Raw genomic sequence first — 57,671 nt, forward strand, 5'->3', positions numbered from 1 at the left:
CGAAACGCTGGCCGGCGACGCACACGCGAGCGTCGCGCTCGCCCTCTCCGCGCTCACCATCGACCCCGCGACGATCGGCCGTGCGCGCGGCCGTCTGACGGTAATCGGCCTCGGTCCCGGCCACGCCGACCTGATGGTCCCGGCCGCGCGCACCGCGTTGAACGAAGCGACCGACATTCTCGGCTACGACACCTACGTCAAGATGGCCGGCCCGTTGCGCCCCGGTCAACGCGTGCACGGCACCGACAATCGCGAGGAAATGCAGCGCGCGCGGCACGCGTTCGAGCTCGCGAGCGAAGGCCGCTCGGTCGTGATGGTGTCGTCGGGCGACCCCGGCGTGTTCGCGATGGCGGCCGCCGTGCTCGAAGCGCTCGAAGCTTCGCAAAACGAAGCATGGGCCGCGGTCGAACTGTCGATCGTACCGGGCGTTTCGGCGGCGCTCGCGACCGCCGCGCAGGCCGGCGCGCCGCTCGGCCACGACTTCTGCATGCTGTCGCTGTCGGACAACCTGAAGCCGTGGACCATCATCGAAACCCGCCTGCGCCATGCGGCGCAAGCCGACCTCGTAATGGCGTTCTACAACCCGGTTTCGCGCGCGCGTCCGTGGCAACTCGACAAGGCGCTCGACATCGTGCGGGAGTATCGTGCGCCATCGACCCTGGTGGTGCTGGGGCGCGATATCGGCCGGCCCGGCGGCACGCTGCGCACGCTGACGCTCGCCGAGCTGCGCTCGGCCGACGTGGATATGCGCACGATGGTGATCGTCGGATCGTCGTTGACGAGAAGATTCGCCTGCGGCGATAGCGGTGCGCAATGGGTGTACACGCCTCGGTGGTACGGGTGAGCGCGCGGTACCGGCCTGCCCCGCTCACGCCACCTTCAAATCCTCCACCGCCCGCTGCCTGACGCCGAGGTCGTCCCATAGCTCCGGGTGACACGTGAACACCAGGATCTGATGCCGCGTCGCCGCGTCGATCAATGCGCGCTTGAGCGCGTCGCGGCGTGCGGCATCGGTGTGGACCGCCGCGTCGTCGAGCATCAGCAGGGTCGGGCGGCCTGAGGCTTGCAGCAGGTCCGCGTAAGCCAGCCGCGTCAGGATGCCGAGTTGTTCGCGCGTGCCGAAGCTGAGCGCGTCGAGCAGTTCCGCGCGGCCGTCGCGATCGAGCATCGCCGGAATCAGATCGTCACCGAGCGCGAGACTCGACTGCGGAAAAATCCGCTTCAGATAGTGACCGAGCCGCTCGGTCAGCGGCGCGCGCAATTGCGCGAGCGCCGCGTCGCGTTCATCGACCAGCACTTCGTCGAGCAGACTCAGCGCGCTGGCGCGCAAGCTCAACTCGTCCTTGCGACGCATGGCCTGCTCGACCTGCGCTTCGAGCGCCGCCAGCCGTTCGCCGAGGCCCGATGCACCCATCGTTTCGAGCTGACTGCGCAGCTCCGCGATCCGCAGTTGGCGCTCGTGCTGCTCGCTGCGCGCGAGTTCCGCCGAGGCGCGATAGCGCTTCGCCTCCGCCACGGGATCGTCGAGGCGGGCCGCATCGAGTTCGCGTTCGCGCTCGCCGCGCTGGTTCTTCAACGCGTCGACCTTCACGCGCTGCTCGACGATGTGCGCCTGCCACTGCGCGCGGTTGCGCCGGAACGCTTCGTCGTTCAACTGCGCTTCCTTGCGCTGCAGTTGCGCCGCGAGCGAATCGGCCTGCGCGACGCCGGTGGATTGCGCGGCAGCCGCCTGCGCGAGCACCTTGCGCGCGGCCTCCAACGCGTCGCGCGCGACATCGGCGTGGCGGCGCGCGTCATCGAGCGGCGCAGCCCCCGACACATCGGGCAGGCTCGCGAGACGCTCGCGCGACGCCTGCAAGCGCGCCGCCGTCGATGCCAGCGCCGAGCGCAACGCATCGATGCCCTGCGGCGCATGCACCTCGACAATCCTCGCCTGGCTCTTCTGTTGCGCGACCAGCGTTCTCCATTGCTCGTGACGCGCCTGCGCATCGCCCACCGACGCGACGCCGAGCGCTTGCAGCAACTGCGCGTGCTTTGCTTCGAGTGCCGCAAGTTCCGAAATCTGTGCGGACAGATCCGAGACGCCCGGAATCACGCGCAACTCGCCGAGCTCGCCGAGGCTGATGTGCTTTTCTTCGTCGACGCGCAGCACCCCGGTTCCGCTGATCGTTTGATCGCCGACGCTCATCTCGCCGTTCAACCGGTACTCGATGCGTGTCATCGCCGCTTCGGTCCGCGCGCGCAGCACGGTCAATTCCCCGTCGAGCGCGACGAGGCGCTTTAACTGCGCATCGTCAAGTTCGAGCGCCGCCGCCTCTCGCGCGGCCTGCAACACAGCCGCGTTCGCCTTGTCCGCCTCGACGATCGACGCTTCGAGCCGCTGGCTCTCCGTCCGATAGAAATCGACCTGGCTGCGCAGATCGGCGGCGGTCACGGCTGCGTTCGCGAGTTCGAGCGCGCGGCTCGCCTCGGCCGATGCCTGCTCGCATTGCGCCACACGGCTTTGCGCCTGAGCATGCGCGGTCTGCGCCGCCGCGACCGCGGCGCGCGCCGCGTCGAGTTGCCCGCGTTCACGCGCGATGGCAGCCTCCAGGTCGAGGGCGTTCTGCTCCTGCTGCACGGACAGCGCGAGTTGCGCCTCGCCGATCTCCAACGACTGCGCGAGATCGCGCAGACCGCGCTCGAGCCCTTCGAGCGCCGCGGCGCGTTGCTGTGCAAGCGCGGCCTTCTGCTCGTGAAGCTCCCACGGCCGCTTGCGCTCGGCGTCGTCGAATGCCTGCTGTTGCGCGGCAAGGCGCGCAATGTTGTCGTCGAACTGCTGACGCTGCTGTTGCAGTTCGTCCCGGCTCGCGCTCAGCGCGGCGAGCTTCTGTTCGGCCTCGGCGAGAGGCCCGGTCGACTTCTGCGTACGCGCGGTCAGCAGTTGCCGCAGTTCGCGCTGCACGGCCGCGATCAGCGCGTCCTCGCCGCCCGCTTCGCGGCCGCCCGACAGTTGCGTGAGCGCGTCGCGCAGATACTGCGCCGCGTGCCCCGTCGAGTCACGCATCTCCTGCGTGCCGCCCTGCTGCACCCACAAGAGCCCCGGCACGCCGGCGTTCTCCGCTTTCATCGGCCCGCGCGCCGCGCGCGAGAATCCAAGCAGTGCCGCGAGTTTGTCTTCGGCCTCGTCCTCGCTATACACGGCCTGGCCGATCCGCAGCTCGCAGCGCTGGCGCGACACGAACTGTTTGGACAGACGGCACGCCACACCATCGAGTTCGAAGCTGACTTCGACCGACGGCTGCCCGCTCGCGAGCCCCCACGGCAGCAGGTCCTTCAGATGCGAGGCCTTGTAGCGTTCGAGAAATACCGTGCGCACCGCCTCGGCGATCGTGCTCTTGCCTGCCTCGTTCGGGCCGATGAACAGGTTGAGGCCGGGCTGCAGATCGTCGATCACGAGCTGCCCGTTGAACTGTCTGAATTCCCGAATCGCGATACGTTGCAGCTTCATGCGCAGGCTCCTTCGCGCGGCAGTTCAGGTTGTTGCCGGCCGCGCGCCTGCGCGGGAGGCGCGGCATTCGAATCGCGTTGCCGCTGTTCGCGCTGAAAACGCGCGAGCAGCAGCAACGCCTCCGCCGCGCGTCGAGCCTGCTGCGGATCGGCTTGCGCGTCTTCCTGCAAGCCCAGCAGCCGCGCGACCACCTTGGCGAGATAGCCGCTTTGCGCGCCGAGTTCGGCGAGATCGTCGGCGGTGGGGAGCACGTGCAGGGCGGCGAGATCGGCACGCAACGCGCGCACGCGGGCGCGGGCCTCTTCGACGGCGACATGCAGCGCCTCGGCATCGGCGAGCGCCGCCGTGCCGTCGACCTCGATGCGCAGCACGTCATTCGCGCCGAGCACGGCGAGGCGGGCTTTCAACGCATCGACGTCGGTCGGCACCGAGATCGTCTCATCCCAGCGATGCCACCGATATTGCCCGACCCGCACCGCTTCGACCGTCGGTACGGCGCCCGGCTCGCCGATGGTGACGTCGAGCACGAAGCCCGGTTCGTTCGCACGAAACCGGTCCTGCTCGTGCGTGCCCGCGTACCACGTGCGTTCGTCGACGCGCAGATGACCGTGCCAGTCGCCGAGCGCCAGATAGTCGAGCCGCGCGCTCGCGGCGCGCGTCGGCGCAATCGGATTCGACGAATCGATGCCTTCCTGCAGAATGCCGCCGACGCTGCCATGCGCAAGCCCCACGCGGTGATAGCCGGGCGGCGTGTCGGTGGTGTCGAAGAACGCGGTGGTGTCGTCGTAAGTGATGCGCTGCGTGAGCGGCGCGCACAGCAGCGCGCAGCGGCATGCGTCGAGCAGCACGACGCCGGGTTCCAGCACGAGGCGCACGTTCGGCGCGACGCAATTGAGCCGCTGCGCGCGCGTCCACACGCTTTCGACGAGCGCCGCATCGTGATTGCCCGGCAGCATGATCCACGGCCCGGGAAACGCTTGCAGCGCGGCAAACAGACGCCGGATCACGGTATCCGACACCGTCTGCAGATCGAACACGTCGCCCGCGACGAGCACCGCGTCGACCCTGCGCGCGCTCGCTTCTTCGGCGATGCGGCGCACCGTGTCGAAGCGCGCCTGCGCGAGATGCGCGGCCTCGTCCGGCTCGAACTGGCCGAATTGCGTGCCGATCTGCCAGTCCGCGGTGTGCAGAAACCTGATCACTGTGCCTCCATTGCGATTGCGTGGCGCGTATTGCGTTGTACGTGTTGCGTTGGGTTCGACGAAGAGCCCAACCGGGAATGTTACCTTGCCGAAGGGCCGGCGCGTATTGCTCCCGCGCGTATCGAGGCTGGACGTGCGCGCGGGCCGTATCGCATCATTGCAACCGGATCGACCGGCCCCTTCCACCCTTGAGCCGCCGCCCGACAGGATCAATCGCGCCGATGGACAAAACCACCGAACTGAAGAAGGCCAAGCGCACGCCTTTGCTGCTGCTCGCCGCGGCCGCCTGCGTTTTCGCCGTCACCGCGTTCCTGCCGCGCGGCCTGTGGGTCGACGGCATCAAGGCGGTCGCCGAGGCCGCGATGGTCGGCGCGCTCGCCGACTGGTTCGCGGTCGCCGCGCTGTTCCGCCGTGTGCCGATCCCGGTCGTCTCCGCCCATACCGCGATCATCCCGCGCAACAAGCACAAGATCGCCGACAATCTCGCGCACTTCGTGCAGGACAAGTTTCTCGACGTGCCTTCGCTGGTCGGCCTGATCCGCCGGCACGATCCGGCGCAGACCGTCACCGTGTGGCTCAGCGAGCCCGCGAACACCGCGCGCCTCGGCGACTACGTGGTGCGGCTCACCGGCGGCATTCTCGACGTGGCCGACGACGCGCGCATCCAGAGCTTCATCAAGGGCGCGTTGCGCGACGTGCTCGCGAAAGTCGATCTGTCGCAATCGCTCGGAGCGATTCTCGACACGCTCACGCGCGATGGCCGTCATCAGGAACTGCTCGACACCGCGATCGATCAGTTGACTGCGGTGCTGCGCGAGGCGCCGGCGCGTGAGTTCATCGCCGCTCGGATCGTCGATTGGGTGAAGAGCGAGTATCCGACGATGGAGAAGTTTCTGCCGTCAGCGTGGCTCGGCGACAAGGGCGCCGAAGCGATCGCGAGCGCCGCGAACCGTATGCTCGAGCAGATCGCGGAGAACCCCACGCACGAGCTGCGCGACAGGTTCGACCGGGTGGTGCAGAAGCTGATCGTGCGGTTGAAGACCGATCCCGTTTTCCTGCAGCAAGGCGAAGCGCTCAAGCGTTATCTGATCGAAGGCGAGGCGTTCAGCGGCTACGTGAAGGATATGTGGGGCGAACTGCGCGCGTGGCTCAAGCGCGATCTGACGAGCGCCGATTCGACGCTGCATGCGCGCGTCGCCGCGATGGGCGCGTGGGTGGGCCGCGAACTCGCGCGCGATCCGGCGCTGCGGCAATCGCTGAACGATCACCTCGAGGAAGCGGCGCGCGCGATGGCGCCGGACTTCGCGCAGTTCCTCACGCGCCATATCAGCGACACCGTGAAGAACTGGGACGCGCACGAGATGTCGCGCCAGGTCGAGATGAATATCGGCAAGGATCTGCAGTACATCCGTATCAACGGGACGATCGTCGGCGGGTTTATCGGCTTGTTGTTGTATCTGAGTTCGCGGATGCTGGAGATGCTGCGGGTGCATATGGGCTAGCTTGCGTGACCGACATCCCAGATTGGCCAGTCTGCGAAGACTTCCTGCCAAGGCCCGCAGACCGTCCGACAACGTCGTATCGGCCACTGAACCTTCCTGACCAGGCTCAGGTGCCGCGAGGGTTCCTCCAAACCGCCTACAATTCCGGCATGCCTCTTGCGGACGAGCTGCTCCGCCCAACCGTCAACCCGTCCCAACCAGAATTCCGTTCACATGAAAATATCGCTACCGCCGCCGCAAGGAAGGCCGAACCGCGTCTACCCGCCGGGCACGCCGGGCCTGCATGGGCTCGTCTCGCTGATCACCGGCGTCGTAGTCGTGTGCGGACTGTACTTCGGCCGGGAGGTACTGATTCCGATCACGTTGTCGGTGTTGCTGAGCTTCCTGCTCGCGCCGCTCGTGCAGATGCTGCGGCGTTTTCACATGGGTCAGTTGACGTCGATCTTCATCGCGGTGCTGTTCGCGCTCGCCTCGCTGCTCGCAGTCGGCGCGCTGATCGGCGCGCAACTCGTGCAGCTCGCGAACGCTCTGCCGCAGTATCAGGAAGCGATCGAGCAGAAGATCGAAACGGTGCAGGAAAAGACCGTCGGCCGCGCCGATTCGCTGATGACCAGCGCCGCCAGCGCGCTGCAGCGCATGGCGCCATCGCGCCCCGCGCCGCCGCACCCGACCGGCCGCGCCGCGCGCAATGCGCCGCAAGTGCCGCAACAGGTCGAGGTCCACGAGCCCGCGCCGACCCCGGTGCAGCTTGCGCAGCGCGCGCTGTCGCCGGCCATCGCGCCGATCGAGACGACCTTCATCGTGCTCGTCGTGACGATCTTCATTCTGTTGCAGCGTGAGGATTTGCGCGATCGCCTGATCAGCCTGTTCGGCTCGCGCGACCTGCACCGCACCACCACCGCGATCAACGACGCCGCCGGTCGCCTGTCGCGCTATTTCGTCGCGCAGCTCGGCGTGAACCTGAGCGTGGGCGGCATCATCGCGATTGGGCTCGCGATCATCGGCGTGCCCGGCGCGCTGCTGTTCGGCGTGATCGCCGCGCTGCTGCGCTTCGTGCCGTACATCGGCATCTGGATCGCGGCGCTCCTCGCGTTTTTGCTCGCGGCCGCGATCCAGCCGCAATGGACCATGGCCGTTCTGACGCTGGTCCTGTTCATCGTCGTCGACGTCGCCGCCGGGCAGATCGTCGAGCCGCTGCTGTACGGTCATCGCTCGGGCCTCTCGCCGCTCGCGGTGGTCGTCGCGGCGATTTTCTGGAGCTGGCTGTGGGGACCGGTCGGCCTCGTGCTGTCGACGCCGCTCACGCTGTGCGTCGTCACGCTCGGGCGCTACGCGGACCGGCTGAACTTCCTGACCGTGCTGCTCGGCGATCAGCCCGCGCTGACGCCCGCGCAGAACTTCTATCAGCGCCTGCTCGCCGACGATCCGGACGAGGCCATCGTGCAGGCCGAGCGGCTGTTGCGCGAGATGTCGCTGATCGACTACTACGACAAGGTCGCGCTCGAAGGCCTGCGCCTCGCGCGCAACGACGCGCTGCGCGGCGTGCTGATGCCCAACCAGTTGCAGCGGATCAACGACGCGCTCGTCGATATCGTCGAGAACCTCGAAATCGCCGAGGGGCTGCGCGATACGCTGTCGCCCGGCGTACCGGCGGACGCGGGTAGCACGCTGCGCGCCGCCACGTCGGATCTGGCGTCGCCGGATGCAGGCAGCGCGCGGCGCTACGGCAGCGACCTGCTCACACGCTCGCAACCGTCGGACGAAGCGGGCAAGACAGTGGTGCTGTGCGTGCCCGGCCGCGGCGCGTTCGACGAGGTGACCACCGCGATCGCGGTGCAACTGCTGAACCGCCAAGGCTTCGCGCCGCTGATGGCGACGCACTCGGGTTATCGCAGCGCGCATGCCGACGAGCCGAGTTTCAAGGACGCGTCGATCATCTGCATCGTGTCGCTCGACGCGCCCGAGTCGCCGGCGTATCTGCGCAACATGCTGCGCCGCACGCGCGAATGGCGGCCGCGCGCAACGCTCGTGGTCGGCGTCGGCGAGGCCCCGGAAACCGGCATCGAGCCCGATGCGGCCGGCGATCTGCACACGTCGCCAACGTTCCGGGCGATGATCGAGGCATGTCACGCGGCGAACGGCGCGCGGGCCGCGCGGCAGCCGCCGCAAGCGGCCGGCGCGGGCTGAAAATACGACGGCGGCTCGAGACGGGTTGGTTCGAAAAAACCGCGAGGACGCGCGACGGGCGAACATGAGCGGGTCCGCGCGCTCGAAACGGGGACACAGCTAGCGCTAAAACAATGGCTAGCCTTCCGCCGATTTATGCCTATATTCAACGTGAAGCCTGCGACGCTCTGACCTGAGCAGGATTGGCACCACCGTCGTTATCGTCGAAAACAAACGCGAGCGGGCCCATTGCGCCCTTCAACACGTCGACGCGGTCCGGTGCAATGCAGCCGTAATGACCGGGAGACGACGATGGCAACCCCAACCTGGAAGATCAGCGGTCAATACTACGAAACGTGCAGTTGCGATTTCGTGTGCCCATGCCTGCCCGGACAACTGGCCGTCAGACCGAGCAAGGGCTCATGCACGTTTGCCATGGCATTTCAGATCGAGCGCGGCCAGCACGAGGCGGTGTCCCTCGATGGCCTCGGATTCATCCTTCTCGGTGTGTCACCGGAAGCAATGGCAAAGGGGAACTGGTCCGTCGGCGTTATCGTCGATGAGCGTGCCAGCGAGGAGCAGCGCGACGCGATCAAGGCGATTACCAGCGGCACGGAAGGCGGACCGATGGCGGCTCTGTCGCCGCTCGTCAGTTCATTTGTCGGGGTGGAGTCCGCGGCGATTCGCTTCGAGCGCAATGGGCTGAAGTGGTCCGTGACCTCGCCGCAATTCGTCGACATGGCCGCTGAAGGTGCGATGGGCATCAATCCCAACGCGACCGAGCCGCTTCGTCTGGACAACACAGGTCATCCGGCCGCCGATTGCTTGACACTGGCTCATGCCTCGCGCAGTCACGTCCGCGCGCTCGGCTTCGAGTGGGATGACGTGAGTGGGCAGAACAACGGTCAATATGCGCCTTTTTCCTGGCAAGGTGCGTAACCTGGCTACCGCTTCTCGAGCACCCAATCCCGGTTCCGTCGCGAGCCTCTCGAGGCGCGAGCGCATTCTCATTCTGGGTTGCGTTGCCGCGGTCGTGACGCTGTCCTGGGCGTTTCTCTTCTATCTCGATCATCAGATGTCGTCGGCAAGACAGCACGACCAAATGATGATGGAGATGGGAATGTCGATGGCGGCACCATGGACGGCAGCCGACATCCTCTTCACGTTTGCAATGTGGGTCGTCATGATGGTCGGCATGATGACTGGATCGGCGATGCCCGTATTGCTTCTTTTCGCAAGGGCGCATACCGGACGGGGCGGAAGCAGGACGCCGTTTGTCGTCCTCGCGTTCGCGCTGGGCTATCTGGCGGTGTGGGTCGGCTTCAGCGCATGCGCGACGCTTGCGCAGTGGGCCCTCCACCAAGCCGCCCTGCTGTCACCGGAAATGGCTGCATCAAGCCCGCAGGTGGGCGGTGCGGTTCTTTGCGCCGCCGGCCTGTACCAATTGACACCGGCCAAGCGAGCATGTCTTACACACTGCCGAAGTCCGCTCGGGTTTCTCATGAGTCACTGGCGCGATGGGACGACGGGCGCATTGCAGATGGGAATGCGTCATGGTGCGTATTGCCTCGGGTGTTGCTGGGCGCTGATGTGTGTCCTGTTCGTAGTCGGTGTGATGAATCTTGTCTGGGTGGCGGCGCTAGCGCTATTTGTTTTTCTGGAGAAGGTCGGGCCAGCAGGCGTCGTTCTGGCGCGCGCGGCTGGGGCGGCGATGACTGCAGCCGGAATTCTGCTGTTTACCGGCGTTCTTTGAATTCTTCTTTTGAGTCGACGCACAGGACCGCAATTTTTTTGTCCGCCCTCCGCGCGTTCGCCCACCGGCGCAATGCTCGACCGCGCCGGCGTCGGTGCGAGCGAAGAGGTCCGCGCGGACTCGAAGTACCTCTGCGCCGCGACTGCGCAGACGCTCAGTTGAGCGGAAACAGCAGTCGCCCCGTCACGCTTGTGTACCGATATCCCGTGCCGCCGACCATGAAGCCGGACGCACGGTTGTTGGTCGTTTCAACGGCGATCTGCCACTGCACGGTCCGGCTGCGGTGATTCTGCAGGCCACCACGCACGCCCCAGATGTTGTCTGCCGCACCCGGCGTATTCTGACGCCCGGCGTCGGCGCTTACGAAAAACACCATCTTGTCGCTGAGCGCGGTCCGCCACGAGAGACCACCCGAATACTCATTCAGCCAGCGCGGAGAGTAGTAATTGCCTTGATTGGGGTTGCTATCGGAGTACGTCCGGGTCTTGATATACGCGTTCAGTCCGCTGTTCGCCACCAGTTCATAGTTCCATCGCGTGCGCAGGATCGGGCGCGTGTTGTCATCCGAGAACCGGAGCACACCAGCCACGGCCCCGACATTGAAACGCGGCGTGAACTGTTGTTCGAGCACGAGCATCAGGCTGTTGTAGGTGAGTCCCTTCTCGATGCCGACTATCGAGTCCACTACATCACGCTCGGCGCTCACGCCTAGCCCCGTGCTGGATGTGATGTGCCGCATGTAGTCCAATGCGCCCGTCACCGTCGTGTGACCATCGGTGTCCATCACGCCAAGCCGTGCGTCTGTGGTCTGCTGTGCGTTATGCTGGCGATATAACCCGTACCCACCGCGCCCTGTGGCTGCAAAGTCGGGCGCGCTGTAATGGGTGAGGCTTGCGCCCAATCCCCAGCCGTTGGCGAATAGATAGCCGAGGTTTCCCCGTTCTTCGTGGAAGTGGTCGCTGTCGTTGCTGTAGAGGATGTCGCCGATCAGCGCGCCGTACGCGCCCGGTCCATCATGAGATTGGGCGTGCGCAGGCGCGAGCGCGCTGATCGCAAGCATGACGAAGGCAGCGAGCGCGCGCCGGGGCAAGCGCACGTCCGCGCAGCAAGTTGAATGCATGAGGGGATTCCTTTCGTGATTGCGCGTTATCGGGTTACTTGGTGCCCCAGCGCTTGCTGCGTGTGATGAACTCCTGCACATACCCGACCACACAGGCGGGCTGCAGAATAAGTCCATAGAACAGGCTGTAGTAGATGAAGCCCAGCCAATTGCGGCGTACTTTCAGGCCCTGCTCGGTGAACATGCCGGACTGAATCCGGAACATGATTCCGTTGATGACTATCGCCATGGGAAGGACAAGCAGTGTCATCGGCCCCGCGATCCAGTAAATGCCGAACAGTGCCAACACCATTCCCGGGACGAAGGCGAACGTGTAGACCACATCCATGTACGGAAACAGCAGATTCCACCAGATGAATACCGTGGTCATGCGCGGCTTGAATAGCAACTGCCAATGCTCCTTGAAGGCCTCCATGAGGCCGCGAGACCATCGCTGGCGCTGCCGGATGAACTGCCGCAACGTCGTGGGTGCATTCGTGAACAGACAGGCGTTTTCCGCGAAGCCGACGCGATAGCCAGCTTTCAGGATGGCCCATGTCAGCACGATGTCTTCGCCGACCGAGTGAGGCCAGCCGCCGACTTGACGCAGCACGTCCGTGTCGTACACGGAGAAAGCGCCCTGCGCGACGAGTGTGCCCTGATAGAGACTCTGAATCCGCTTCGTGGCAGCGATGCCGTGGAAGTAGTCCCACTCCTGGATCCGCGTGACGAGATTGGCGCGCGAATTGCGCACGAGCACGGCGCCCGCGACCGCCCTCGTGTTCGGCGGATCGTTCACGTAGCGGCGCGTGAGGTTTTGCAGCGCATTGCGATACAGGTAGGAGTCGCCGTCCACCGTGACGGTCAGCGTGTGACGCACACGCTTCAAGCCCTCGTTGAGCGCGCGCGCCTTACCCATGTTCTTCGGAAGATGGACAACTTCGAGCCACGGATAGTCGAGGCGATCGAGCTCTGCAGCGGTGCCGTCAGAAGAACCATCATTGATCACGATGACCTGTAGCGCGCCGGCGTATGCCTGCCTGGCGATACTTTCGATCGTTTGCGCGATGTTGGCTTCTTCGTTGTACGCCGCCACCAGCACGCTGATGCCGGGCAACGGTTCGTTCGTTTCGCGCAATACCGGCCGGCGATCCATCAGCAGGCTCGACATCTGGAACGCGTTCATGAAACCCGGCACGATCGCGATGCCAAACAGGATCAGATAAGCCCAGACCGCGCCGAATACGTTACTCATCTCCGTCAGCCAGCGCTGACCCAAATAAAAAGAGAGCGCGCTCCAGATCGCAGCGAAAACGCACGCCAGCGCAAATTTGATTTTTACCGGCAAGTACCACCGTGAGTGGTTTCGGGTGGACGTAGCGCGGGCTGACGTCTCTAAGGCTCGCTCGCTGGTCAGCGGCAATGCGTCGGGATGTTCGCGGCTATTCACTTGATTTTAGGTTCTTATTTTCACGGGTCGCACATCAGGACTAGACCCTGGTTCGGTGCGACAAAGAACGCTCCCTGCCGCAGAAGAGCCCGAATTGTAAGAAATCGGCAATTAGTCTTGCAATATGTTTCTTGACGCAAACGTTAGCGTTGACGCTTATTTTCCACACATCCCTGCGGGGCAATTCGAGCGCTCGATATCAGCCAGAAAAGATGAGGTCGACCTGCCTTTGGAACGACCACGCGACTAAAGGTTGCTTCGGGTCCGTTTCGGTAGTGTTCCGAGAGAGTGCAGAAAGTCTGAAGGCAGGAAGAGTGCTCAAGGATAGGGTGGCCGTGGTGTAAGTTGATGAATGTCCAGTTCGTCAACCTGCCCGCGGGAGGGCTTACGCCATGGCCACGACCAAGCGTAGTACGAACCGGCCGCCAGCGGAAGCGCTGGTTGCCGGCGACCGAGACCTGCTGGAGCTCATGATCCAGGTCGGCCAGAACTACCAGCAGACCAATCGATGCGATCAGGAACTGTTCACGATGCTTGCGCTCGACGCGAAGGGGCTTACGAACCGCCAGTTGACACCGGAGAACGCGGCAGCCCTTCTCTCTAACGCTGCGCAAGGCGTGAACGCAAAGCTGGCGGCGATGGACGCTTCATGGACACAGCACTAACCGGCGTCGATCACTTACGGAAAAGCGGCTCAATGCCGCTTTTTTTTCGGGCGGTGACAGTAGAAAAATGCACCATAAATTGAGATAGGTAGAGCAATTGTGAAAATCTGTCGCGACAGTTTTATCTCAATTTAATGTCGTTGACCGTGTCGCGCCTTACATGGTTAATTCGTCGGGTGTGTTCTGAAAGAACAGAAGAGGTCAGATGGAACAACGGAAACAGAATGAAACTGTGGACAAGGAAGAGTGCGACCTTTGCCGTATCACTTATTCAATCTACTCCAAGTTCCCGCCAATGCCATCCGCAAAGGCACTGAACGCCGAAACCGGCGAATGGTTTCCGTTTGACAGGCTTCGGTCGTATTCAAACGGGTACCGAATGGCCGAGGCCCTAGGCTACGCATGGGCGTGTGATTGTCGCGGACGCTCAGAGAAGAGTTTCGACCAACATTTCCGGTTGACTGACCAAAGCACCGGAACGCCTTTGCAGGATATTCCGTATCGAATCATCAGCGAAAACGGAAGAAGTGTCGAACACAGAACAGACGCACAGGGCCGAACCGTTAAAGTATCAGGCGGACAAGACGAAGGCGTGACGCTCCACGTTTTTGAAGAACACGCCCCGATCGATCCAGAGTGGGACAAATATCTATGACCGTGACGCGCAAGGTAATCAAGAAGCACAACGCGAAACTTACTCCGAAATCGGATGCCACACCGGTGACGGTGCAGATCGACGGTTCGGCACGTCTACGCGAGATTCGGCAGTTGGTACGAGCGAACAACAAATCGACTCTCGATGACAATTTGATAATTTGCCAAATTTATATGGAATCACGCTTTGACTCTAGCGCTTCGCCTGCCGGTAGCACTGCAAAAGGCTTGATGCAGATGACGAAAGGCGCGGTGCAACAGGTCTATAAATATAGAGCACAAAAGACCTTGGGCCATATGCCGAGCGACGCGCAAACGCACCAGTTGTTCGCGGAGGCTGCAGCGGTACATGCTTCCTCTCAACTTGCTGACGATGCAACAAACATCGGATTAGGAACAGAGTACATGCAATACTGGATAGACAAGACGCATTCAGTTGATGCCGCGTATAAACTCTATCGCGGCCTGTCTAACGGCGTCTACTATAAGAAGATCAAAGAGTGCGCGGACAGTCTGAGCGCCGATCCCGAGTCAATGCAGCCCCTTCGGGACATGGTGAAATGAGAATAGCCGTTTTTATTGCGGTCCTATGTATTAGCTACGTCGCCGATGTGCAGTCCGCGATTGGAATGGAAACGGTTACGCGCTGCGAACTCGGGAGCGATCAAAGTCATACGCTCGCATTGCTGCGCGATCATCCTATAGATAGCACGGCTGTTTTCTATCTTAGCAAGGACAGCACCGAGCCAGTGCGTCTATATGCGGGGGACGAGGATCAATCGCGAGGCGATGAAATACAGGTGGCATGTATCGGTTCAACGGAGCGCGTATTCGTGATATCTGGCGAATTTACATCCAACTATCTCCAGGGCGTTGCGATCCGCTACAACACGAAAGCAGGGCGATGGGAGCGTGTCGATTTCGCCGAGCGCGAGCGCCCAGCCTCTGTCTATCTCGATCCGAAAGGGCTAGTCGTACTGATACCCAATAGCGGGCGGAACGAGTCTCCCGAGCGATACATTATTTACCGATATGACGCTGATGCCGGACGAGCGAAGCAAGCCTATTCCGACTATCTTCCGCATTCCGGGGTGATACAGATCCCTGCCCCAAAAAACCGACCAGAGTGACGACGACAAATACATTACATGGTTAATTCGTCGGGTGTGTTCTGAAGAACAGAAGAGGTCAGATGGAGCAACGGAAACAGGATGAAAGTGCGCACGTCAAGGTGGCGAACGATATCGAAATCCGCCTTGCGAACCAGGACCTGTGGCTGCGATTCATTGATCTGTAATCACACAGAGTCAGCCGTTGGATACAGAGCAGGCCCGCAGCCGAAGCGGGCCTTTCTACTCAGCGATCGGTCCGTTGGGGCGAGTCGTCACAACGCCACCTGCTTCGTTCTGCTGCGACTTCTGCTCGTTCAGTCGCGATCGTTGTCGTGAAGTCTCCGTATAGGAATGTCATTTCATGGACGCCCCAGGCGAGTGCAAGCGCCGGGGCATACTTCCACCGCAATTTCCCGCCCCACGACCTCACTGCTTCGGATACAACCCCAACGTACTCGCATGCAGCCGCGCAAGCCCGAGCAACGCATCCGTATAGGGCGTCGGCACGCGCGTGAGCTGCCCCAGTTCGCGCACCGCACCCACCAACGCATCGAGTTCGACCGCCTTGCCAGCCTGCACGTCCTGCAGCATCGAAGTCTTCATCGCACCGAGCTTCAGCGTGACCGCGTGACGGTCGTCTGGCGCCTGTTCGATCGGGATGCCAAAGCGCGCGCCGATTTCCTTCGCCTCCAGCATGACGTGGGTGACGAAGCCGCGCACGAGTTCGTCGCCGAGGATCCGGTCGGTCGTCGCGCCGGTGATCGCGCTGATCGGGTTCATCGTCATGTTGCCCCACAGCTTGAACCAGACGTCGCGCTGGATCTGCGCCGAGGGCGTTGCATGGAAGCCCGCCGCCTGCAACAGCGCGGCGAGCAGCTCGACGCGCTCGCTCGGCTTGCCCGACGCCTCGCCGACGATCAGCCCGTTGCCCTGGTGATGCCGGATCACACCGGGCGCATCGGTCAGGCAGCTTGCATGCACGACGCAGCCGACCGTCTGCGCAGTTGGGATCGCGGCGGCAATGGCGCCGTCGGCATCGATCGTCTTCAGGCGCTGGCCCGCCAGCTCTCCGCCGAGGCCGTCGCAGAACCACCACGGCACGCCGTTCATCGCCGTCAGCACGACGGTTTGCGGGCCGAGCAGCGGCTTGATATGCGCAGCTACCTCCGGCATCGCCGGCCCCTTCACCGCGATCACGACGAGCTCCTGGACGCCGAGTTCGGCTGGCTTGTCGCTTGCCTTCACCTGCTCGGCGTAAATCACGCCGCCTTCGATCAGCCGCAGACCATGCTGGCGTACAGCGTCGAGCGTCGCGCCGCGCGCGACCACGCTCACCTCGTGCCCCGCCTGCGCGAGCTTCACTCCTATCCATCCGCCGATCGCGCCGGCGCCATAGATCGCTGCTTTCATTGCCTGAGTCCTTACCTGTTGCTCCGTTGACTGCCGCGAGGCTTCGATCACTGCCGGTAGCTCGCATCGATCCGATCGAGCCGCCGCACCAGCGCATCGAGTGCGCGCCGCCCATCGGTGTTCACCGGGTACGGCGACAGCGGCCGGACCGCCGGACGATCTCAGGCGCCCGACACTACCGCCGCAATCGACGACGCGACATAGTCTGCGTTGCGCGCGTTCAGCCCCGCGACGCACATGCGTCCCGAGCGCAGCACGTATACCGCGTACTCGTTGCGCAGACGCTCGACCTGGCTTTCGGACAGGCCCGTGTAGGTGAACATGCCGCGCTGCGCGACATAGCGCGCGCGCATCACTTCATCGACGCGTCCCTCGAGCCCCGCGTGGATCACGTTGCGCATCGCCAGGATACGCTCGCGCATCGTGCCGAGTTCGGCTTCCCACGACGCGCGCAGCGTCGCGTCGGCGAGCACGTTGGCGACGAGGCGCGCGCCGTGCGTGGGCGGATTGCTGTAGTTCGCGCGCACCGCCGACATCAGCTGACCGGCCACGCGCGCGGCTTCGTCGGCGCTCTTGCAGACGACGCTCAACGCGCCGACGCGCTCGCCGTACAGCGAGAAATTCTTCGAGAACGAGTTCGCGACCATCAGCGGCACGTTCGCGTCGGCGAGCAGGCGCACGGGTGCGGCGTCTTCTTCGAGGCCCGCGCCGAAACCCTGGTAGGCCATGTCGACGAACGCGATCAGCTTGCGGCGCTGCAAAACCGGCACCAGTTCCGCCCATTGCGCCGGGCTCAGATCGACACCGGTCGGGTTATGGCAGCACGCGTGCAACAGCACGACGCTCTTTTCCGGGAGCGCGTCGATCGCGGCGAGCATCTCGGCGAAACGCAGGCCGCCCGTTTGCGCGTCGTAGTACGGATACGTGTTGACCGTGAGTCCCGCGCCTTCGAAGATGACGCGATGGTTTTCCCAGCTCGGGTCGCTGATCCACATCTGCGAGCCGGGGAAATAGCGCTTGAGGAAATCGGCCCCGACTTTCAGCGCGCCCGAGCCGCCGAGCGTTTGCAGCGTCGCGATCCGGCCTTCGGCGCGCGCCGCGCTGTTCGCGCCGAACACGAGCGCCTGCGCGGTGTCGCGATAGAGCGGCAGACCGGCCATCGGCAGATACGAGCGCGGGCCGATGGCGTCGAGCAGCGCGGTTTCGGCGCGGCGTACCGCGTCGATCACCGGCAGCTTGCCGGCGTCGTCGAAATAGATGCCGATGCTCAGGTTGACCTTGTTCGGCCGGGGGTCCAGCTGGAAGTCTTCGTTCAGGCTCAGAATCGGGTCGCCCGGATAGGCGGGAATGTGGTCGAACATGGCGGGTCCTTGATAGCGGCCTCTGGGGGCCTGTTGTAGCGGTCGTCCGCAGGGCGCTGGACGCGCCGGACGACCAGGCAAACCTCAAGTCTAAGCGGGTTTGCCGGGTCAAGTCGATCCGCGGAATGTCGATCGCGGGCGCGCGGGCTGCGGCGCATACGCGTCCAAGGCTGCATGCACAGCGCAAACCACGGCGTCGCCGTGTGATGGCAGCGTCGCTGCCTTCAGAACCGATAGTTGATCGACACGTCCGCGACGCCGGTCGCCCGGCTGCGGGTGATCGGACTGTTGCCCGCGCTGCCGACGAGCTGCTCGAACGCGCCGTCGGCGGTCGCGAACCAGTGCTTGCTGAACAGCCAGACCAAGCTGACGCCGAAGCCCACCGACTTGAAGCCCGCGCTCGCGTGATATTTCGGATACTGCGAGTGCGCCGCCTGCTCCTGATTGACGCCGAACCAGCTGTTCATGTAATCGGAGTCCGCGAACACCACGTTCGGGCCGGCGAACCAGAAGAACCGCTCGGTGCTCCCCGGCATAGGCATATAGGCGCCGAGATCGCCGATCCAGCCGTTCGATCCGCCGAAATAGCGGCGGATATCGGCGCGCAACACGAGCGGAAAATTCCTCGACACGACGTACTCGCCCGAGAGTTTCAGACCCGGCGCGGGGTTGATGTTGCCGAGGCCGTTGAGTTCCTGGGGATCGTCCTGGGCGCGTCGCCCAAGGTCGTAGACCGCGGCGAGACTCATGCGCCAGTTCTCGCCCTGGACGAAATTCACGCCGAAGCCTTCGCCGCTCGACAGAAAGAACAGATCTTTGTAACGCACGTCGATGCTGGGGCCGGCCACTACGTGATAGCGGTCGGAGCCCTCGAAGCGCGGCTGGAACGAGGCGGCCACGCCGAGGCGCACTTGCCAGTCGGGAAGATTCGGCTGCCACATCTTCTGCAGTGGAACACCCGCCGAGTATTGCCATTCGCCGAGCGGCGAAGGCGTTTGAGCGAAGGCCACGCCCGGCACGCAGGCCATCACGCCCAAGGACGCGGCGGCGAGCCAACTCGCCGCGATGCCGGTTTGTTGATGGCGAGGCATGGCGCCCCGCTTCTTTCTACGGCTATTCGACACCAGAAGCCTCCGATTCCGCTCGTCGCGAAGAGGTTGGGTTCTCGCCCGGGGTCCACGGCGGACCCAAAAGCCAGGACGACCGCCGCACTGCTACTTACGGCGTGTAATTTTTCCAGTCATCGCCGCGGGCTTTGCGATGCGCACGCGGCGTGGCGAGCCCGCGGAGCCCGCGCGGCCACGCTGCGGCGCAGGCAATGAGCAACGGCTCATCAGGTCGCAAGATATGCGCCAAGTCTGTGGAGGATTGATGACGGCAGCGGCGGAAAGAGTCACGGAGACCGGGTCGGGCGGGACGGCGGCGCTGCCTCGCGGCGCCGTCCGGGGGTTATTGCCTGGCTTCCACGAGCACCGGCTTATCGCGATACAGGGTGGGGAACAGGCGCTTCAGATTGGCGATTTTCGGCATGTCATTGAACACGATATAGGCCGAATCGGGATGCAGCGTCAGATAGTTCTGGTGATACGACTCGGCCGGATAGAAGCCCTTGTACGGTTCCGTCCTGGTGACGATCGGCGCGGGGAACACGTGCGACTTGTCGAGCTGCGCAATGTAGCTTTGCGCGACGCGCCGCTGCGCCTCGTTCAGCGGAAAGATCGCGGAGCGGTATTGCGTGCCAATGTCGGGGCCCTGGCGATTCAGCTCGGTCGGGTCCTGAACCACCGAGAAATACACCTGGAGCAACTGGCCGTACGTGACCTTGCCGGGATCGAACGTGACTTGCACCGATTCGGCGTGCCCCGTCTGGCCGCCGCTGACGGTCTCGTACTGGGCGGTCTCGCGTGAGCCGCCCGAGTAGCCGGACACCGCGCGCGTGACGCCGCGCACATGCTGAAACACGCCTTGCACGCCCCAGAAGCAGCCGCCCGCGAACACCGCTGTTTCCTCGTGCGCGGTGCTGGCCGCGATCGGTTCGTCGAGCGCGGGCGGCGCGATCACGACGGCGTTCTCCGCCGCTAACGCGACGCCTTGCGCGAGCATCAAGCCGAGCGCACCGGCGCCGAGCAGCAACGACAACGCAGCTGCGCGCGAGCGTTTCGAGGTGTCGTGCAACGACGTAAAGAACTGCCCTATGTTGCGAGTCATGATGGTCGCTCCGGAAAAGTGCCGACGCTCACCCGCGTGCGGCGCGCGGCTGCTTGCGCGGCACGCGGGTGCGCCGAAGCTTGGTCGGGCGAGCGCGGCATTTATGACAGCATGCGCGTTTTCGGCGCCGGCCGCGCGGCTCACAGCGGGGATTTCGTGGTCGAGAGGATGTCCTTCAGCACCATGAACGAGCGGCCGAAGGACATCGTGCTCGACGAGCGTTACGGCGGCCCGCAATACGGTCTGCCGAACGACGGCACGCTAGAGGCGATCCGGTTGTGCGGGCGGCTCGAAGGCATGCTGACCGATCCGGTGTACGAAGGCAAATCGATGCACGGCATGATCGACAAGGTCCGCAACGGCGAATTTCCGGCCGGCCCGCGGGTGCTGCATGCCCACCTGGGCGGCGTGCCCGCGCTGAGCGCGTATAGCTTCATCTTCCGCGACGGTTGACGGGGTTTCGCCGTCGGGCGCGGGCGGAGCGGCTTCAGGTCTGGCGTGAAGCCAGCAACCGCTTCTTCAGATGCTTACGCAAAAACTCGACGAATGCCCGGATCGTCGTCGAGCTTTGCCGATGCTGCGGGTACACCGCATAGACGCCCGTCGCCGTCGGCAGGAACGCTTCGAGCACGGGCACGAGCTGGCCGCTTGCCAGCGCATCGGCGACGATGAAATCCGGCAGCCGAACGATTCCGAGTCCCGCGACCGCCGCATCGCGAATCAGATCGCCGTTATTGGCTCGCAACGGCCCGTGCACCTCGACGCTCTTCACCGCGCCGTCAATGCTGAACTCCCAGCTTACCGCGCCACCGTGACCATACAGCAGGCAGTCATGCTTCGCGAGATCGGCCGGCACGGCTGGCGTGCCGCGCCGCCGCAGATAGCCTGGGCTGCTGCACGTGAGCATCCTCACGTCGATCAGCTTCTGCGCGATCAGCGACGAGTCCGCCAGCGTGCCGATGCGGATCGCCATGTCGAAGCCCTCGCCGATCACGTCGACCGCGCGGTCGCTCAACTCCATGTCGAAGCGCACCTCGCGATGCTCGCGCAGAAACGCCGCGACGAGCGGCGACAGATGCGTCATGCCGAACGACATCGGCGCGCTCACGCGTAGCAGCCCACGCGGCCCGGCGCGGCGCAGCGACATGGCCTGCTCGGCGTCCTCGACCTCGCCGAGAATGCGCTTGGCGCGCTCGTAGAATTCCTGCCCCAGATCGGTCACCGCCAGCTTGCGCGTATTGCGGATCAGCAGTTGGACACCGAGCGCTTCCTCGAGCGCCATCACCCGGCGGCTCACGAACTGCTTCGACAGCGACAGCCGGTTCGCCGCGGCGGTGAAATTGTGGGCGTCGACGGTCGCCACGAAGATCCGCATGTCATCGAGTTGCATCGATTGTCCACTCCACAGCGACAGTGTTTCCGGTTTGGTCGTGATTATACCGATCCAGATTGACCTACACTGTCGTTCATGGATCGCAGCCAAACAACTGGCCCGGATCACGCGACAAAACTCAAGGAGAAAACAGCATGCTCGAAATCAGACACGCCAACCAACGTGGCCGCGCGGAACACGGCTGGCTCAGCTCGCGTCATACGTTTTCTTTCGCGAACTATTACGACAAGGCGCAGAACGGCTTCTCCGACCTGCTCGTGATCAACGACGACCGCGTGGCGCCCGCGCAGGGCTTCGGCAAGCATCCGCATCGCGACATGGAGATCTTTTCGTACGTGCTCGAAGGCGCGCTCGAACACAAGGACACGATGGGCACGGGCTCGGTGATCGTGCCCGGCGACATCCAGTTGATGAGCGCGGGCACCGGTGTGGCGCACAGCGAATTCAACCATTCGAAGAGCGAGCCGGTGCACTTCCTGCAGATCTGGATCGCACCGGCCCAGCAAGGCACGAAGCCGCGCTATCAGCAACAGCACTTCGGCGCGGCCGACAAGCGCGGCGTGCTGCGGCTCGTGCTGTCGCCGGACGGCGCGAATGGTTCGCTGCAACTGCAACAGGATGCGCGCGTCTATGCCGGTCTGTTCGATGGCGACGAAACCGCGCGGCTCGAACTCGCGAAGGACCGCTATGCCTATGTTCATGTGGCGCGCGGCAGCGTCACGGTGAATGGCGTCGAGCTAAGCGAGGGTGACGGCGCGCGGGTGCGGGGCGAAGAGGCGCTGACGTTCACGCAGGGCCGCGACGCGGAAGTGCTCGTGTTCGACCTGCGCAATATCGAAACCTCGGCATTGTGGGCATAAGCGCTGCGCTTGCCACGTACCGCGCTCTAACGACAAAGGCCCGCACGAATGCGGGCCTTGTTGCATGCGCAAACTCAAACGGCGGCCCGCGGGCCGCCGTTTGGGTCTCTGAACTATCGAATCAAACTGTTGCCTCGGCTTCCGCTTCGCTGACGGCCGCGACTTCTTCGCTGTTCCGAATCAGGTGATCGAACGCCGACAGCGATGCCTTCGCGCCCTCGCCCACCGCGATCACGATCTGCTTGAACGGCACCGTGGTCACGTCGCCGGCGGCGAACACGCCCGGCACCGAGGTCGCGCCGCGCGCATCGACGACGATTTCGCCATGCTTCGACAGCTCGACCGTGCCCTTCAGCCACTCGGTGTTCGGCACGAGACCGATCTGCACGAACACGCCTTCGAGTTCGACCTTCTTCACTTCGCCCGAAGCCAGGTCCTTGTAGACCAGACCGTTGACCTTCTTGCCATCGCCGGTGATTTCCGTGGTCTGCGCCTGGGTGACGACCGTTACGTTCGGCAGGCTGCGCAGCTTGCGTTGCAGCACTTCGTCGGCGCGCAGCGCCGCGCCGAATTCGAGCAGCGTCACTTCGCGCACGAGACCCGCGAGGTCGATCGCCGCCTCGACGCCTGAGTTGCCGCCGCCGATCACCGCGACGCGCTTGCCCTTGAACAGCGGGCCGTCGCAGTGCGGGCAGTACGCGACGCCATGATTGCGATACTCGCGCTCGCCCGGCACGTTGATTTCGCGCCAGCGCGCGCCGGTCGCGAGAATGATCGTCTTCGCCTTCAGCACCGCGCCGTTGGCCAGACGCACTTCGTTGATGCGCCCCGGAATCAGCGCCTCGGCGCGCTGCACGTCCATGATGTCGACGTCATAGGCCTTCACGTGCTGTTCGAGCGCGGTCGCGAACTTCGGCCCTTCGGTTTCCGTCACGGAGACGAAGTTTTCGATCGCGAGCGTATCGAGCACCTGGCCGCCGAAACGCTCGGCCACCACGCCCGTCGCAATGCCCTTGCGCGCCGAGTAGATCGCGGCCGCCGCGCCCGCCGGGCCGCCGCCGACGATCAGCGTATCGAACACCGGCTTCTTCGCCAGTTCCTTCGCGGCGCGCTCACCCGCGTTGGTATCGAGCTTGGCGAGGATTTCCTTCACGCCGCTGCGGCCCTGGCCGAACACGTCGCCATTCAGGAACATCGTCGGTACCGCCATGATCTGGCGCGCTTCGACTTCGTTCTGGAACAACGCGCCGTCGATCGCGACGTGACGGATGCGCGGATTGATCAACGCCATCACGTTCAGCGCCTGCACGACTTCCGGGCAGTTCTGGCACGACAGCGAGAAATACGTTTCGAATCGATAGTCGCCGTCGAGGCTGCGGATCTGTTCGATCACCGCATCGTCGAGTTTGACCGGATGGCCGCCGACCTGCAGCAACGCGAGGACGAGCGACGTGAATTCATGCCCCATCGGAATGCCGGCGAAACGGATGCCGGTGTCCTTGCCCGCCTCGCCGATCGAAAACGAAGGCTTGCGCTCGCTGTCGCCGCGACGCTCGATCACCGTGACACGCTCCGACAACGTCGCGATATCGTTCAGCAGGGCGAGCAGCTCCTGGGACTTGGCGCTGTCGTCGACCGAGGCGATCAGCTCAATAGGCCTGCTAACTTTTTCGAGGTACGACTTCAGTTGCGTCTTGAGATTGGCGTCAAGCATGGCTTTGCGATTCCGTAGCGTGGGATGGGGTGCCCCGGCTCCGCACGCATCCGGATAGGACGTGTACAGCCCGGGGACACGCGAAGCGCCGTATCAGGCGGTTCGCGCGGTGATGCGCCGGGAGGACCCGGGAACTGCAGACTACGAATGCAGCGGGCGCTGCATGGACCTTAGATCTTGCCGATCAGGTCGAGCGACGGGGTCAGCGTTTCTGCGCCCGGCGTCCACTTGGCGGGGCACACTTCACCCGGATGCTTCGCGATGTATTGCGCAGCCTGAACCTTGCGCAGCAGTTCGCCAGCGTCACGGCCAATGCCGTTGTCGTGGATTTCGCACACCTTGATTTCGCCTTCCGGGTTGATCACGAACGTGCCGCGCAGCGCGAGGCCTTCTTCTTCGATCAGCACGTCGAAGTTGCGCGAGATAGCGAGCGTCGGGTCAGCCAGCATCGGGTACTTGATCTTCTGGATCGTGTCCGACGTGTCGTGCCAGGCCTTGTGCGTGAAGTGCGTATCGGTCGACACGCTGTAGATTTCCACGCCGAGCTTCTGGAACTCTTCGTAACGATCGGCCAGGTCGCCCAGTTCAGTCGGGCACACGAACGTGAAGTCGGCCGGATAGAACACGAAAACCGACCACTTGCCCTTCAGGTCTTCTTCAGTGACGGTCTTGAAGTCGCCATTGTGGTAAGCCTGCGCCTTGAACGGTTTGACTTGACTGTTGATGATCGGCATTTGCTGAATCCTCTCTCTGGGTGGTTGGAAAGTGGTGTCAGTATCTCAGACTGGACCTAATAGGTAAAGCGGATTGTGTCAATGACTTCAATAGTCTGACCCTATCTGTTTTTCCGGTTAGAACTATCGCGTTTCCAGGCGGGGCGTTCAGCCTTTCAGAAGCCGCCACAGCGTGGTTCGGCCGATGCCGAGCGCGCGGCTCGCGGCCGCTCGGTTGCCGCCCGATCGCTCGAGGGCGTGCAGCGCGTCCTCGCGGGTTGGCGTGGCGCGGGGCGCCGTGCGGCTGGACGGCGCGTCCTGCGGCGCGGGAGTCAGCCGCTCGACGCCGCGTGGTCCAATTCGCGCGAATTCGGGAAACACCGCCTGCCAGTCTGGCAAGGCGTTGGCGGGCAAGTTCCCGGACAGGTCGCCAGTCACCTCACCGACATGGATAGCCGCGCGCGCGAGCAGATTTTCCAGTTCGCGGACGTTGCCAGGCCACGCATAGTTCTCGAAAAGCGGATCGAGAAACGCGAGCACCCGTTCGAGCGCCGCCGGCGGCAGACCGTACTGCAGCGCGCTGCGCTCGAGCAGATGCCGCGCCAGCGGCGCGATGTCGGCGCGGCGTTCGCGCAGGGGCGGCAATTTTATCTGAAGCAGATTCAGCCGGAAATACAGGTCCGCGCGAAACGCGCCCTGCTCGACGAGCGCATGCAGGTCGCGGTGCGTCGCGGCGATCACGCGCACATCGACCGGTGTGGCACGGCCCGCGCCGAGCTTCATCACCTCGCGTTCCTGCAGCACGCGCAACAGCCGGCTTTGCAGCGCCGCCGGCATTTCGCCGATTTCATCGAGAAAGATTGTGCCGGTATGGGCGATTTCAAACAGCCCCGGCTTGCCACCGCGACGCGCGCCGGTGAACGCCCCCTCCTCGTGCCCGAACAGCTCGCTTTCGATCAGCCCCTCGGGCAGCGCCGCGCAGTTGAACGCGACGAACGGATTGCCGCGCCGCCGGCTCGCGTTGTGGATGCCCTGCGCGACCAGTTCCTTGCCGGTGCCGCTTTCGCCCGTCAGAAGCACGGTCGCGTCATGCGCGGCGCCCGCGCGCGCGAGCCGGCGCACGCGCTCGAGCGCCCCCGAATCGCCGATCAGATCGTCGAGCCGGTGCCGCGCGACCAGATGCCTCGGTCGCTGGCTGGTGCGCAGCGAACGGTCGATCCGTTGCGCGACGAGCGCATCCTGCGCGGTCACGACGAAACCCGAGCGCGTGCCCTGCTCGACGATCGGCACGCAGTTGACGATCAGCGCACGGCCGCCGAGCTGTTCGATGCGTTCGTCGACCGCCTGCCCGGCGGCGCGCGTCTCTCGCAACAGCGGCCCGAGCGCGCGCGCGACCCGCGCGGGGGTGTCCTCGTCGTCCTTCGGGAACGCCTGCGCGGCGCCGAGACCGAGCAGGTCGAGCATCGCCGGGTTGACGGCTTCGAGCTGGCCCGCTTCGTCGAACGCGGCGACGCCGTCGCGCAGATGCGCGACGATCGTATTCAGGCGTCCCCGCTTCGATTCCTTCTCGCGGCTCACACGCGCCAGTTCGACCGAGCGCTCGAACGCTTCTTCCACCGCGGCGAGCGAGTACAGGAACACGCTGTCCATGCCGGCCTGTTGCGCCAGATCGCAGGCCATGCCCGCCCCGACGACGACGCGGCAGCCTTGCGCGGCGAGCTGATCGACCGCGAGCCGCACTTCGTCGATCGAACGGTACGCGCGTTGCCGCAGATCGACGTTCAGCAGCGGGCCCAGGTCGGCCAGTTCCTGCGCGATCGCTTCATGCAGCACCAGTCCGATCCGCGCTTGCGGCCACGCGGCGGTGGCGCGCGTGATCGCGCTCAACACGTCGAAGCCGTTCACCTTGACCATCACGACCGGCACGCTGAGGTTTTCGCGCAGATACGCGCCGTTCGAGCCGGCGGACAGCACGACATCGACCGAACCCGCGTCCACATAGGCTTGCAGCGCGGCGACCGCCGCGCCGTAACCCTCCCGCACCGTGAAGAATTTCGCCCGGCCGGCATAGCGCGGCGCCACCGCCTCGCAAAGCGATTGCAGCCGGCTGATACTGACGAGTGCGACCCCGGGGCGGCCAGCATCGACCGTGGGACTCGGGATCGTGACGAATGGCGTGAACGTGGACACCGCGGCTCTCCCTCATCGAAACGTTTCGAGAAACGTTTCATGAAACGTTTCAGCGATTGTGCCACGAACCTCCCCGCCAGGCCCATTTCGCGCAAACCCTTGTTCCACAGGCGCGCGCCGCGAAACACCAGGCAATGGCACGCTTCCTGCAAAATGTCGCCCGCGTTCCACTACCGAATTCCCTTCTGGAGACCCGCATCATGACCACCACTTCCGCCACCCGCCGCGTAGCCTTCCGCGCCAAGGTCAACCAGCGCCAGGGCCTGCTCGTGCCCGGCGCATTCAATGCGATGAGCGCGCGCGTGATCGAAGACGCCGGCTTCGAGGCGGTCTATATCACCGGCGCGGGCGTCACCAACATGTCGCTCGGCCTGCCCGACCTCGGCTTTATCGGCCTCGCGGAAGTCGCCGAGCACACCGCGCGCATCCGCGACGCGGTCGCGCTGCCGCTGATCGTCGATGCCGACACGGGCTTCGGCAATGCGCTGAACGTGCGCCAGACCGTGCGCGTGCTAGAGCGCAGCGGCGCCGACGTGATCCAGTTCGAAGACCAGGTGATGCCGAAGAAATGCGGCCACTTCTCGGGCAAGGAAGTCGTCGCGGCGAGCGAGATGGTCGGCAAGATCCGCGCGGCGGTCGACGCGCGCGAAGACGCGAACCTGCAGATCATGGCGCGCACCGACGCGGCGGCGGTCCACGGCATCGAGGACGCGATCGAGCGCGGCCATCGCTTCATCGAGGCGGGCGCCGACATCCTGTTTATCGAGGCGACCGAATCGCTGGCCGACATCGAGCGCCTGCCCGGACTGTTCGACGTGCCGCAGCTGATCAACATCGTGATCGGCGGCAAAACGCCGGTGCAATCGCGCGACGCACTCGCGAAACTCGGCTACGGCATCGTGCTGTATGCGAACGCGGCGCTGCAAGGCGCGGTGCTCGGCATGCAGCGCGCGCTCGGCACGTTGCAAAGCAACGGCCGCCTCGACGAGGACGCGACGATCGTCGCGCCGTTCAGCGAGCGCCAGCGGCTCGTCAACAAGCCGCTGTATGACCGGCTGGACAAGGAGTACGCGGCGAAGGACTGAGGCACGGCCCGCGGCGCGCTGAGCGCTGCCGCGATATGCGGCCCTTTATTGCGCTAGGATTCAGGGTTGGCCGCCCCGGCCCCTGCGCCGGCCCGTTCTCGCGGATGCCGGCAGACACACGAAACGCAATCGAAAGGCAGTCGCAAACACCATGAAGTCACACTCTTCGCGCGCTTCGCGCCGGGCCGTCAATGGACTTTTCGCGCCCTTGCGCGCGGCACGGGAGATCGCGCGATGAGCAGCAGCGGTATCCGCAACGCGCACGTGGGCTGGCTGCCGTACATCGTCGCGGCCACCTTCTTCATGGAGTACCTCGACACCACGGTGATCGCCACCGCGCTGCCGCAGATGGCGCATTCTTTCGGCGTCGGCCCGAACAGCCTGAGCCTCGGCATGACCGCCTACATGCTGGCGCTCGCGATCTTCATCCCGGCGAGCGGCTGGGTCGCCGACCGCTGCGGCGCGCGCACCGTGTTCGTCAGCGCGATCGGCGTGTTCACGGTGGCTTCGGTGCTGTGCGGGCTGTCGCAGGACGTGCCTGAGTTCACGGCCGCGCGGCTGCTGCAAGGCATCGGCGGCGCGATGATGGTGCCGGTCGGCCGCCTGATCGTGGTCCGCAGCACCGAAAAAGCCCGCTTGATGCAGGCGATCTCGACCATCACGTGGCCCGCCATCGCCGCGCCGGTGGTCGGCCCGCCGATCGGCGGCTTCATCACGACGTACGCGTCGTGGCGCTGGATTTTCCTGCTGAACGTGCCGTTCGGCCTCGCGGCCATCGCCGTCGCGCTCGCCATCGTGCCGAACCTGCGCGGTACCGAACGCAAGCCGCTCGATGTCGTCGGTCTGCTGCTGAGCGGCGTCGCGCTCACCGCGATCCTGTACGGCGCGGAACTGGCGAGCCAGCCTGAGGCGAATCCGTGGCTCGCGGTCGCGCTCGTGGCGGGCGGCCTGGTAGCCGGCGCGATCGCGTTCCTGCACGCGAAGCACCATTCGCATCCGCTCGTCGACGTATCGACGCTGAAGGTGCCCACGTTCTCGGTGACGGTCATTACGGGGTCGTTCACGCGCATCGGCATCGGCGCGGTGCCTTATCTCATGCCGCTGCTGTTCCAGGTCGGCTTTGGTCTGTCGGCGTTCCGCTCGGGTCTGCTGCTGCTCGCGAGCGCGGTCGGCAACCTCGGCATGAAGGCGCTGACCACGCGCATCCTGCAGCGCTACGGCTTCCGGATGGTGTCGATCGTCGACGTGGCGGCGGCCGGCATTTTCATCATCGCGTGCGGACTGCTGACACCCGACGTCCCCCTCGCCGTCGTCCTGATCGTCGTATTCGTGTACGGGGTCACGCGCTCGATGCAGTTTTCGACGCTCGCGACCCTCGCCTACGCCGACATCCCGCAGCCGCAGATGAGCGCGGCCAGCACGTTGTGGAGCGCGGCCATGCAAATGACGATCGGTCTCGGCATCGCGTACGGCGCGGTGTCGCTGCGCATCGCGGCATTGTTCAATGGCGAGACGAGCGGCCACGTGTTCACGCTCGACGACTTCCGCCTCGCGTTCCTGTTCGCCGGCGTGCTGACGCTGCTGTCCGTGGTCGGCTATATCGGGCTCGCGCACGATGCCGGACAGAGCATCGGCGGGGGGGCGCGCGGCGCCGGGAATACGGCGAAGGGCTAGGCAGACGCAGTGGGCGAAAGGCTGACCGCACGCGCCTACTCGCGCCGCAACTGCCCGCGATAATGCAGCAGTCCCCGGCGCGCCTGCTGCCTGAGCATCCGCTGCACGAACGGCGACCAGCCGAACAGCGTGCCGCGCACGCCCATCGCCTGCCGCATCCACAGCCACAGATCGAAGCGGTCGCGATGCTCGACGATCAGCCCGTCGCGGAACACGAAGCGTGCGTCTATCCGGTTCACGACGTCGCGCCCCGTCTGGACGAAACGGTAGCGCGCCACCCACTGTGCGCGGCCGGTGCGGTCGTTCGCCTCGATGTCGCTGAAGGTCAGCGTGAAGTCCTGCGCGTGCTTGACGAGCATGCGCCACATATCGCGCACTTCGTCGCCGACCAGTTCCCCGAAGGCGGGGTCGCTGAAAACGGCGTCGTCGGCGTAACAGGCAACCATGGTCTCGGCGTCGCGCTGCTGGAAGGCGGTGTAGAAACGTTCGATCAGCTCGGTGTTGGGATGGCTCATTGATGTCGTGTGGTGTATTGCGGGAGCGCGTCGTGCGCGAGCATGAGACGCGCCGCGCTCCGAAAAAACAGCCCGCGCGCGGCAGGCCGCGGGCACGGCGCACACGATAACGGAAAACGCCGTGAATGGGGGACCGGCGCGAGGCGAGGACGGATCGCGGGACATAGCCGCACGCGCACGGGGAAAGTTGAATCAGACTTCGTCCGCATACGCGCGGCCGCGAATCTCGGCCAGCGACGAATCCACCAGCAGGCGGCCCGTGTCAAACACCGTCGCGAGCACTTCGTCCCACTCGCCCGCCACCGTTCGCTCGTCCCACATGACCGGCAACGTGACCGTCCGGTACTCGCCGGTGCGGCGATGGCGCAGCAGCGTGAGCCGGCCTTTCTTCGAGCGCTTGCCGTGATCCGTGACCGGGTCCTTCGACACATCGTGCCATGTGTCGCCAAGCCGGATCGCCGAACATTTCATCGCGAAACGCTGGGTATCGCGGTTGATCTGCTGCAATAGCGCGCCACCCATGCCGAATACGATGTTGTCGGCGGCGAAGCCGGCTTCGTCCATCGCGGCGAGAATCGCGCCGATCGCTTCCGGGTTCACGCTGTCGCCCTGAATCACGCGCACATGATTGAGCACGCGCCGCCCCTTGCTGTTCGTCTGCGTTCCGAACGACGCCTCCAGCGTGCGCAGCGTATGCAGCACGATCGTGCAAGGATCGCCCGAGTCCGGGCGAATCACGAGCGTGCCGCCGGAATCGAGCACCGCCTGCTTCAGCTCGGTGCACCATGCGTCGAGCGCGGCGAACAGGTCGTAGGAGTCGGACACCACCGAAACGATCGCGCCCGGCTTGCCGAAGCGCGCGATCATGTTGCGATACGCGTCGATCTCGCGCTCGCGGCCCCACGCCGTGATCGTGCTGTGCTCGGCCGCCGGCACCGAGAACGCGGCCATGCTGTCGTGGTAGTAGTGATTCGCCGCGAGCACGCCGAGCACCGTATCCGAGCCCATGAAGCTGACAAGATGCGCCGCGCCCCCGATCGCCGCCGACTCCGCGCTCGACACGCCGCGTGCGCCGAAATCGTGCAGCTTGAACGGCAGTTGCGAGAGATCGTCGCTGCTCTTTAGCAGGGCGGCGCGGATCGTCTGGCGCAGATGCCAGCTTTGCGTCGCGACCGTGATCGGATACCACACGCGCATCACCATCGTCTCCAGGTACGACGCGAGCCAGAACACGTGCGGATCGTCGCATTCGACGGTGACGAGCACGTTGTGCGTCGGCACGACCGAGCCTTCGGGCACCGCGCGAATCCGCACCGGCAGATAGCCGCCGTATTGCCGGACGACATAGCGCCAGCCCGCTTCGTTGAACGGCTCGCCGTGCGCGCTGAAGAAGGCGCGGGCCTGGTCGATCATCGCGCCCGTGACCGGCCGGCACAGGTACGACTTCAGCAGCATCTGCAAGCCGAAGAACAGCGTGCGGTCATACCGTCCGCCGCGCGATTCGATGTACGAGAACATCGCCGACGCATCGGGCGGATATTGCAGATAGTGTGATGCCTTGTACGAATCCGTATTCAGAATCGGATTGGACAGGATCGACACGAGGTCGGTCAAACCCTGCGCACGTTGCATGGACGGCTCGGCGCTCACGTGATTTTCTCGCTGGACTGGGCGGACCGCGCAAGCCGGTCCGGCGCCAAAACATGCCGGGACTCACCCGAAACTTCACCTTACTCCGGTACGCGCGGAAGTGCTCGTCGTCGAAATCAGGCAATGCACGCGCGTTCCATATGTCAGCAAACCTAGGCGCCAGGCTTCAATTGCGGCGGCAGGTCCGGCCCGGTCGCGGACAGCCGGACGAGCCTCCTGCGGCGCTCGGCACCCGGCGGCCATAGCATGTTCGCGAGCAGGCCGATGCCTTGCGCGAGCCCGCTGTCGCGCGCGGATGCTACGAGCGGCACGCCGCGGCGCAGCGCGTCGTCGACGCTCTGATCGTCGCGCGGCAGTTGATGCGCAACCTTCGCGCCGAGCGTGCGTTCGAGCATCGGCAGATTGATCTGCGCGTTCTTGTCGTACTGGTTGACGACGACCCGCACCTTGCTGGCCGGATGCCCCAACTCGCGAAAGATATCGAGCATGCGGCGCCCGCCATGCAGGTACAACGGATTCTGCCGCACGACCATAGAGATCGCGTCGCTATGGGCGAGCGCCCGGACGGTCGATGGATTCAGGCTCGTGCCGACGTCGATCAGCACGGCGTCGTAGCGCTCGCGCACGAGCGTCAGAATGCGTTCGAGTTGTGCGGGCGACAGTTCGGCGGCCTTCAGCGGATCGCCCGCGCCGGCGAGCAGATCGAGGTTCGCGCGCACTCGCATGGTGCACGCGTCGAACAGCGCCGCGTCGAATTGCTCGTTGCGCGAACACAGATCGGCGAGCGTCATCGGCGGCGGCCGATTCGCCATCAGCAGACTCGCGTCGGCGAATTGCTGGTTCAGATCGATCAGCAGCACGCGCCTGTCGCGCCGCGCGGCGAGCGCCCACGCGAGGTTGACCGCGATCAGCGTCGTTCCGCTGCCGCCCTTGCTCGACGCCAACGCCACGACACGTGCGCCGCGCCGCCCGGGCCCGCGGCGCTGCATGTCGATTTTCGCGAGCACGTCGCCGACGGCTTGATGATCGAGCGGCCACGACAGCACGCGCCGCACGCCGACGCGCAACGCCGCGCCGGTCAGCGCGGCGGACGGCCGCGGCGTCACCAGCATGCAATTGAGCGTCGGCGCGCTGGCGAGCGTTTGTCCGATGCCGTCGAGCGCCGGGGCGTTCAGATTGGCGTCGTCGACGATCAGCAGGTCCGCGCTGCGGACCATGCGCGCATGCATCGGCAATTGCCGGACCGACCCGTACGCGGTGCACAGCCGGTAACGCACGCCGCTCTCTTCGAGGCAAGCGACGATGCACTGCGCGTTTTCAATGCTGGCGGCAATCAGGAAGATGTCGATCATGTCAGCTCTGCGGCGCTCGGCGCGTCATGCATGAGTTCTTATTCAAGGCGTCTTTCGCGACTGACGACGCGGGCTACCGCGCGGGCGCGCTGCCGGTCAGCGATGACATGAAAACCATCAGCCGGCGGGTAGAGCGTCAAACGTCGCTGTCGTCGTCGGCGGCGCCGCTCCGCCGCGCCGCGTCGAGCGCATCGCGGCAGCGCCCCGGCCGTTGATCCAGGTCGCCGTGCCCGTGCCAACTCACGGACACGGCACCCGGTTCATCTCGTCCATTCGTCTCTCTGCGGAGACTATGGCCGCTCTCCCCGCTTCGTCGCGCCGGCTGGTCCCGGGCCGGCGCGGCCCCTACTGTTTCCCGGCGTGTCGCGCGCAATATTCGCCCGCGCCTTGCCTGTCGTTATCGCCATCCTTTTCGCGTCGCCAGGACAAAAAGTCGAAAAAGAAAAAACGGCGAAGCCGATGCCTTTGTCGTCCCGATTTGAATGGCCGTCATGCCGGTCCGCCACCCATCCGCTTTTGTGACGTATTTAAGAAGGCCCCGCCGCGCTCCCGCAAACACCCGATGTCTCCCCGAACTGCCTGCGAGCGACCTTTTCACCGCTGGTCTTTTCAAATCCCGTTTTCCCCATAACGTCGACCAGGCGGCAAACCGCATTTTTGTACCATCCTTATTGCAACGGTTATGCCAACATCCTTTCGAATCGGTGAGAAACCCGTCCAGGCTTCAGGCCATCGAAAAATCGGCCCGACTTTCGAGGCGGCGTAAGCCGCGCTGAAAGTGTGGCCCGGCGCGCATTGATTCGTTTGTGACACGCGCTTCGCCGCGCGCAGGCGGTTGTTGCGGCTGCGCGAGACCGACAAGGCGTCCTCTCGGCGCGGCAAAGCGCATTCGACGCGTGCTGTCCAATCTGTCGCAAGCATGAAACATGGCCGCTCACGTCCCGTCCGGTTTTTCCACGCCTTAACGCCCCGGCAAATGCCATGCAATGTGCGATGCCTCGCATAACCGGACTTGACGACTATTTCATTAGTGGTCCATGTGAATCCGAAAACCACGAAATGCGTCTTCGATCCATATTTCTTTGTGTGGCGCTTTCAGGCGCTTTCGCTTATCGTTAGACCATGCGCCAATCAGAGCGTCTGTATCAGACCAACGAGGCAAACCACAGCTCAATTGGTTTTCACGATTCGGGGATAAAGTCGCCGGGCAGTTTCAGCAATGAACGTAAGTACGCCGCCATTGCATGAAGCCGTCCGCCCTTCAGCGCGTTGCGCTTTACGCCGCGCTTTCGGTGGATCCCTTGTTCGTGATCGCTGCAGCCGTGAATGCGTCGCGGCCGGAATGCTGCCGGTGGCCGCCTGAATTTCCATGAGTCGCAGAGCAGTCCTGACGGACCGAACCCGGGGGTACCATGACTACGACTTGCACGCCAGCCGACACGGAACGCTCCGTTCTGTACGTGGCGAACGCGCCCGACCAGAAACTCGTCGAGTTTCTGGCCGCGTCGGGATGGCAAGCCGTGCACGCGAAAAGCCCGGCCGTTGCCGAACGCACGATCGAGCGCTGCAACATCAAGGTCGGTCTCATTCAGTTACCCGAAGATTGCACGTCACAGCAACTGTCCGCACTCGCGCTGTGCATGCGCCGCGTCGAAACCAACTGGGTCGCGCAGATCATGCCGGGCCAGGCCGACAACGAGCTCGTCAGCCGCTTCATCCTCGACTACTGCTTCGATTTCGTCACGCAACCGTGGCTCAACGAGCGGCTCGTGTTCGCGCTCGGCCATGCGCACGGGCTGTCGAGCCTGCGTCAGCCGCGCGACGCGCTGGAGCCTTCGCTCGGCCGCCACGGCATGGTCGGACAATGCGAGCCGATGCAGCAGCTCTACCGGCGCATCGACAAATGCGGCGTGACCGACGCGCCGGTGTTCATCGCGGGCGAATCGGGCACCGGCAAGGAGCTGACCGCGCGTGCTATTCACGATCGCTCGCCGCGCGCCGGCCGCCCGTTTGTCGCGATCAATTGCGCGGCGATCCCGCCAGGTTTGCTGCAAGCCGAACTGTTCGGCCATGAGCGCGGCGCATTTACGGGCGCGCTGCAACGCAAGATCGGCCGCATCGAGAGCGCGCACGAGGGCACGCTGTTTCTCGACGAAATCGGCGACATGCCGCACGAATGCCAGGCGGTGCTGCTGCGTTTCCTTCAGGAAGGCACGATCGAGCGGCTCGGCGGCAACGGTCCGATCAGCGTCGACGTGCGCGTGATCTCCGCGACCCACGTCGATCTGGAGCGCGCCGTCGAAGACGAGCGCTTCCGCTCCGACCTCTATCACCGGCTGTGCGTGCTGCGCCTCGTGGAGCCGCCGCTGCGCGAACGAGGCGGCGACATCAAGCTGCTCGCCAACTACGCGCTCAGCATGTACAAACAGGACGGTGCGCGCAAACTGCGCGGCCTGTCCAGCGACGCGATCGTCGCGATGTCGAACTATCCGTGGCCGGGCAACGTGCGCGAGCTGATCAACTGCGTGCGCCGCGCCGTCGTGATGAGCGAGGGCCGCTTCATCACCGCGAGCGACCTCGGCTTGCCGGAGGCCGACAACGGCCCGGCGGTCACGCTCGCTGAAATCCGCAGCAAAGCCGAAAAAGACGCGATCGAGAACGCGCTGCAGCGGCACGGTTACAAGCTGTCCGACGCGGCGGCCGAACTCGGCATTTCGCGCGCCACGCTGTACCGGCTGATGCACGCGAACCGGCTGCATCAGGAGCCGGCCGGACGCGGTGCAAGCGGCGGCCCGGATGGCGACGACGAAGCCGGGCGGCACACCTCGTCGGCGGCATGAGCAGCGATTCAAGCGGCTTTTCGTAGTGGATGCCGAGCGGCGCACGGCGCAGGCAATAGATCATCCGCCACGTAGCGCGCCCGGCGCGCGCCTGAACTAGTCGCCCGAGACCCTCCCGCACCTGCGCCAGAATTTTCACCACGAAGCGGGTCCATCCCTGCCCCGCCACACCGGCCCGGGCCGGCTTTCTGCTACCTTCGACAGGTCTGCCGGCCGTCATCGGCTATCCTGTCGCATCGACCGCACGCCCGGCCGGCATGCCTGCGCCGCAGGAACTTCAGCCCCGCAACCCGTGTCCGTCCCGGGTCGTCCGGCTGAAACCGGCCTCAGGTTCCGGCACAATCGCCCGCATTGGCTTCACCCCGCCTTACACCCTATGCAAAAATTTCTCAGAGTCTGCTTTTTCGTTTTACTGCTTACCGGCGCGGCACCCACCTTTGCCGCCGCGCCGCAGGCCACCCCCGCCGCCGCGCCCGCATCGGCCCCCGTCAGCCTGACGCCCCAGCAGGCCCGCAACGCGCTCGACGTCCTGAACGATCCGAAACGTCGCGCGCAACTCGCCGATACGCTGGAGGCGATCGCCGCCGCCGGCGCGTTGAGCGCCCCGGCAGCGTCGGCGCCCGCCGCGGCAAGCGGTCCGGCCGCGCTCGTGCCGGACGCGTTCAAATCCAATGGCCTCGCCTCGCAGCTCGCGCGCCAGGGTGCGCATTACGTCGCCCATCTCGCGACCTCGCTGCGCGACTCGATCGCCGCGCTGCTCGACATCGGGTCGGCGCGCGCGTGGTGGCACTGGCAGTTCACCGACCCGCACGCGCGGGCGGTGCTGTTCAAGGTGCTGGGGTCGCTGCTGGCCGCGCTGGTCCCTGCGCTCGTGCTCGAATGGCTGACACGGCGGCTGCTGCGGCGCGCCTATCGGGCGATCGCCGCGCGCCGCGAAGCCGCGTGGTTGGAGGAGAACGACGAGGCGCAGTTCGTCGCGACCGGCCCGACCGCGCCGTACGCCTCGCCTTCGGAAAAAGGCCGCGCGATCAAAGCCGAAGGCAAGCGCAGCGCGACGCACCACTGGACGCTGCTGCAACGTCTGCCGCGCGCGTTTCTGATCACGCTGGTGCGGCTCGTGCCGCTCGCGGTGTTCATCGGCGCGGCGAGCGGGCTCATGCCGATCGTCACCAGCAACGGCACCCCGCAGGACCGCGCGCTCGATTCGCTGATCGACGTCTATGTGGTGTGCCGCTGCGTCGCGATCCTCGGCGCGTTCTTCCTGCAACCGACCGCGCCGCGTCTGCGGCTGCTGCGCATGGGCGATGCGTGGGCCGCCTACGTGCTTGGCTGGATCGAGCGGATCGTCGCCGTTGTCGGGGCCGGCGTCGCGCTCGCCGGGCTTGCGCAGGCGCTCGGCCTGAACGACGCCGCGCGTCTCGCGCTGCTGAAAGTTGTCGCGCTCGTCGGTCACGTCATGATCTCGATCCTCGTGCTGCGCTGCGCGAAGCCGGTCGCCAACCGGATCCGCAAACGCTTCTCCGTGCACGAGTCGTTGGAGATGTTCGGCAACGCGCTCGCGGACGCGTGGGCCTGGGCCACCGTGGGCATCGTGATGGCGCTGTGGTTCGTGTGGGCCTTCGACGTGCAGAACGGCTATCACGCGCTCGTGAATATCGGTGGCATGACGCTCGCGATCCTGATCGGCGCGCGGCTCGTATCGATCGTGATCTTCGGCGCGCTCGCGCGCGTTTTTCATGTAGAGGACGAGGAGTCGCGCTCGCTCGTGCATGAGCACGCTCACCGCTATTACCCGCTGCTGCGGCGCGTGGTGAGCTGGATCATCGGCATCGTCACCGCGTTCGCACTGTTGCAGGCATGGGGCGTCGACGTTCTCGATCTGTTCCGCAGCGGCACGATCGGTCACCGGCTCGCCTCGGCGCTCGCAACGATCGCCGTGGCCGCGATCGTCGCGCTGGTGGTGTGGGAGGTCGTCAACGTCTCGGCCGAGCGGCGCCTCGACAACTGGACGAGCAGCGGCGATCTGGTGCGCGCGGCACGCCTGCGCACCCTGTTGCCGATGCTGCGCACCGCGCTCTTCTGCGTGATCGCGCTCGTCGTCGTGCTGACCGGCCTGAGCCAACTTGGCGTAAATATCGGCCCCCTGCTGGCGGGCGCGAGTATCTTCGGCGTTGCGCTCGGCTTCGGCTCACAGAAGCTCGTGCAGGACTTCATCACTGGCATCTTCCTGCTGATGGAAAACGCGATGCAGGTCGGTGACTGGGTCACGCTCGCGGGCGTGTCGGGCACCGTCGAATATCTGTCGATCCGCACCGTGCGGCTGCGTGGCAGCGACGGCTCGCTGTTCACGGTGCCGTTCAGCTCGGTGTCGACGGTGAACAACACGAATCGCGGGCTCGGCAACGCGGCGGTGCGCGTGAACATCGTGTTCGGTCAGGACGTCGAGCGCGCGATCGACACGCTGAAGGCAATCGGCGCCTCGCTGCGCGACGATGACAAGTTCAAGGAGGGCATCCTGTCGGACTTCTCGTTCTGGGGCGTCGATGCGGTCGACGGGTCGGCGATCACGCTGGCCGGTCAGATGCAATGCCGCGATACGTCGCGCTGGGGTGTGCAGCGCGAATTCAACCGGCGCATCGTCGAGCGCTTCAGCGAACTCGGCATCGAGATCGCAAATCCGCAGCGTCATCTGCTCACCTGGGATCCCGCGAGCAAGGCCAAGGTCGATACGGTCGTGCCGCGCTCGCGAGACGGCCACGTTCCGCACAAGGGCGACGCGCCGCTCGACGATCAGATTCCCGTCGATCCCAGTCCGGCCGGCGGCCCCGGCACACTCGGCAATCCTGGCGCGACCTCGCCGCATGCGTGACACGCCGCGCGCGTGAACGTGCGCTAGCGCCGCGCGGCGCTAGCGCACTTGCCACCAGCGCGGCAAGAGGCGCCGCACTTCCGGCCGGCGAAAGCGGTCGTCGATCAGATGCACGACGCCGCGGTCTTCCTCGGTGCGGATCACACGCCCCGCCGCCTGCACGACTTTCTGCAAACCCGGATACAGGTACATGTAGTCGTAGCCGTTGCCGAAGCGCGCGTCGAGCGTACGGCGCATCTGCTCGTTGACCTCGTTGATCTGTGGCAGGCCGAGGGTCGCGACGAACGCGCCAATCAGCTGCTGGCCGCTCAGATCGACGCCTTCCGAAAACGCTCCGCCGAGCACCGCGAAGCCGATGCCCCGATTCATCGTCCTGAAGCGCGCGAGAAATGCGTCGCGCGCGGCTTCGTCCATGCCGGGCTCCTGCGCCCACACCGGTAAGCCCGGATGCCGCTCGCGCAGCAGCGCGACCACGCGTTGCAGATAATCGAAACTGCTCAGGAAACCCAGGTAGTTGCCGGGCTGTGCATCGTACTGCTGCGCGATCAGCTCGACGATCGGCGCGAGCGAGCGCTCGCGGTCGCGCCAGCGCGTCGACACATGAGCGGCCACGTGCACCTGCAACTGGTCCGCGCGAAACGGCCCTTCCACGTCGAGCCACTGCGTGTCGTCGGCAAGCCCAAGTGTGTCGCGATAGAAATGCTGCGGGCTGAGCGTACCGGAGAACATCACCGTGGTACGCGCGGCCGCATAGCGCGGCGCGAGAAACGACGCGGGGATCACGTTGCGCACGCACAGCGTCGCGCTGGTTTTGTCGCGCGGCGAGTACCGGTCGGCGCTCAACGCCACGTCGAACATCGAATGCTCGCCGAACTGCTCGGCGAGCGCGACGAAGTGCATGGCGTCGAAGAAGGCCCGCAGCCCTTGTTCGTCGATCGACAACGGTGCGTCGGCAAGTTGATCCGTTACGGCGCCGATCAGATTCTGCGCGGCCGACAGCAGCTTGCCCGGCACCTCGGCATACACCTGATAGCTGGCCGTTTGCGCCCGCTTCACCGCGTTCCACTCGCGCTGCAAGCGCTCCAACGGTCTCTTCAGCGCCGCCGGCGCGCTCTTGCGCGCGAGCCGGAACGCGCTTTGATCGAGCGAGGCGGTGTACATGCGGCGCGCGCGTTCGAGCAGGTTGTGCGCTTCGTCGACCAGCACGCCGACGCGCCACTGGTTGAGCTGCGTAAGCGCATACAGCATCGCGCTCGTGTCGTAGTAGTAGTTGTAATCGCCGACGATCACATCGGCCCAGCGCGCAAGCTCCTGCGCCAGATAGTACGGACAGATGTCGTGCGCCAGCGCAGCCTCGCGCACGGCCGCGCGATCGAGCCGCGCCGTCGCCAGCGCGGCGGCGCGCCCCGCATCGAGACGATCGTAAAAGCCGCGTGCGAGCGGACAGGACTCGCCGTTGCAGGCTTTGTCCGGATGCTCGCAGGCTTTGTCGCGCGCGACGAGTTCGAGTGTTCTCAACGGCAACGGCGCTGCCCGGTGCAGCGAGTCGATCGCCTCGAGCGCAAGCGCGCGGCCCGGTGTTTTCGCGGTCAGAAAGAACACGCGATCGAGCCGCTCTTCGCCGCAAGCCTTCAACAATGGAAAAATCGTCGCCAGCGTTTTACCGATGCCGGTCGGCGCCTGCGCCATCAACGGCCTGCCGTCGCGTGCCGCACGATACACGGCCACCGCTAACTCGCGCTGCCCGCGGCGAAACTGCTTGTACGGAAACTGCAACGTGACGAGCGCCGCATTGCGCTCGGCCCGATGCGCGTCCTCCTGCACGGCCCAATCGAGAAATCGCTCGCACTGCTCGACAAAGAAGATTTCGAGTTCGCGAGCGCTGTGCTGCTGCGTCAATACCGTTTCCTTCTGACTGCCGATGTCGAAGTACACCAGCGCGACCGTCAGCTCGGCGAGCCGGCGCGCCTGGCACAGCAGGTGTCCATACACGAGCGCCTGCGCCCAATGCAGCACGCGATGGTTCGCAGGCATGCGCGCGAGATCGCCGCGATACGTCTTCACTTCTTCCAGCCGGTTCGCGATTGGGTCGTAGCCGTCCGCGCGGCCACGCACGGTCAGACTGCGATGCGTGCCCGTCAGCGCGAGTTCGGTCTCGTAGCCGCTTGCGCGCCGCCCCGCAACCATCTGATGCCCCGCGATGCCTTCGAGCGAGGTCGGCGCGGGCGTGAAGCGCAGATCGAGATCGCCGCGCCGCGCCGTGAATTCGCACATCGCTCGTACGGCCACTACATAGCTCATACGGCGCGCTCCGCTTCGCCGGGCCCTGCGATGTCTGCTTCGCTCTCCGCTTCTTGCCCGGCCCAGCGCACATCGACCACGCGCACCGGCATGCCGTGCCGGGCGCAATACGCGAGCCAGCGGATCTGGTTGTCCTGCAGACGATCGCCAGGGCCTTTCACCTCGATCAATTCATAGCGACGCTCGGCCGGCCAGAACCGGATCAGATCGGGCAAGCCCGAACGATTGCCGCGAATGTCGGAGAGCAGGCGCTCGAACCACAGCTTCAGATGCGCGGCGGGCAGACAGTCGAGCGCGAGTGCAATGAGTTCGGGCGTCAGCAGTCCCCAGAACACGAACGGCGACTGCACCCCGGCCTTGTCACGCAGATGGCGCAGAATCGTCTCGCGATAGACGCCGCTATCGAGTTGCGCGAAGCACGCGCCGAACTGCGCGGCGCGACGCGCGTGAAAATCCGGCGCGTACAGATCGGCCGGCCCGCGCTGGAACGGATGAAAAAACGCGCCGGGCAGCGCCGCGAAAACCGGCTCCCAGCACAGCAGGCCGAACAGCGAATTGATCAGCGCGTTCTCGACGTAATGCACCGGCGCGGCGTCGCTGCTCAAATGATCGCGCACCGCGTATTCGACGGCCACTGGCGCGTCAGGCTTCGGCAGCACCAGCGTGCCGCGCTCGACGGGCCGTGCCGCCGGTGCGCGCGGCACCGGCTCGCCGCACTTGCGCCGCAAACGCGGCAACATCCGCGCCACACGCTGCGCTTCTTCCTCGCTCTCGGGCGCGGCGTCAGCCTGCAAGGCCAGCGCGAGCGCTTCGGCGAAACGCTCGCCGCGCTCGAATACCCGCATGCGTCGATGACGCGCGCCCGGCCAGGCGCACGCGGCGTAGACCGCGAGCGCGGTGCCCCACTGCCCGCGCCGCTCGCAATCCTGGCCGATGCGGAACAGCAGTTTCGCGCGACGCGTTTCGAGCCATGGGTTCGCGGTCTCGATCGAATGGACGGCCGCGATCAGTTCCTCCAGTGCGCCCGCGTCGTTGTCGACCGGTAGCCGTTCGAGCGCTTCCCGGCACGCGTGAAGCGCGACGTAGACGTCGATATCCGCGCGTCGCTGGAATGCACGCGACGACGGCCCAAACGCGACCTTCTCGTACTGGAACACGCCAAGATCGGCGAGCACGAACTCCGACCAGTCTTGATGCAGATTACCGAAGAACATCAGGCGCAAGCGCTCGCACAACGGCGCGATCGCGACGTGCAGCACGCGGTCCGTCGTGGCGCCATGCCATCCGGCAAGCGGACGCGAAACGCACGCAGGCACGTCGTCGCCTTCGGCTTCGTAAAACGCGCGCAGCGCTTCGAGCAGATCCGGTTTGCGCAGCGCCTTCGCGCCGGGAATCCGGGCGATCGCGTCCGTGAAGATATCCAGCAATTGCGCGCGCGTGCTGAGCGCGAAAAGATCGTCGAGAGACAGTGGCGGATCGGTGACGATCCAGCGATGCAGCGCCATCGGCAGCGCGGCTTGCATCGGACAGCCGATTTCGTCATAAACCAGGCGGCTCGCCCGGAACAGCCGGCCTTTGCGCATCAGCATGCGCACCAGCAATGCACGCGAAGCCTGAGGCAATTGCGCGAAGCCGTCGAGAAATGCGTGTTCCTCGTCGTCGAGCAGATCGTCGTAACGCGCGCCGAGCCACGCGAGCGCGCGCTCGAAATTCAGCAGGTAGTAGGGGACGTCAGAACGGATCTCTGAGCGGGTAGCGGTTGCCACGGACTTTGTGCGGGACCTGTATGTTTATACAGTGATGATAGCAAAGTCCGGCGCGGCAACCGCCGCGCATCAGTTCGCGAGCCACACGACCGTCAGCGAGCGAACCCCCTGTGCGCCGCGAATCAGGACACCCTCGATATCGGCGGTTGCCGACGGGCCGGTAACGAGCGCCGCGTACCGCGCGCTGCGGAAATCGTCGCGACGGTAGACGTCCTGCAGTCCATCGAGCAATTGCGCGGGATCGAGCAACACGACCAGATGCTGGACGATATAGCCCAACGCATTGACCACATATTCCCGCTCGCTCAACCACACCGAGCCGGTTTCGGCGACGCCGAAGCGGGCCCGCACCACACCGACGTCGACATCCTGTAGCGATGCGGGGTCGGTGTGCGCCCCGATCGCCCGCGTGCCGGGCACTTCAGTGGTCGCCGATGCGATCGATGCCGCCGCGCCAAATCGCTCGCGAATCAGGTCGCTGACCTCGCCCGCGCTCGCCGCTTCGACGCAAGTCCCGCCCATCATCTGCAACGCGGCCGTGAAACGCGCGCGCAGATCTCCGCCGGGCGCATCGAACAGCGGCACGTCCTGACGCGGCCGCGCGGCCGGTTGCGCGGCGCGCACCTTGGCGAGAAAAGCCTCACGCGTTGTCATCGCCGCCTCCGCGATTCTTTTTGTACCACGCATGAAAAGTCATCTTCGGCGCTTCCGGCAATTCGCGCTGCCGTCCCCAGATGTTCAAAGGGTTATACAAGACGAAATTCGGCAGCCGCCGCAACGCGCTGCCCATCGATGACACCGTCGCGCGATACAAGGTCGGGCTCGATAGCAAACGCCCCGCCATCTTCAGTACCTCCTGTTTCACGAACGGCACTTCGTGCTGCTCGGCAATCACCGCGCGCCATTTGTAGATCTGCTCGTGAATGTTGATCTTCACCGGACATACGTTCGTGCAACTGCCGTTGAGCGTCGATGCGAACGGCAACGCGCTATACCGTTTCAGATCGAAGGTCGGATTGATGATCGCGCCGATCGGTCCCGAATAGGTGCCGCCGTATGACAGGCCGCCGCTGCGCCGATAGACCGGACACGTATTCATGCACGCGCCGCAGCGGATACATTTGAGCGAGTACCAGAAGTCCTCCATCGCGAGCCGCTCGGCTCGGCCATGATCGACGAGGATGAAATGCATTTCGGTGCCCGGCCGCGGCGCCCGAAAATGCGAGGTGTACTGCGTGATCGGTGAGCCCAATGCGCTGCGCGACAGCATACGGACGAACACGCCGAGGTCCGACACCTTCGGTATCAGCTTCTCGATTCCGATCGAGGCGATATGCAGCGGCGGCACGTTCGCCGACAGATCCGCATTCCCCTCGTTCGTGCAGACGACAACCGTTCCGGTTTCGGCCACCGCGAAATTGCAGCCGGTCATGCCCGCCGTCTTCTCGCGCACGAAATACGGTCGCGTATTCATGCGTTGACTTTCGGCCAGGTAGTGAATGTCGCTATTGGCCGGATCGGTGCCGATGGTGCGGCCGAACAATTCGGCCACGTCCGCGCGCAGCTTGTGCACCGCCGGCACGACCATATGACTCGGGTCCTGATGATCGAGCTGCTGAATGCGCTCGCCGAGGTCCGTCTCCATCACGGTAATGCCGCGCGGTTCGAGATAGTCGCGCATGCGGCATTCGTCGGTCAGCATCGACTTGCTCTTCACGAGCGTCGTCATGCCCCGCTCGGACATCAGCCTGTGGACGATCGCGTTGTGCTCGTCCGCTGTCGCGGCCCAATGCACGACTACGCCGTTGGCCTCGGCCGTCGCCGCGAACTGCTCAAGGTAGTCGGCCAGATGCGACAGCGTATGTTCCTTGATGCCCGACGCCAGCGTGCGCAACGTTTCCCATTCGGCAATGCCGTGCGCCTGCGCATCGCGCTTCTCGCGCAGGTCCCACAGACGCTTGTCGTGAAACGCGACGTGCTCGGTCTTGCCGATGAAAGAACCCGCCGCTCTCGCGTGGTCGACGCGATGCCCGTTGCGACTCATGCGCGCGCTCCATTGAGAACCTGTGCGATATGAATGAAGCGCGCGTCGGCCTTCATGCGTTCAGCACAACCTTGCTGGTGCATCAGGCACGACATGTCGCCCGAAACGATGTACTCGGCACCCGCATTCAGATGGTCGCGCACCTTGTCCTGCCCCATGCGCACCGATACCGCTTCTTCCGTGACCGAGAACGTGCCGCCAAAACCGCAGCATTCGTCCGGCCTTGCCGGCTTCACGAACTCGATTCCCCTTACGCCTTCGAGCAGCGTGCGCGGCTTCGAAAACGGCGTGCCGGCAATTTCGGATGCCGATGCCTGCTTCAGATGACGCAGCGCGCTGCAACTGGTGTGCAGACCGACGCGATGCGGAAACTCGGCCCACGGAAATTCGCGCGCGCCGACCACGTCGTGCAAAAACTCGACCAGTTCGTAAGCGCTCGCGCGCACTTTCTTCACTTCATCGGTCTGCTCTAGCGCGCTCAAATGCTCGCGCACGTGATGGACGCAGCTCGCGGACGGTCCGACGATGTAGTCGTAGCCCGCGAAATTGCGCGCGAACAGCCTCTCGGTGGCGGCGGCGTCCGCATGCGCGCCGCTATTGGCCATCGGCTGGCCGCAGCAGGTCTGCTGCGGCGGATAGTCGACCTCGATGCCGAAACGTTCGAGCAGCTCGAGCGTCGCGATGCCGACCTCGGGATAGAACGCGTCGATAAAGCACGGGATAAACAGCGCGACTTTCATAGGCTCTTCGGGAAATCCGGGGGACGGCGGCGGTTTGACCGATTCTGGCCGTCCGGCCAGTTTGGTCATGTTGGTCTGACCAAGACTATAGAAAAGACCGCGAGCGGTGTCAATTCTGGCGGCTACCCGGTGCGCAAATCCGCCAATCAGGAAATCACGGCAGCAGACGGCTTCGCCGCATCGTCCTTGTAAATCTCGCACACGAAGGCCAGATGCCGCTCGGCGGCCTTGCGCGCTTTGGGTGCATCGCGCGCGATCACGGCGTCGTAAATCGCCTGATGCTGGCTCATCAACTGCTTTTCCATCGCGTCGTCGTAATCGATCAACCGATGATACTGGCGCATACCCTCGCGAATCAGCGTATGAATGCCGTGCATCACATGCGCCAACGCGACGTTGTGCGTGGAGTCGGCGATCGCGAGATGAAACGCGGCATCGAGTTCGGCGAGATTCGCACGGTCGCGCGACAACGATGCGGCCTTCAACGCCTCGAACGCCGCACGGATTTTCTTCAGATCGGCCGCGGTCGCGCGCTGAGCGGCGTAGACCGTCGAAATCGCTTCGAGCCCCTGGCGCAACTCCAGAATGTCGGCACTGGTACGCGGATTCTGCAGCAGCAACTCGGCAAGCGGCCTGGAGATGATCGGCGCGGTGACGTCGACCACCGTGAAGCCGCCACGGCCGGACGTTTCAATGTAACCATCCGCCTCCAGCCGGATCAGCGCCTCGCGCAGCGAGGGCCGCGACACGCCGAGCTGCGCCGCGAGATCGCGCTCGGCCGGCAGACGGTCGCCGGGCATCAGCGTGCCCGCCGAGATCAATTGCTTGATCTGGTCGGACACCACGTCGGAAATGCGCTTGCGCGCGAAGGACGGGATCGGGGTGAATGGCATAGGCAGCAAACGATGAAGCCGGTTGACGGAGTGCGCGGCTACTCCACGGTGCGTGAAATTATACCGTCGACACCGTGCGCCGATTCGGCCGTCTCAACGCGGGTGCGCCGTATAAAAGCTCACGAGATCACGCTTCATCGCATGCAGCGCGGCATCGTCGAGATAGACCATGTGGCCGGTCGGATAGTAGGCGATGCGCACGTTCTCGCGCAGCGGGCCGTCGAGGCCGAGATGCGCAAGCGCGTATTCGGTCGCATAGAACGGCGTGGCGAGATCGAAATAGCCGTTCAGCGACAGCACCCGCAACTGCGGATTCTGCCGCATCGCTTCGGCCAGATCGCCGCCCGCGTACGGCAGTTCCAGCCGCTCGCCCCACCATTCGCGATGTTTCCAGTCCCATTGCCTCAGCGCATCGTCGCTGAACACGAGGTACCGGTCCGTTGGCGTGTAGTGAAGGTCTTCCGCCAGATGCTGATGAAGCGCCGCATTGAACGCATTCGACACGCTGCTCACCGAGGCATCGAAGTCGGGGTCCTCCGATGCATCGTCGTGATTGATCCCTTCGAAGCGCGCATCGTAGCGGCCCACGCTGCGCGACTCATTGCGCAGCAACTCGTTGCGAAAACGCCCTGGATAAAGACGCAGGCGGCTGCGCTTCACGAAGCCCGCGTCGAGACCGGTGAAGTACGCCACGCGCGCGGCGATCGCGTCGCGCTGATCGTCGGGCAGCGCATCGCCTTGCGCGAGCGCCTGGGCGTAGGGTCCGCGCGCGAACGCGCGCGCGTCGTCGAGAAAGGCCGGCAGGCTCGCGGGCTTCGGCGTGACCTTGTCGTGATACCACGCGATCGCCGCGAAGCTCGGCAGATAACTTTCGCTCCTGAAATCCAGACCCGGCGAGAACGCCGCGGAATTCAGCACCGACGACAGCAGGATCACGCCGTTCAGCGCGATATCGTTCTGCCCCAAGCGGTAGGCGAGCATCGCGGCGCGCGCGGTGCCATACGATTCGCCGAGCAGGTACTTCGGCGAATTCCAGCGCTGATTCACCGTCAGATAGCGGTCGATGAATTGCGCAAAAGCGTTGACGTCCTCATCGACACCCCAGAAGTCCTTGCCCGTGCCATGGCCGACCGGCCTCGACAGGCCCGCGCCGACCGCGTCGATAAACACGAGGTCGGTGGTGTCGAGCAGGCTGTCGGGGTTGTCGTCGAGCGTGTACGGCGCGGGCGGCGTGCTCGCTGGGCTCGCGGTGCGCACCCGCTTCGGGCCGACCGAGCCCATCATCAGGAACACGCTGCCGGCGCCGGGCCCGCCATTGAACAGAAACGTGATGGGCCGCGTCGCCGGCGTTCTGGTGGGCACCGTGTACGCGACATAGAACACGCTCGCGTTGGCCGCGCCATTCCTGTCGTGCAGCAGCAGATTGCCAGCGCTTGCCGTGTAGTCGAGCTTGCGGCCGTTCATGCGAAGCGCATGGGTGGTGACGCTCGCGGTCTCAGGCGGCACCGGGATGGCGGGCAGCGGCGCTTTGTCGTTGCGAGGCTTGCCCGCCGCATCGGTTGAGTCGGGCGCATTCCATTCAGCCTGCGTGTCGCCGCGCGAGGCGGCCCGCCTCGCGGGCGCGACGGGCGTGGATGCGACGGCGTCCGGACTCTCGGTCGTCTCCGTGCTTTGCGCGGCGCTCGACGCACCGATCTGCCCGGCCGCCATGCAGCGTTCACCGAACGGCGTCACACTGGCGACGCAAAGCGTGGCCGTCAGCGCGGCGGCCGGCAATCGCGCTGTCAGCGAGCGGCGCAACGAAGCAGAGAAGCGAAGGATCATGAAGTTGTCTGTCACGAGTCGAAACGCGCTGGAATCCCGCTGACCGGATTCGGGAGCGAACCCGGCGCTCGATTCTTGACGCAAGTTTGCGCGCCGTCAACCGTCGGCGTCACCGCACTGCCAACATTACAAACCGCTTGTTTCGCGACGTGGCGCACTCGTGCACAGTCATGGCAGAATCGTCAGCGCCTTCGTCGCCTAGTCGAGAATACCCAATGGACCAACTGGTACTGGATGCATTCGACGCTGCCTCGCTGATCCCCGGCTTCCGTGCGCCGCAACTGCCGCACGAACTGCCGGACCGCGCGACCCTGGACGCCGCCGACCACGCCATGCGGCATTGGACGAGCAAGGTCAGCGGCCCGCTGCCCCCCGGCTCGGACGTGCACCGGCGCGAGATGTGCCGCATGTTTCAGGAAACCTTCAATCCGTATCGCCCGTCCGTGCTCGCCTGGCCGCAGCTCGAAGCCGCGACGCTCAAGCGCATCGTCGAGCTGCCGATCTGGGACATCGCCGTGCAAACCGAAGGCAGGGCACGCCTGCGCATGGCCGCCTACGCGGCGACGCTCGACGAGCCGGACCTGCGCGACGCGCTCGCGCTGAACGCGTGGGAAGAAAATCGCCATAAGGAAGTATTGTCGCGGATGGTGCACGCGTATGGCATCGCGCTCGCGAGCGAGCCGCCCTATGTCTACCCGAAAGACACGGAACGCGCTTACCTCGTGACGGGCTATAGCGAATGTATCGACAGTTTCTTCGCCTTCGGCCTGTTCGAAGTCGCGCGGCGCTCGGGCCTCTTTCCGCCGGAACTCACCGAGACGTTCGAGCCGGTGATGCAGGAAGAGTGCCGCCATATCCTGCTGTTCGCGAACTGGGTCGCGTGGCATCGCGCGCAGCTTTCATGGTGGCAGCGCATCCGCTTCGAGATCAAGGTAGCGGGCGTGTGGGCGTTTCTCGTTTGGGAGCGCATCGGGCTCGCGCGTGCCATGGATGCCGAAGGCAACGTTCACGAGCACGACAACAACTTCACGGTCAACGGCGCGCAGTCGGTTACGGATGTCGATATCAGCGTGCCGGAATTGATGCAACTGTGCCTTCAGGAAAATGAACGGCGTTTCGCTGGGTATGACCCGCGCTTGCTGCGACCCGAAACGATCCCGTGGCTCGTGCGGTTCGGGTTGAAGTTCGTGCGCAAGAAGAAGTAAGCCGCGCCGTTGTTTCGAGAATTGCGAATCACAGATCGACGGTAGAAGTGACACTCCATGAAAGCGGCTGGCGCGGCAGTCATGTCCGCGTCAGGTTCACGCCATGTCGCTTGCGTAAGCTCGGAATCCGGGCGAATCAACGTCAAGGAGCGCGCAATGGAGTCCTTCCCGCTGTTCATCATTGGCTCACCGAGGTCCGGGACGACCTTTCTTTGTTCCGTGCTGAACGCGCATCCTCTGATACAGCTAACCAACGAGTGCCGCGTCTTTGCGTTGCTGAAGGACTTTCTGGAAGTCGGCTGCCATCGCCCCGATCTGCTCGGCGAAACCTTCCGTGAACGCCTGTGCGCATTCGGCCGCCGTACGCTGGGTGAGTGGGTGGAAGGCTTCTATCGGGAAGAGCTGAAGATCGGCGCGCCGATCTGGGGCGACAAGCATCCATCGTATGCCGACCCCACTGTGCTGTCGGGCCGAACGGGTTCGATCGAACGACTGCCGCGCTCGGGCTCGTGTCTGCACCTGATACGCGAATTGCTGCCTCAGGCGCGCTTCATTCATATTCATCGCGATCCTCGTCACGTGGCCAATTCGCTCATGCACAAGCATTGGACCGGATCGATCGAAGACGGCATCCGGGTGTGGGGGCAGTATGTCGGCGAGATCAACGCATTCTTCGAAGAGATACCGGCGGCTCAGGCACTCACCGTTTCGTACCGGCAGGTCATCGAGGAACCGCAGGCGACGGCGGCCGGCCTCGGGCAGTTTCTCGGCCTCGCGGATGCATCGCCGATCAGCGACTTCCTGATCTCACAACGCCATTCACCGACGCCGTTCAGCGATCCGGTGACCGATATCGGCGACCTGTACCTGATTCCCGATACGCCCGCGAGCGACGACACACTCCTCGCTCTCGCGGGAACGCAGGCGCGACTGCTTGGCTATGCAGCGGCGTGATTGCGCCCGCCATTCCTCACGCCTCCCTCTCAATCTTTGATCCCCTCCACAAATACCGCGATCCTCTCGCACGCCTCGATCAAGCGCTCCTCGCCCACCACCAGCCCCAACCTCACGAACCCCTGGGCCGTCTCCCCGAACGCACTGGCGTCGAGCACGGCCACGCCCTGCGCGCGAAATAGCTGCCAGGTGAACTCGGTCGTATCGAGCCCGGTCCCGCTGACGTCGACCATGATGAACATACCCGCTTCGGGCAACAGGCACCGCAAGCCCGGCACGCGATGCAAGCGCTCGAACACGACATCGCGCCGGCGCCGGTAGATCTCGCGGATATCGGCGACGATCTCCGCCCTGTTCTGCAAAGCCGTCAACGCGGCCTGCTGGATGAAGCCCGGCAGGCCGTACAGCATCGCGAGCGCGAGCCGCGTCATGTGCTCGATCAGCGCCGCCGGACCGATCGCCCAGCCGACGCGCCACCCCGCCATCGCGTGCGACTTCGACAGACTGCCGAGCGTGACGGTGCGCCCGGCCATGCCGGGCAGCGACGCAATGCTCACATGTTCGCGCTCGAACGTGAGCTCCGCATACACCTCGTCGGACAGCACCCACAGGTCATGCTCGCAGGCGAGCCGCGCGATGCGTTCGAGATCGGCGCGCTGCATGACGACGCCGGTCGGATTGCACGGCGTCGCGAAGAAGATCGCTTTCGTGCGCGGCGTGATCGCCGCTTCGAGCGCGTCGCAGTCGACGTGAAACGCGCGCGCCGGATCGACCGGCACCGCGACGAGCGTCGCGCCCGCCGCGCGCACGCAGGCCTCGTAAGTCAGATACATCGGCTCGGGAACGATCACTTCGTCGCCCGCTTCGAGCAGGCACAGCGACACTGCAAACACGCCGTTCTGCGCGCCGGCGGTCAGCACCACGTTGGCGACGCTCACTTCGCAGCCGGTCGTACGCGCGTGCCCGGCGGCGATCGCCGCGCGCAGAGGCTCGCGGCCGGCCATCGCCGTGTAGTGCGTATCGCCGGCGCGCAATGCGTCGATGGCGCATTCGACGATCGGCGCGGGTGTCGCGAACTCCGGATCGCCGACGCTCAGCACGATCACGTCTTCCCCCCGGGCCGCCGCCTGCTGCGCGACACGATGAATCTCCCACGCCGACGTACGCCGCCCTTGCAGACGCTCGACCAGGTTCGAATATTTCATTGCGCTCACCGTTGTTGTGCCGATCCGGTTTTGATCCTTTCCGGCCTCGGCTTGCATTCGACCCGCCAATGTAATCGCACGCCGGGGAAACGTCCAGATACGCAAAAGGGTCATGCGAGCGGACAACCTCGCATGACCCAGTGCGCAATGTGCTGCTGGTTGCGTGGCGGCCTGATCGTCGACCGCCACGAAAACTTCGACGGGTTTAAAACTGTCGGCGCAGCTCAGCCGGCGGCACCTTCATCAGATGCCGGTATTTCGCCACCGTGCGCCGCGCGACCAGCACCCCCTGATCCGCGAGCATCTTCGCGAGCGTCACGTCCGACAGCGGATCGCGCGTGTTCTCCGCGGCGATCATCTCCTTGAGCAGCGCCCGCACCGCGGCGGCGGAGCAGGTGCCGCCGCTTTCCGTGCCGAGTTCGCGCGGGAAGAAGTGCTTGAACTCGAAGATGCCGCGCGGCGTCGCCATGTATTTGTTGCCCGTGGCGCGCGAAATCGTCGATTCATGCAGGCCGAGCTCGTCGGCCACGTCGCGCAGCACCATCGGCTTGAGCGCAATCTCGCCGTACTGGAAGAAGGCCTTCTGATGCGCGACGATGCATTCGGCGACGCGTTGAATCGTATCGAAACGCTGTTGCGCGTTGCGAATCAGCCAGCGCGCTTCCTGCAACTGCTGCGCGAGCGGCGAATGGCTCGCGCCGGCCGACTCCGCGAAGAGCTGAGCATACATGCGATGGATGCGCGCCCTCGGCTGCACCGCCGGATTGATCGACACGACCCACTTGTTGCGCACCTGACGCACGATCACGTCCGGCACCACGTAGTTATCCTCGGCGCGCCCGTAGCAATTGCCCGGCTTCGGATCGAGCTTGCGCACCAGCGCGCAGGCCACGCGCAATTCCTCCGCGCTGCAGCCGAGCTGCTTTTGCAACTCGGCCTGCTCGCGGCGCGCGAGACGTTCCAGATGATGCGCGGCGAGTTGCCGCGCGACTTCGCGCCCGGGCGTATCGGCGGGAAGCGCATCGATCTGCAGGACCAGGCATTCTGACAGCGAGCGAGCGCCAAGCCCCGGACGATCGAGCGACTGCACGAGCCGCAACGCCACCAGCAGTTCCTCTTCGGTCAACGCGGGTTCGATATCGACGCTCGCGGCCAGGTCGGCAAGCGATTGACGCAGATAGCCGTCTTCGTCGAGCGCCTCGATGATGAAGCGGGCGACCGCGCGATCGTGGTCGTCGAGGCGATAGAGGCGCAGCGCGTCGTGCAGCTGCTCGCGCAGCGTGGGTTGCGAACGGGCCCATTCGGCCGGGTCGCTGCCGTCCCCGTCGCCGTTCTGGCGGGTCGAATTGCGCGAACCGTAGTCGCCGGAGAAGTCCGCCGGCACGTCGTCCTGGGCCGGACTTTCGAGGGAATTGCCCGCGGCGCTCTCCGCCGGCACTCCGTCCGGTTCGGCCGGGGCCAGCGAATTTGCGGCGGGCAGCGCGCTGGCTTCTTCGCCCGAATCCGGATCGGCGAGCGCGACGTCCTCGGTCTCCGAAGAGTCGTATTCGAGGAACGGATTGGTATCGAGTGCCGTGCGCAATTCCTGCTGGAAATCGAGCGCCGACAATTGCAGGAGGCGCACCGACTGCTGAAGACGAGGCGTCAGTGCAAGCGACTGCCTCGCGCGTAGTTCAATTGAAGGCATTGAAGTCGATTCCGTTCGTTGGTAGCCGAAGAATGAATCAGCCGGTTTGCCCACAGCCTTGCAAGCTCCGTACCAGCGCGCGCAAAGCGCTGTATCGATTACGGTTTGCTTCTTCAAGCGCACGGAATGCATGGGCCGCGCGCGCCGGTTTTTACAAATGGCAGGCAAATTCCGGTCCTCTTTTTCATACGTCGAGCCGCCTCGCCAGATACCGCGCCGCGGCCCGATTCGTCAGTCGAAAAACCCTCTTCGCGCGGGCTTGCGCGCAAGGCGCCGAGCGGCCCGAACCGGGCAGGCACGATCGTTGCGGGCCAATGGTGTGTGGACGGGCGCCGTCTTTCGCAAACATGCCGATCGGGCGTCGATGCGAACACCGCGTCCGGTGTCGGAAAACGGGCCCCGACGGTACCGTAGCGGCGACGCCCCCACGTGTGTCATCAGCGGCTTCGGCCGCGATCGGCCACCGGCAACAAGACCGCCATTTTCAACAACACCTGAAGGAAAGAACCATGAAGACGATCCAGCTTCTGAAGACCGCAGGCAGCATCGCCGCTGTCGCATTCGCGCTGAACGCGACCGCCCAGACGACCGCTCCGGCCCCGGCCACATCGTCGGAAAGCGTCGGCCAGCATATCGACGATGGCACCATCACGACCAAGGTCAAGGCAGACCTGCTTGCCGCGAAGAACGTCAAATCGACGCATATCCACGTCAAGACCCGCAAGGGCGTCGTGTGGCTCACGGGTTCGGTGCCTTCGGCTGAAGACAAGACCGCTGCGGAAGATGTCGTGCAAAACGTGAAGGGCGTGGAAAGCGTGAAGAACCATCTCAAGATCGTGGCCGACTGATCCCACTGGAGTGAGCGGAAAATGAAAGAGCCGGCATTTGAACTGCCGGCTCTTTCCATTCGGCTGGCGCTTCGATCAATGCTTCATCGCCGCATACCGATCGCGCAGATCGCGCACCCGATCATGCGTCTGTAGCACCGCCTGGTACTGCCGCTCGACGATCACGCGCACGTCGGGCGGCAAATCCTTTTCGAGTGCATCGTGATAGCGCCTTTTCGCGACGTCCTCGCCCTTTTCGCACTCGGCGAGAATCGCATGGTCGCTGCGATCGCCCACCGCCGATTTCACGTCGACCCAGCCGCGATGCAGCGCACCGCTCATGCTGCCGCCGGATTCGGGCTTGCCGCCCAATGTCTGAACGGCATCCTGCAACTCACGCGCGCCGCGCGAGCAGTCTTCGGCAGTCGAGCGAAACAGCGTCTTCAACTCTTCGTCGTGCGCATCCTGGGCTGCCTTCATGAATCCCTTTTCGCCATCCTTCGACGTTTCGACCAGAACGTTCAACACGGAAACAACGTTGGTAGCCATTTGATACCTCCAGGGGTTTCGTTGATTGCGAACTTCGCCGCGCGAGGTCTTTTGTCACCCCGCGATGAATCGCTCTCAGGCGCGGCTGGGTGCAGGGGCGAGCGCGCATCACGCGTGCCCGGCATATTGGGCATGTCCGCTCGGACCGGCACGCGCAAGCGCTACGCTACGCCGCCACGGTCCGGTGCCATGCCTTCCACTCTGAACAGTCCGCTATGTAGCACGACACCTTCTCCGCGGTTATGCTCGAGTGCTTCCGCGCAAACCGAGCGGATGCGCTCGCGGCCCTTGTCGAACGCGGCCAGCAACGCCGATTCCAGTGCGGATTCGGCGCCAAAATGATCTTCGAGCGCCTCGGCTGTAATCGCGCAAGTCACCGGCTCGCCATCCACGCGCGCGAGAAAGCGCACCGTCAGATTCGCGCCGTCGAAGGCCGGTTCGTCGTCGGGGAAGTGAATCTGCATCAGAGAGTCCTCCTACGCAGGCGTGGCAGGATCGCGTTCATGACTAGCCCTTCATCGTGCCGGCGAGTTGCTGCGCCATCTCGAGATGATGCTTGATGATCGGCAGCGCATTCGCAGCCGCCGCCTTCAGTTGCGCGTCGGTCCCGCTCTCGCTTTCCTGCTGGAACAGATCCACCGCGCGCTGATGCGCCTCCACGCCCACCTGCTCGACGTAGGCCTGGTCGAACTCGGTACCCTTCAACGTCTGCAGCTTGCCAACCAGTGCGGAATCCGCCGATGGGGTCGGCTTGAAGCCCTTCTTCGCGACCAGTTCCGCCATTGCGTGCGAGAGTTTCGTGTGGTCGGTGATCATCTGTTGCGCAAACTTCCTGACGTGCGGATCGTTCGAATTTTTCAGCGCGATCCTGCTGGCGGCAATTTCGGTGGAGTCCGACTTCGAGGCTTCCAGGACGAACTGCTGGTCGGCTGGCGACAGCGTCGTGCCGCCGGCCGGCGCGGCGCTCGCGGGCGCATCGCTCGCCTGCGCCCAGGCCGCGTCGATCGATGCCGCGCTCATGCCGAGCACGGCCAGCGCGCCAGTCATCACTTGTAGGGAATACCGGATCTTCATGCATTTCCTCCCTGTCGATGCATGTGAATAAGCGCAGCGCCTTGGTAAAGCGTGGGCGCGCAAAACACATGCCTGGTTAGAGCACCGTGTTCCGGTGAGTGCGTAGCGTTCTCGCTGCCTACATGAGCGGTTTCGCGAGCAAAAATGCCCTGTTCAGAGATCTGTTTCGTCATCGTCGGAACGCTCCTCGCCCGGCGGCACTTGCGGATCGACGAGGTGGTCCGTGCCGATGTCGCGGTCTGCTTGCAACGTCGAATCGCCATCGGCCGAAGCGCGTTCGCCTGTGCCTGAGCGATCGGTATCGCTGCCGAGTTCGGCGTCGCCCGTGCCGAGCGCGTGATTGTCGAGCTCCGTATCGACGTCGAAATCATGGCGCTTCGCGCCCGCGACGTCGCTGCCGCTATCGGACGAATCGCTCGGGCCGAGCGAACCGGTCGTGCCAGACGTCTGCTTGACGGTCTGCTGCGGCTCTTCGTCAGGATCGAGTGTGCTGCTCATGAAAGCTCTCCTTGCGGTTGATCACACCGTTTTTTTCCGCAAGGCGCGTTCCGCGCCCTGACGTTGTTGCGCTTGCCAATGGCATCCCCCTTGCTTGTCGCCGAGCACAACACGCACGCCGCCCGCAACGGGCGAGCCGATCCGAACCACGCTTGATAGTTCCGTTTGCGACGATGGCTACTGCGACTCCTTCCCCGCCCGCATCAAGCGACGCGACGGCCGCGAACGGCCATGCCGCAGCGCAGCCGCTCCCGCCAGGTCTGCGCCACACCGACGACACCCGGCCCGGTTTCACGCGCCAGCGCGACGGCAACGGCTTCGCCTATTTCGACGTGAACGGCGAGCGCATCGCCGACGAGGCCGTGATTCAACGTATCAACTCGCTCGCCATTCCCCCCGCCTATGAGGACGTGTGGATCTGCCCCGACCCGCGCGGTCATCTGCAGGCGACCGGCCGAGACGCGCGCGGCCGCAAGCAGTACCGTTATCATCCGCGCTGGCGTGAAACGCGCGATGCCGTCAAATACGAACGGATGGCCGAGTTCGGCCGCGCCCTGCCGAAAATCCGCGCCCGCGTCGCGCGCGATCTGAAGCTGCCGGGTATGCCTCTCGACAAGGTGGTCGCGGCGATCGTGCAATTGCTCGACACGACGTTGATCCGCATCGGCAGCGTCGAATACGCGCGCGAAAATCAGTCGTACGGACTAACGACGCTGCGCAAGAAGCACGTGAAGATCGAAGCGTCTCAATTGCGCTTCCGGTTTCGCGGCAAGAGCGGCATCGAGCACGACGTAAGCGTCGACGATCCGAACGTCCGGCACATCGTGCGGCGTTGCGCGGAGCTGCCGGGTCACGAGCTGTTCCAGTATCTCGACGAAGACGGCACGCATCACCCCGTCGGCTCGACCGATATCAACGACTACCTGAGGCGCGTAAGTGGTGCGGACTTCACCGCGAAGGACTACCGTACCTGGGCCGGCAGCGTGTACGCGCTTGCTGCGCTGCGTCGATCGATGTTTGGCAGCGCGGGCGAAGCGCACCGTCATCTCGTCGCGACCGTGAAAGAGGTCGCGACGCTGCTGCGCAATACGCCGGCCGTATGCCGGCGCTGCTATATTCATCCGGCGATCATCAGCGCGTTCGAAGCCGACGAATTGGGCAGCCTCGCGCCGGGGCA

Annotated in this window: 46 protein-coding genes and 2 pseudogenes (2 of these 48 cut by a window edge); 20 read left to right on the plus strand and 28 right to left on the minus strand. The window is 64.7% G+C overall.

The features are described from left to right. On the plus strand, nt 1–844 hold the 3' end of the coding sequence (gene cobJ / locus LJ655_RS00505) for a precorrin-3B C(17)-methyltransferase (RefSeq protein ID WP_230559304.1). Its footprint begins 929 nt before the window's first position; only the last 844 of its 1,773 coding nucleotides appear in the window; its start codon lies off the left edge, out of view; it ends in the stop codon at nt 842–844. A 24-nt stretch (nt 845–868) separates the two neighbouring features. Here the strand turns inward: cobJ and LJ655_RS00510 are convergent, their stop codons facing one another. Both LJ655_RS00510 and LJ655_RS00515 read right to left on the minus strand, forming a co-directional pair. After that, nucleotides 869–3,490 (minus strand): AAA family ATPase, encoded by a 2,622-nt coding sequence (locus LJ655_RS00510; protein WP_230559305.1) that lies wholly within the window; start codon nt 3,488–3,490, stop codon nt 869–871. Continuing rightward, nucleotides 3,487–4,692 carry a metallophosphoesterase family protein gene (locus LJ655_RS00515; RefSeq protein ID WP_230559306.1) on the minus strand — a complete coding sequence of 402 codons (1,206 nt, stop codon included), beginning with the start codon at nt 4,690–4,692 and terminating at the stop codon, nt 3,487–3,489. The genes LJ655_RS00510 and LJ655_RS00515 overlap by 4 nt, the downstream gene beginning before the upstream one ends. A gap of 221 nt (nt 4,693–4,913) precedes the next feature. Between LJ655_RS00515 and LJ655_RS00520 the strand changes: the two genes are divergently transcribed. From LJ655_RS00520 to LJ655_RS00535, 4 genes are all read left to right on the plus strand, one after another. Continuing rightward, nucleotides 4,914–6,194 (plus strand): DUF445 domain-containing protein, encoded by a 1,281-nt coding sequence (locus tag LJ655_RS00520; protein ID WP_230559307.1) that lies wholly within the window; start codon nt 4,914–4,916, stop codon nt 6,192–6,194. A 213-nt stretch (nt 6,195–6,407) separates the two neighbouring features. Continuing rightward, nucleotides 6,408–8,381 carry an AI-2E family transporter gene (locus LJ655_RS00525; RefSeq protein WP_230559308.1) on the plus strand — a complete coding sequence of 658 codons (1,974 nt, stop codon included), beginning with the start codon at nt 6,408–6,410 and terminating at the stop codon, nt 8,379–8,381. Nucleotides 8,382–8,672: 291 nt separating this feature from the next. After that, nucleotides 8,673–9,299 (plus strand): DUF1326 domain-containing protein, encoded by a 627-nt coding sequence (locus LJ655_RS00530; RefSeq protein WP_230559309.1) that lies wholly within the window; start codon nt 8,673–8,675, stop codon nt 9,297–9,299. Next, nucleotides 9,250–10,113 (plus strand): DUF2182 domain-containing protein, encoded by an 864-nt coding sequence (locus tag LJ655_RS00535; protein WP_230559310.1) that lies wholly within the window; start codon nt 9,250–9,252, stop codon nt 10,111–10,113. Before LJ655_RS00530 ends, LJ655_RS00535 begins: the two co-directional genes overlap by 50 nt. A 154-nt stretch (nt 10,114–10,267) precedes the next feature. On the opposite strand, the gene LJ655_RS00540 is transcribed toward LJ655_RS00535, so the two are convergent. Then, the gene (locus LJ655_RS00540) at nt 10,268–11,173 is read right to left on the minus strand and encodes a hypothetical protein (protein WP_230559311.1); all 906 of its coding nucleotides are present in this window, start codon (nt 11,171–11,173) and stop codon (nt 10,268–10,270) included. 94 nt (nt 11,174–11,267) lie between these two features. Next, a complete protein-coding gene (locus LJ655_RS00545; RefSeq protein ID WP_230559312.1) occupies nt 11,268–12,467 on the minus strand; it encodes a glycosyltransferase family 2 protein in 1,200 nt (399 codons plus the stop codon). A 587-nt stretch (nt 12,468–13,054) separates the two neighbouring features. Here LJ655_RS00545 and LJ655_RS00550 point away from each other — a divergent pair. The 5 genes from LJ655_RS00550 (at nt 13,055) to LJ655_RS00570 (ending at nt 15,278) form a co-directional block, all read left to right on the plus strand. Then, nucleotides 13,055–13,327 carry a hypothetical protein gene (locus tag LJ655_RS00550; protein ID WP_230559313.1) on the plus strand — a complete coding sequence of 91 codons (273 nt, stop codon included), beginning with the start codon at nt 13,055–13,057 and terminating at the stop codon, nt 13,325–13,327. A gap of 205 nt (nt 13,328–13,532) precedes the next feature. Further along, a complete protein-coding gene (locus LJ655_RS00555) occupies nt 13,533–13,982 on the plus strand; it encodes a hypothetical protein (RefSeq protein ID WP_230559314.1) in 450 nt (149 codons plus the stop codon). Continuing rightward, a complete protein-coding gene (locus tag LJ655_RS00560; RefSeq protein WP_230559315.1) occupies nt 13,979–14,545 on the plus strand; it encodes a transglycosylase SLT domain-containing protein in 567 nt (188 codons plus the stop codon). Before LJ655_RS00555 ends, LJ655_RS00560 begins: the two co-directional genes overlap by 4 nt. Then, entirely contained in the window at nt 14,542–15,111 is a 570-nt protein-coding gene (locus LJ655_RS00565; RefSeq protein WP_230559316.1) for a hypothetical protein, read from the plus strand. Before LJ655_RS00560 ends, LJ655_RS00565 begins: the two co-directional genes overlap by 4 nt. Nucleotides 15,112–15,173: 62 nt before the next feature. Next, nucleotides 15,174–15,278, plus strand: coding sequence for an immunity 52 family protein (locus LJ655_RS00570; RefSeq protein WP_230559317.1), 105 nt, complete (start codon nt 15,174–15,176; stop codon nt 15,276–15,278). 241 nt (nt 15,279–15,519) lie between these two features. Here LJ655_RS00570 and LJ655_RS00575 read toward each other — a convergent pair whose 3' ends face one another. The 4 genes from LJ655_RS00575 to msrA all read right to left on the minus strand — a co-directional run bounded on the left by LJ655_RS00575 (nt 15,520) and on the right by msrA (nt 20,072). Beyond that, nucleotides 15,520–16,503 (minus strand): 2-dehydropantoate 2-reductase, encoded by a 984-nt coding sequence (locus LJ655_RS00575; RefSeq protein WP_230559318.1) that lies wholly within the window; start codon nt 16,501–16,503, stop codon nt 15,520–15,522. Between the two features lie 161 nt (nt 16,504–16,664). Beyond that, nucleotides 16,665–17,864, minus strand: coding sequence for an amino acid aminotransferase (locus LJ655_RS00580; RefSeq protein WP_230559319.1), 1,200 nt, complete (start codon nt 17,862–17,864; stop codon nt 16,665–16,667). A 224-nt stretch (nt 17,865–18,088) separates the two neighbouring features. Further along, nucleotides 18,089–18,988 carry a MipA/OmpV family protein gene (locus tag LJ655_RS00585; RefSeq protein WP_230559320.1) on the minus strand — a complete coding sequence of 300 codons (900 nt, stop codon included), beginning with the start codon at nt 18,986–18,988 and terminating at the stop codon, nt 18,089–18,091. Nucleotides 18,989–19,313: 325 nt separating this feature from the next. Beyond that, complete coding sequence (msrA, locus tag LJ655_RS00590; RefSeq protein WP_230559321.1) at nt 19,314–20,072, minus strand: peptide-methionine (S)-S-oxide reductase MsrA; 759 nt, start codon at nt 20,070–20,072, stop codon at nt 19,314–19,316. Nucleotides 20,073–20,270: 198 nt separating this feature from the next. Here msrA and LJ655_RS00595 point away from each other — a divergent pair. Beyond that, nucleotides 20,271–20,525, plus strand: a pseudogene (locus LJ655_RS00595) (1-aminocyclopropane-1-carboxylate deaminase); the annotation flags it as partial. Between the two features lie 34 nt (nt 20,526–20,559). Here LJ655_RS00595 and LJ655_RS00600 read toward each other — a convergent pair. Next, entirely contained in the window at nt 20,560–21,462 is a 903-nt protein-coding gene (locus tag LJ655_RS00600) for a LysR family transcriptional regulator (protein WP_230559322.1), read from the minus strand. A 137-nt stretch (nt 21,463–21,599) separates the two neighbouring features. On the opposite strand from LJ655_RS00600, the gene LJ655_RS00605 reads away from it, so the two are divergent. Then, nucleotides 21,600–22,325, plus strand: a complete 726-nt coding sequence (locus tag LJ655_RS00605) for a pirin family protein (protein ID WP_230559323.1) — start codon at nt 21,600–21,602, stop codon at nt 22,323–22,325. A gap of 121 nt (nt 22,326–22,446) precedes the next feature. Here the strand turns inward: LJ655_RS00605 and ahpF are convergent, their stop codons facing one another. From ahpF to prpR, 3 genes are all read right to left on the minus strand, one after another. After that, entirely contained in the window at nt 22,447–24,039 is a 1,593-nt protein-coding gene (gene ahpF, locus LJ655_RS00610) for an alkyl hydroperoxide reductase subunit F (protein ID WP_230559324.1), read from the minus strand. A gap of 170 nt (nt 24,040–24,209) precedes the next feature. Next, a complete protein-coding gene (gene ahpC, locus LJ655_RS00615; protein ID WP_230559325.1) occupies nt 24,210–24,773 on the minus strand; it encodes an alkyl hydroperoxide reductase subunit C in 564 nt (187 codons plus the stop codon). A gap of 147 nt (nt 24,774–24,920) precedes the next feature. After that, on the minus strand, nt 24,921–26,942 hold the full coding sequence (gene prpR / locus LJ655_RS00620; RefSeq protein WP_230559326.1) for a propionate catabolism operon regulatory protein PrpR: 2,022 nt from the start codon (nt 26,940–26,942) through the stop codon (nt 24,921–24,923). 200 nt (nt 26,943–27,142) lie between these two features. Here prpR and LJ655_RS00625 point away from each other — a divergent pair, with 200 nt between their 5' ends. Both LJ655_RS00625 and LJ655_RS00630 read left to right on the plus strand, forming a co-directional pair. Next, nucleotides 27,143–28,027, plus strand: coding sequence for an isocitrate lyase/PEP mutase family protein (locus tag LJ655_RS00625; protein ID WP_230559327.1), 885 nt, complete (start codon nt 27,143–27,145; stop codon nt 28,025–28,027). Between the two features lie 234 nt (nt 28,028–28,261). Then, a complete protein-coding gene (locus tag LJ655_RS00630; protein WP_230559328.1) occupies nt 28,262–29,701 on the plus strand; it encodes an MFS transporter in 1,440 nt (479 codons plus the stop codon). A gap of 35 nt (nt 29,702–29,736) precedes the next feature. Here the strand turns inward: LJ655_RS00630 and LJ655_RS00635 are convergent, their stop codons facing one another. The 3 genes from LJ655_RS00635 to LJ655_RS00645 form a co-directional block, all read right to left on the minus strand. Next, a complete protein-coding gene (locus tag LJ655_RS00635) occupies nt 29,737–30,216 on the minus strand; it encodes a nuclear transport factor 2 family protein (protein WP_230559329.1) in 480 nt (159 codons plus the stop codon). A 192-nt stretch (nt 30,217–30,408) separates the two neighbouring features. Further along, on the minus strand, nt 30,409–31,848 hold the full coding sequence (locus tag LJ655_RS00640; protein WP_230559330.1) for a nicotinate phosphoribosyltransferase: 1,440 nt from the start codon (nt 31,846–31,848) through the stop codon (nt 30,409–30,411). 170 nt (nt 31,849–32,018) lie between these two features. Then, nucleotides 32,019–33,218: a CpaE/TadZ family protein gene (locus LJ655_RS00645; protein WP_230559331.1), complete on the minus strand. Its 1,200-nt coding sequence runs from the start codon at nt 33,216–33,218 to the stop codon at nt 32,019–32,021. Between the two features lie 1,412 nt (nt 33,219–34,630). Here LJ655_RS00645 and LJ655_RS00650 point away from each other — a divergent pair. After that, nucleotides 34,631–36,058: a sigma-54-dependent transcriptional regulator gene (locus LJ655_RS00650; RefSeq protein ID WP_230559332.1), complete on the plus strand. Its 1,428-nt coding sequence runs from the start codon at nt 34,631–34,633 to the stop codon at nt 36,056–36,058. 376 nt (nt 36,059–36,434) lie between these two features. Next, on the plus strand, nt 36,435–38,927 hold the full coding sequence (locus tag LJ655_RS00655; protein ID WP_230559333.1) for a mechanosensitive ion channel domain-containing protein: 2,493 nt from the start codon (nt 36,435–36,437) through the stop codon (nt 38,925–38,927). A gap of 39 nt (nt 38,928–38,966) precedes the next feature. Here the strand turns inward: LJ655_RS00655 and LJ655_RS00660 are convergent, their stop codons facing one another. From LJ655_RS00660 to LJ655_RS00690, 7 genes are all read right to left on the minus strand, one after another. After that, nucleotides 38,967–41,228 carry an ATP-dependent DNA helicase gene (locus LJ655_RS00660; protein WP_230559334.1) on the minus strand — a complete coding sequence of 754 codons (2,262 nt, stop codon included), beginning with the start codon at nt 41,226–41,228 and terminating at the stop codon, nt 38,967–38,969. After that, complete coding sequence (locus LJ655_RS00665) at nt 41,225–42,994, minus strand: VRR-NUC domain-containing protein (protein ID WP_230559335.1); 1,770 nt, start codon at nt 42,992–42,994, stop codon at nt 41,225–41,227. The genes LJ655_RS00660 and LJ655_RS00665 overlap by 4 nt, the downstream gene beginning before the upstream one ends. Nucleotides 42,995–43,063: 69 nt before the next feature. Further along, complete coding sequence (locus LJ655_RS00670) at nt 43,064–43,648, minus strand: LutC/YkgG family protein (protein WP_230559336.1); 585 nt, start codon at nt 43,646–43,648, stop codon at nt 43,064–43,066. Continuing rightward, nucleotides 43,635–45,038: a lactate utilization protein B gene (locus tag LJ655_RS00675; protein ID WP_230559337.1), complete on the minus strand. Its 1,404-nt coding sequence runs from the start codon at nt 45,036–45,038 to the stop codon at nt 43,635–43,637. The genes LJ655_RS00670 and LJ655_RS00675 overlap by 14 nt, the downstream gene beginning before the upstream one ends. Beyond that, complete coding sequence (locus LJ655_RS00680) at nt 45,035–45,778, minus strand: (Fe-S)-binding protein (RefSeq protein WP_230559338.1); 744 nt, start codon at nt 45,776–45,778, stop codon at nt 45,035–45,037. Before LJ655_RS00680 ends, LJ655_RS00675 begins: the two co-directional genes overlap by 4 nt. A gap of 146 nt (nt 45,779–45,924) precedes the next feature. Beyond that, entirely contained in the window at nt 45,925–46,671 is a 747-nt protein-coding gene (locus tag LJ655_RS00685) for a FadR/GntR family transcriptional regulator (RefSeq protein ID WP_230559339.1), read from the minus strand. A gap of 93 nt (nt 46,672–46,764) precedes the next feature. Then, nucleotides 46,765–48,495, minus strand: a complete 1,731-nt coding sequence (locus LJ655_RS00690; RefSeq protein WP_230559340.1) for a S10 family peptidase — start codon at nt 48,493–48,495, stop codon at nt 46,765–46,767. Nucleotides 48,496–48,710: 215 nt separating this feature from the next. Here LJ655_RS00690 and LJ655_RS00695 point away from each other — a divergent pair, with 215 nt between their 5' ends. Continuing rightward, nucleotides 48,711–49,700, plus strand: a complete 990-nt coding sequence (locus LJ655_RS00695) for a ferritin-like domain-containing protein (protein WP_230559341.1) — start codon at nt 48,711–48,713, stop codon at nt 49,698–49,700. A gap of 156 nt (nt 49,701–49,856) precedes the next feature. Further along, nucleotides 49,857–50,654, plus strand: a complete 798-nt coding sequence (locus LJ655_RS00700) for a sulfotransferase family protein (protein WP_230559342.1) — start codon at nt 49,857–49,859, stop codon at nt 50,652–50,654. Between the two features lie 29 nt (nt 50,655–50,683). Here LJ655_RS00700 and LJ655_RS00705 read toward each other — a convergent pair whose 3' ends face one another. Both LJ655_RS00705 and LJ655_RS00710 read right to left on the minus strand, forming a co-directional pair. Then, a complete protein-coding gene (locus tag LJ655_RS00705; RefSeq protein WP_230559343.1) occupies nt 50,684–51,859 on the minus strand; it encodes a pyridoxal phosphate-dependent aminotransferase in 1,176 nt (391 codons plus the stop codon). A 205-nt stretch (nt 51,860–52,064) separates the two neighbouring features. Further along, the gene (locus LJ655_RS00710) at nt 52,065–53,546 is read right to left on the minus strand and encodes an RNA polymerase factor sigma-54 (protein WP_230559344.1); all 1,482 of its coding nucleotides are present in this window, start codon (nt 53,544–53,546) and stop codon (nt 52,065–52,067) included. Between the two features lie 509 nt (nt 53,547–54,055). Between LJ655_RS00710 and LJ655_RS00715 the strand changes: the two genes are divergently transcribed. After that, complete coding sequence (locus LJ655_RS00715; RefSeq protein ID WP_230559345.1) at nt 54,056–54,394, plus strand: BON domain-containing protein; 339 nt, start codon at nt 54,056–54,058, stop codon at nt 54,392–54,394. A 75-nt stretch (nt 54,395–54,469) separates the two neighbouring features. Here LJ655_RS00715 and LJ655_RS00720 read toward each other — a convergent pair whose 3' ends face one another. The 4 genes and pseudogenes from LJ655_RS00720 to LJ655_RS00735 form a co-directional block, all read right to left on the minus strand. Then, the gene (locus LJ655_RS00720) at nt 54,470–54,922 is read right to left on the minus strand and encodes a PA2169 family four-helix-bundle protein (protein WP_230559346.1); all 453 of its coding nucleotides are present in this window, start codon (nt 54,920–54,922) and stop codon (nt 54,470–54,472) included. Between the two features lie 161 nt (nt 54,923–55,083). After that, a pseudogene (locus LJ655_RS00725) lies at nt 55,084–55,427 on the minus strand (DUF1488 family protein). Between the two features lie 2 nt (nt 55,428–55,429). Beyond that, nucleotides 55,430–55,996, minus strand: coding sequence for a DUF4142 domain-containing protein (locus LJ655_RS00730; protein WP_230559348.1), 567 nt, complete (start codon nt 55,994–55,996; stop codon nt 55,430–55,432). A gap of 153 nt (nt 55,997–56,149) precedes the next feature. Beyond that, complete coding sequence (locus LJ655_RS00735; RefSeq protein WP_230559349.1) at nt 56,150–56,494, minus strand: chemotaxis protein; 345 nt, start codon at nt 56,492–56,494, stop codon at nt 56,150–56,152. 173 nt (nt 56,495–56,667) lie between these two features. Between LJ655_RS00735 and LJ655_RS00740 the strand changes: the two genes are divergently transcribed. After that, nucleotides 56,668–57,671, plus strand: the 5' portion of a protein-coding gene (locus LJ655_RS00740) for a DNA topoisomerase IB (protein ID WP_230559350.1). 190 nt of this gene lie beyond the right edge of the window; only the first 1,004 of its 1,194 coding nucleotides appear in the window; the start codon lies at nt 56,668–56,670; its stop codon lies off the right edge, out of view.

This window comes from Paraburkholderia translucens (genome assembly GCF_020881035.1).
Lineage (GTDB): Bacteria > Pseudomonadota > Gammaproteobacteria > Burkholderiales > Burkholderiaceae > Paraburkholderia > Paraburkholderia translucens.

Excerpts from the sequence above, each read along its gene's own strand:
- LJ655_RS00510 (WP_230559305.1), bottom strand. The coding sequence starts at position 3,490 with ATGAAGCTGCAACGTATCGCGATTCGGGAATTCAGACAGTTCAACGGG.
- LJ655_RS00520 (WP_230559307.1), top strand. The coding sequence starts at position 4,914 with ATGGACAAAACCACCGAACTGAAGAAGGCCAAGCGCACGCCTTTGCTG.
- LJ655_RS00525 (WP_230559308.1), top strand. The coding sequence starts at position 6,408 with ATGAAAATATCGCTACCGCCGCCGCAAGGAAGGCCGAACCGCGTCTAC.
- LJ655_RS00530 (WP_230559309.1), top strand. The coding sequence starts at position 8,673 with ATGGCAACCCCAACCTGGAAGATCAGCGGTCAATACTACGAAACGTGC.
- LJ655_RS00540 (WP_230559311.1), bottom strand. The coding sequence starts at position 11,173 with ATGCTTGCGATCAGCGCGCTCGCGCCTGCGCACGCCCAATCTCATGAT.
- LJ655_RS00545 (WP_230559312.1), bottom strand. The coding sequence starts at position 12,467 with ATGAGTAACGTATTCGGCGCGGTCTGGGCTTATCTGATCCTGTTTGGC.
- LJ655_RS00550 (WP_230559313.1), top strand. The coding sequence starts at position 13,055 with ATGGCCACGACCAAGCGTAGTACGAACCGGCCGCCAGCGGAAGCGCTG.
- LJ655_RS00555 (WP_230559314.1), top strand. The coding sequence starts at position 13,533 with ATGGAACAACGGAAACAGAATGAAACTGTGGACAAGGAAGAGTGCGAC.
- LJ655_RS00560 (WP_230559315.1), top strand. The coding sequence starts at position 13,979 with ATGACCGTGACGCGCAAGGTAATCAAGAAGCACAACGCGAAACTTACT.
- LJ655_RS00565 (WP_230559316.1), top strand. The coding sequence starts at position 14,542 with ATGAGAATAGCCGTTTTTATTGCGGTCCTATGTATTAGCTACGTCGCC.
- LJ655_RS00570 (WP_230559317.1), top strand. The coding sequence starts at position 15,174 with ATGGAGCAACGGAAACAGGATGAAAGTGCGCACGTCAAGGTGGCGAAC.
- LJ655_RS00575 (WP_230559318.1), bottom strand. The coding sequence starts at position 16,503 with ATGAAAGCAGCGATCTATGGCGCCGGCGCGATCGGCGGATGGATAGGA.
- LJ655_RS00580 (WP_230559319.1), bottom strand. The coding sequence starts at position 17,864 with ATGTTCGACCACATTCCCGCCTATCCGGGCGACCCGATTCTGAGCCTG.
- msrA (WP_230559321.1), bottom strand. The coding sequence starts at position 20,072 with ATGACTCGCAACATAGGGCAGTTCTTTACGTCGTTGCACGACACCTCG.
- LJ655_RS00600 (WP_230559322.1), bottom strand. The coding sequence starts at position 21,462 with ATGCAACTCGATGACATGCGGATCTTCGTGGCGACCGTCGACGCCCAC.
- LJ655_RS00605 (WP_230559323.1), top strand. The coding sequence starts at position 21,600 with ATGCTCGAAATCAGACACGCCAACCAACGTGGCCGCGCGGAACACGGC.
- ahpF (WP_230559324.1), bottom strand. The coding sequence starts at position 24,039 with ATGCTTGACGCCAATCTCAAGACGCAACTGAAGTCGTACCTCGAAAAA.
- ahpC (WP_230559325.1), bottom strand. The coding sequence starts at position 24,773 with ATGCCGATCATCAACAGTCAAGTCAAACCGTTCAAGGCGCAGGCTTAC.
- LJ655_RS00625 (WP_230559327.1), top strand. The coding sequence starts at position 27,143 with ATGACCACCACTTCCGCCACCCGCCGCGTAGCCTTCCGCGCCAAGGTC.
- LJ655_RS00630 (WP_230559328.1), top strand. The coding sequence starts at position 28,262 with ATGAGCAGCAGCGGTATCCGCAACGCGCACGTGGGCTGGCTGCCGTAC.
- LJ655_RS00635 (WP_230559329.1), bottom strand. The coding sequence starts at position 30,216 with ATGAGCCATCCCAACACCGAGCTGATCGAACGTTTCTACACCGCCTTC.
- LJ655_RS00640 (WP_230559330.1), bottom strand. The coding sequence starts at position 31,848 with ATGCAACGTGCGCAGGGTTTGACCGACCTCGTGTCGATCCTGTCCAAT.
- LJ655_RS00645 (WP_230559331.1), bottom strand. The coding sequence starts at position 33,218 with ATGATCGACATCTTCCTGATTGCCGCCAGCATTGAAAACGCGCAGTGC.
- LJ655_RS00650 (WP_230559332.1), top strand. The coding sequence starts at position 34,631 with ATGACTACGACTTGCACGCCAGCCGACACGGAACGCTCCGTTCTGTAC.
- LJ655_RS00655 (WP_230559333.1), top strand. The coding sequence starts at position 36,435 with ATGCAAAAATTTCTCAGAGTCTGCTTTTTCGTTTTACTGCTTACCGGC.
- LJ655_RS00660 (WP_230559334.1), bottom strand. The coding sequence starts at position 41,228 with ATGAGCTATGTAGTGGCCGTACGAGCGATGTGCGAATTCACGGCGCGG.
- LJ655_RS00670 (WP_230559336.1), bottom strand. The coding sequence starts at position 43,648 with ATGACAACGCGTGAGGCTTTTCTCGCCAAGGTGCGCGCCGCGCAACCG.
- LJ655_RS00675 (WP_230559337.1), bottom strand. The coding sequence starts at position 45,038 with ATGAGTCGCAACGGGCATCGCGTCGACCACGCGAGAGCGGCGGGTTCT.
- LJ655_RS00680 (WP_230559338.1), bottom strand. The coding sequence starts at position 45,778 with ATGAAAGTCGCGCTGTTTATCCCGTGCTTTATCGACGCGTTCTATCCC.
- LJ655_RS00685 (WP_230559339.1), bottom strand. The coding sequence starts at position 46,671 with ATGCCATTCACCCCGATCCCGTCCTTCGCGCGCAAGCGCATTTCCGAC.
- LJ655_RS00690 (WP_230559340.1), bottom strand. The coding sequence starts at position 48,495 with ATGATCCTTCGCTTCTCTGCTTCGTTGCGCCGCTCGCTGACAGCGCGA.
- LJ655_RS00695 (WP_230559341.1), top strand. The coding sequence starts at position 48,711 with ATGGACCAACTGGTACTGGATGCATTCGACGCTGCCTCGCTGATCCCC.
- LJ655_RS00700 (WP_230559342.1), top strand. The coding sequence starts at position 49,857 with ATGGAGTCCTTCCCGCTGTTCATCATTGGCTCACCGAGGTCCGGGACG.
- LJ655_RS00705 (WP_230559343.1), bottom strand. The coding sequence starts at position 51,859 with ATGAAATATTCGAACCTGGTCGAGCGTCTGCAAGGGCGGCGTACGTCG.
- LJ655_RS00710 (WP_230559344.1), bottom strand. The coding sequence starts at position 53,546 with ATGCCTTCAATTGAACTACGCGCGAGGCAGTCGCTTGCACTGACGCCT.
- LJ655_RS00715 (WP_230559345.1), top strand. The coding sequence starts at position 54,056 with ATGAAGACGATCCAGCTTCTGAAGACCGCAGGCAGCATCGCCGCTGTC.
- LJ655_RS00720 (WP_230559346.1), bottom strand. The coding sequence starts at position 54,922 with ATGGCTACCAACGTTGTTTCCGTGTTGAACGTTCTGGTCGAAACGTCG.
- LJ655_RS00730 (WP_230559348.1), bottom strand. The coding sequence starts at position 55,996 with ATGAAGATCCGGTATTCCCTACAAGTGATGACTGGCGCGCTGGCCGTG.
- LJ655_RS00735 (WP_230559349.1), bottom strand. The coding sequence starts at position 56,494 with ATGAGCAGCACACTCGATCCTGACGAAGAGCCGCAGCAGACCGTCAAG.